This is a genomic window from Streptomyces turgidiscabies Car8 (genome assembly GCF_000331005.1).
In the GTDB taxonomy this organism is placed as follows: Bacteria; Actinomycetota; Actinomycetes; order Streptomycetales; family Streptomycetaceae; genus Streptomyces; species Streptomyces turgidiscabies.
The window spans coordinates 112643-154168 of sequence record NZ_AEJB01000514.1 but is presented as its reverse complement, the minus strand read 5'-3'; the positions used below and the strand labels follow the sequence as shown (position 1 = coordinate 154168).

The following is a 41526-nucleotide window of genomic DNA, read 5'->3' as shown; positions in this document are numbered from 1 at the left end:
CCACCGGTGGGGGGATGGATCAGCGGTACGTGATGTCGCTGGTCGCGTACTTGCAGTACGTGCCGTCGGGGTTGGAGCCGTTCGTGGTCGGCTCCTTGCCGGTGTTGTTGCCGATGTACTTCTGGCAGGGAACGATCTTCTTGCTGGAGTCCCCGACGATCGTGATGCCCCTCAGGGTGGCGCTGTCGCCGTAGTTGGTGTTGATGCCGGCGAGCTTGCCTCCCTTCCAGGTCGCCTCGATGTTGGTGAGGTTGATGGTCCGCTTGTACTGCGTGGAGCAGTTGCCGCAGGACCGCACGAAGGTGCCGAAGTTCTTCGCCGCGAAGTTGGAGATGTTGAGCGTCCCGGCGCCGTTGAACTGGAACACCTTGTCGCTGGCCTCCTTGGCGCCGCCGCCGGACACCGTGTAGACGTTCGACGAGGAGCTGCCCCGGAAGGTCGCGGCGTCCTCACCGACGTCCTCCCACCACACGTTCTGCAACGTGCAGCTGCCCTTGCAGTGGATGCCGTCGGACGCCGGGGCGCCGATGATGACGTTCTTGAGGACGGCGCCCGCGGCCAGCTCCAGGAGCGGTTTCTGGTTCTCGTCCTGGCCGCCGCTGCCGAGGTCCCCGGTGCCGTAGAGACGCTTCATCCCGTAGTCCTTGGTGCCGGAGACCGGGATGGTCGAGGAGACGCCCTGGCTGCCGTTGGCGGTCGGCCAGGTCGCGGCGCTCGCCGGGGAGAGCGCTCCGCTGGTCATGATCATGCCAAGCGAAAGGCTGAGCGTGGCCAGGGTGCCGGTCAGCGCGCGCCCGCGCGCGCGTGGACGTGTCGTAGAAGTCATGTCCCGTTGCCTTCTTCCGGTCGGTAGTGCTGTGTGGGGAGTCGTCAGAGCTTTCCGGCGCCCGCGCCGGACGTCACCGAGGCGACGACGGTCGAGGCCGGTTCTGCCGTGTAGCTGTACGGAGCGGTGGTGAACGTGCCGACCCGCGAGACCTCCGTGGCGGCTCCGCCGAGGTCGTTGCCGCGCAGGTTGGCGTATCCGTCGATGTCGCTGCTGCGGTTCGTGGTGACCGCGACGAGTGTCGAACGGAAGACGTTGTTCTCGACGAGCATCTGGGCGCCCATGCGCGAGTGCACGGCGGTCTCGGCGCCCTGGACGTAGTTGTCGTAGAAGTGGCCGGTGCCGAACCGCAGGCTGGGGATGCGGGAGTACACGTTGCTGAAGTGGTTGTGGTGGTACGTCACTTTCAGGTGGCCGGTGTCCTCGGACGCGTTGTTGTCGCTGTGGCCGACGAGTGAGCCCTTGAAGTGGTCCTTGAAGGTGTTCCAGGACACCGTCACGTTGTCGGAGCCGTGGTTGATGTCCAGCAGACCGTCGTAGTAGTCCTTGTCGTGAGCGCGGTCCGCGGAGAAGGAGTTGTGGTCGATCCACACCTTCTTGGACTCCTGGACGGTCACGCCGTCGGACGGTGCGAGCGGCTTGCTGATGTTGAGGTTGCGGACGACGACGTTCGTCTCCTCCTTGATCCTGAGGCCGCCCCCGGTGAAACCGGAGGACGAACCGACGCCCAGGACCGTGGTGTTGGAGCCGAGGTCGACCTGGCCGCTCAGCGTGATCAGACCGCTCACCCGGACGACCTTCGCCGCGTTGCCCGTGACGGCCGTCCGGAAAGCGGCGAGCGTCGTCACGGTGACCGGGGTGGCGTTGCCGCCGCCGGTCGTTCCCGCACCGAATCCGATGGGTGCGGTCTCGGCGGCACCGGCCGACTGGGGGACGGTCAGCACGGCGGCGGCCGCGAGAGCGGTGGCCACGGCCGTCGCCGCCACAGATCTTTGCGTTCGTGTACGTGGGGGGCGTGTACGCATGCGGGTGCGTCCCTTCGGGAGGGCCGGCTGACCGTGGGGGAGGTCAGCCATGTGAATGAAATTCACCATGTTGTTCGTCGAGTGGTGCGCTGCACGTGACTCGATGGAGCGGCGACGGAGGGCTCGAAGTGGCGGGATGTAGGCGCTTCAGGGAGTGCACGTCCCTGGGTGCGTACGTTTCGGGCCTTCTAGTCGAACGGGGATCGACATCGATGGGTCACATCGATGAACGGAAGGTAGGGGGTAAGCGCTTTCTGGTCAACGCTTTGCGCGCAATGCGTGTACCGCGGATCCGCAACCGCTGGTCAGCGAATGTTTTCGATGTGTGGGAGCGCTTCCATGGGGGCCATGCTCATGCCACGATGCGGGCGGGCAGCCCCGCGGAGCGGGACTTCGACTTCCGCCACGCGTTACCCCACGAGCCGTGATCAGGAAGGGACCAGGACGTGTCCACCACTGTCGGCACCACCGCGAAACGACCGCTGCGCTCGGCGCTCGTCGCGCTTCTCGCAGGCCTGCTGCCGTTACTCGCGGCGACATTTCTCACCGCGCCCGCGGCGGCGGCCCGTACGGAGCCGGCGGCGGCCCCCGCAGCGGCGGCGGCCGCGCTCACCGAGGTGACGAACTTCGGGGCCAACCCGAGCAACCTGCAGATGTACGTGTATGTGCCGGACAGCGTCACCACGCGCCCCGCGGTTCTGGTGGCCGTGCACTGGTGCACCGGCTCCGGCCCCGTCTTCTACTCCAACACCGAGTACGCCTCGCTGGCCGACCGCTACGGCTTCATCGTGATCTACCCGTCCGTCACGCGCAGCAGCAAGTGCTTCGACGTCTCCTCGCCGCAGGCGCTCACCCGGGGCGGCGGCAGCGACCCGGTCGGCATCAGGTCCATGGTCGACTGGGTCACCCGGACCTACAACGCCGACACCAGCAGGGTCTTCGCCACCGGGGTCTCCTCCGGCGCGATGATGACCAACGTCCTGCTCGGCGACTACCCGGACGTCTTCGCGGGCGGTTCGGCCTTCGCGGGCGTACCGTTCGGCTGCTTCGCCACCACCAACGGCTCGGAGTGGAACAGCGAGTGCGCCCAGGGAACGGTGACCCACACCCCGCAGGAGTGGGGCGACCTGGTGCGCAACGCCTACCCCGGATACACCGGCGCCCGGCCGCGCATGCAGCTCTGGCACGGCACCGAGGACGACACCCTGCGCTACCCCAACTTCGGGGAGGAGATCAAGCAGTGGACCAATGTGCAGGGGCTCACCCAGACGCCGTCCGCGACCGACTCGCCCCAGTCCGGCTGGACCCGCACCCGCTACGGCGCCACCGGTGACAAGGCCCCAGTCGAGGCCATCAGCCTCCAGGGTGTCGGCCACAACCTGATCACCACCGGCATGGCAGCCCGCGTGATCACCTTCTTCGGCCTGGACAGCGGCGGCACCGTGCCCCAGCCCCCGGCCGGCGCCTGCAAGGTGGCGGTCACGACCAACGCCTGGAACACCGGGCTGACCGCGTCCGTGACCATCACCAACAACACCACGACTGCCGTGAACGGCTGGAAACTGGGCTTTACCCTGCCCTCCGGCCAGAGCATCACCTCCGGCTGGAGCGCCACCTTCGCGCCCTCCTCCGGCGCGGTGACCGCCACCAACGTCACCTACAACGCGAGCATCGCGCCCGGCGCGAGTGTCGGTTTCGGCTACCAGGCGAACCACACGGGCAACAGTGCCGCACCGTCCGGATTCACGCTCAACGGAACGGCCTGCACGGCCGGTTGAGCCCCCCTGTGCCGGGTGCGTGCCACGAGCGCGCACCCGGTCACCTCCCGCTCCGCGTAATCGAAGAAGCCCGTCCGGACAGAGGAAGGCACCCGGCCCGTGAAGTCGCCCCGCCTCGCGCAGTCGCCCCGGCCCCAGCGGCCGTCCGCCAGAGCAGCGCTCGCCTACCTGGTCGCCACCTGCGTGTTCGTGCTGGCCGTCGCTGTGGCGTCGTCCGCCGTGGTGGCCCTGGTCAGAAGCCCGCAGCCGACGGTCGCCCACCCGGCCCGGTCCGCCCCGCACTGGGTCAACACCTGGACGTCGATGCCGCAGCTCACCGAGCCCGGCAACCTGCCCCCCGCGCCCTTCACCGGGGAGCGTGCCGTCCTCGTCGACACCACCCTGCGCCAGACGGTGCGTGTCTCCACCGGCGGCGAGCGCGTCCGGCTGCGCTTCTCCAACGCGTTCGGCACCACCCCGCTGCCCCTCACCGCCGTGACGGTCGCCCTCCCCGCCGAAGGCCGGGCCGGAGTCAGCGCCGTCGAACCCGGCACTCTGCGCGAGGTGACGTTCGCCGGGCGCCGGTCCACCACCGTCCCCGCCGGGGCGCAGGTCGTCTCCGATCCGCTGGACTTCGGGCTGCGCCCCGCGACCAACCTGACCGTGACGACGTACCTGGCGAACGGCCAGGCCTCACTCGCGCTCACCTCGCACCCGGGCTCGCGCACCACCTCGTACCTGCGCACCGGCGACGGCACCGGCGAACAGGATCTGCCCGGGGCCACCCCGGTCAACCACTGGTACCTGCTCAGCGATGTCGAGGTGCTCTCCAGGCCGGACACGCGTGCCGTCGCCGTGCTGGGCGACTCGCTGTCCGACGGCCGTGGCTCCACGACCAACGCCAACAACCGCTGGCCCGACCAGCTCCTGGACCGGCTCAGGGGCCTTCCGGGCGGCAACCGGATCGCCGTACTGAACCAGGCCGCGGGCGGCAACCGGGTTCTCAACGACGGACTCGGACCCAACGCCCTCGCCCGGCTCGACCGGGACGTCCTGGCGCACAGCGGGGTCTCCTGGCTGATCGTCTTCGAGGGCGTCAACGACATCGGAACCGCCGAGGCCACCCCGGCCGCCCAGCAGCGCGTCACCGACGACCTCGTCGCCGCCTACCGGCAGATCGTCGTCCGCGCGCACGCCCAGGGCATCCGCGTCTACGGCGCCACCCTCACACCCTTCCGCGGCAACACGCCGTACGACGACCCGGCGGGCCTGCGCGAGACGACCCGGCAGGCCGTGAACGCCTGGATCCGCACCGGGGGCGCCTTCGACGCCGTCGTCGACTTCGACCGGGCGGTCCGAGACCCGGCCGATCCGGGCCGGCTGCGCGCCGACCTGCACGACGGGGACTGGCTGCACCTCAATCCCGAGGGGTACCGCACGCTGGCCGCCGCCGTTCCCGCGTCCTGGTTCAGGAAGAGCTGACCCCGGGTTGATGACGGCCGCCAATGCCCTCATTCTTGGGCATATGGTGAATGGGCCGCGCGAGAAACAGCGGGTGGTCCCGGCCGGTGACGCGCTGGCGGTGATCGACGCGCGGGGCACTCTCACGGGCTGGAGCGAGGGTGCCCGCAGGCTCACCGGACACACCGCCGCCGAGATCACCGGCCGCCCGGCGGCGGACCTGGCGACCGGCGACCCGCGTGCGGCCTGGCGGGAACTGCGCACCTCCGGCGCCGCCGTCGTGGGCGTACGACACCGCGACGGGCGGAGTGTCGAGCTGGCGCTGCGACTGTGCCCCGTGCCGGGGGAGCGGCAGGCGTACGTCATCACGGCGGCGCCCGACGACGCCGGGCGGGCCCTGGCCGAGCTGGCGTTCCGGCAGGCCTCCATGTCGATGTCCGTCTTCGACGCCGGGCAGCGCTACCTGCGGATGAACGACGTGGCCTGCGCGGTCATGGGCCGGCCCGAGGCGGAGTTCCTGCACCGCTACTACCCCGACACCGTCGAGGACGCCGAGCACAGCCGGGGCTTCCGGCGCCATCTGGAGATCGTGGCGGAGACGGGCCGGCCGGTCCACTACGAGAGCTGGACGCGGTCGCCCTCGGGGCGGCGCATGCACGCCTGGAACATCGAGATGTGGCCGCTGCGCGACCCGGCCGACGAACTGCTCGGCGTCGCCCTCGCCGCTTTCGACAGCAGCGAGCAGCACTGGGCCAGGCAGCGGCTGGCCATGCTCGACGAGGCCGCCGCGGGCATCGGCACCCGGCTCGACGTCGTCCAGACCGCCCGGGAACTCGCGGAACTGGTGGTGCCCCGGCTCGCCGACTTCGCCAGCGTGGACCTGCTGGACTCGGTGCTGCAGGGCGACGAACCGACGGTCGGGCAGGTGGACGCGGGTGTGGAGCTGCGCAGGGTCGCCCACCATTCGCTCACGGCCGGGGTGCCGGAGGCGGCGATCGGGCTCGGTGTGGCGGACGTCTACCCGGCGTACTCGCCACCGGCCCGCGCGCTCGCCACCGGCCTGCCCGTCCTCGCCCGCACCGGCGACCCGGACCTCGACCGGTGGTTCGGCCGGCACACCGCCCGCTCCGCCAAACTGCGTACCGACGACGGCACGGACACCCACGAAATCGCGCTGATGGCCGTACCGCTGAAGGCACGCGGTACGACGCTGGGTGTCGCCGTGTTCGTGCGGCTGCTGACCCCTGAGAAACCCGACGAGTTCGACGACGACGACGAGTCGCTGGCCCGGGAACTGGTCAGCCGCGCGGCCGTGTGCGTGGACAACGCCCGCCGCTACACCCGCGAGCGCACCACCGCCCTGGCCCTCCAGCGCAGCCTGCTGCCCCAGACGGTGGCCGGACAGGCGGCCGTCGAGTCCGCCTCCCGCTATCTGCCCGCGCTGTCCCAGGCGGGCGTCGGCGGTGACTGGTTCGACGTGATCCCGCTGTCCGGGACCCGGGTGGCGCTGGTCGTCGGGGATGTCGTCGGCCACGGCCTGCACGCCTCGGTGACCATGGGCAGGCTCCGGACGGCGGTCTGGACACTGGCGGACGTCGATCTGCCGCCCGACGAGCTGCTCACCCACCTCGACGACCTGGTCGGTCATCTCGGGACGGACGAGAGCGGCGAGTCGGCCGAGATCGGCGCGACCTGTCTGTACGCGGTCTACGACCCGGTGTCCCGGCGCTGCACGCTCGCCGCCGCCGGGCATCCGCCGCCCGTCGTCCTGTATCCCGACGGCCGGGTCGAGGTGGTGCGGGTGAGCGCCGGTCCCATGCTCGGTGTCGGCGGGCTGCCGTTCGAGGCGACCGAGCTGGAGCTGCCCGAGGGCGCCGTGCTGGCCCTCTACACGGACGGTCTGGTCGAGGCCCGCGATCGTGACATCGACACCGGGACGGCCGCCCTGTGCACGGCACTCGCGGTACCGGCCGACAGCCTGGAGGAGGTCTGCGACACGGTGCTCGGTGCCCTGCTCCCGCAGACACCGGGCGACGACGTCGCCCTGCTGGTCGCCCGCACCCGCGCCCTGGACGCCGAACAGGTCGCGGTCTGGGACCTGCCCGCCGACCCGGCCGTGGTCGCCCTCGCCCGTAAGCACGTCACCGCCCAGCTGACCCGCTGGGGCATCGACGAGGCCGCCTTCGTCACGGAGCTGGTCGTCAGCGAGCTGGTCACCAACGCCATCCGCTACGGCGGAGACCCCATCCAGCTACGGCTGATCCGCGACCGCACCCTGATCTGCGAGGTCTCCGACGCCAGCAGCACCTCGCCGCATCTGCGCCGGGCGCGCACCTTCGACGAGGGCGGACGCGGCCTTCTCCTGGTCGCCCAGCTCACCGACCGCTGGGGCACCCGCCCCACCGGCACCGGCAAGACCATCTGGGCGGAACAGGCACTGCCGCCAACTCTCTGAGAAACCAGGAGAGTGCACGCGCTCTCCCGGCCTACCGGGGCACGGCCAGGATGAACGGCCGGCGCCGGGACGACCTAGACGACCTCTTCCCGGGGCTTCTCGACAGTGTGCGGGCCACCGCCGTCCGCCAGGCCGACCGCCTCGGTGCTGTCGCCGCCGACTGAACCGCCCTTCCCCGGAAGGTGGTTGAAGAGCAGGTTCAGCACGATCGCCGTCAGACAGCCCGCGCTGATCCCGCTGTTCATCACCGTCTGGAACCAGTCCGGGAACTTCGCGTACACCGTCGGCACACCGACGGGCAGCATGCCCACGGCCACCGAGACCGCCACGACCGTCAGATTGTGGTTGTCCTTGAACTCGACCGCGGCGAGCGTGCGCAGCCCGCTCGCGGCGACCGTCCCGAACATCACGAGACCCGCGCCACCCAGCACCGGTGCCGGTATGGCCGCGACCACCGCGCCGAGCTTGGGCAGCAGACCGAGCAGTACGAGAATGCCGCCGGCGGTCGCCACGACCCAGCGGCTGCGCACCCGGGTCATCCCGACGAGGCCCACGTTCTGCGCGTACGCCGTGTACGGGAAGGTGTTGAAGACGCCGCCCAGGACGGTGGAGAAGCCGTCCGCGCGCAGCCCGTCGGCGAGGGAGCGCGGCTCGACCTTCCGGCCGGTCATCTCGCCGACCGCGATCAGGTCACCGGTCGTCTCGGTCATCGTCACCAGCGCCACCACCAGCATCGAGATGATCGCCGACGCCTCGAAGGTGGGCGCTCCGAAGTGGAACGGCGTGCTGATGCCGACCCAGTCGGCGTCCCCGACCCCGTCGAAGTCCGTGAACCCGAAGGGCACGGCCACGGCCAGCCCCACCACGATGCCCGTCAGTACCGCGATCCGGCTCAGGAACGCGGGCGCGAACCGCTGCACACCGAGCACCACGGCCAGGACGAAGGCGGCCAGCGCCAGGTTCTTCGGTTCGCCGAACTCCGCCGAACCCACCCCGCCGGCCGCCCAGTTGCCCGCCACCGGCAGCAGTGACAGGCCGATGACCAGGATGACGGTGCCGGTGACCAGCGGCGGGAAGAAGCGCAGCAGCCGTCCGAAGACCGGCGCCAGCAGCATGATCGCGAGTCCGGCGACGATCACGGAGCCGTAGATGGCGGGGAGTCCGCCGCCCGTCGTACCGATGAGGACCATCGGTGACACGGCCGCGAAGGTGCATCCCTGCATGATCGGCAGCCGGACGCCGAAGCGCCAGAAACCCACGCACTGGATGAGCGTCGCGACCCCGCACACCAGCAGGTCCGCGGTGATCAGATACGCCAGGTCGGCGGGTGACAGCTTCATCGCGCCGCCGACGATCAGGGGTACGGCCACGGCCCCCGCGTACATCGCGAGCACGTGCTGCAGACCGAAGGCGGCGAGCTGCCGCACGGGCGGGACCTCGTCGACGGGATGCACGGGTGGGGGAGAGGTGGTGGCCATGGGCACTCCAGGGGCGGCGGGCGAACGGGCATCGGGCATCGGGCATCGGGACTCGACGAGACCGTAAGCGGCTTGAACAGTTTGTTGATTACTGGCCTGTTGCCGGAGTGTGTCGCGCTCCCGGTCGGCGTGTGACGTCCGGGGCGCCTTCCGCCCGCGCCGCCGCCATGAGCGACTCCCAGTCGGGGAGCTTCACGGTGCTTCGCCCCAGCGTGGCGCCCAGTTCCGCCTCGGCCCGCTCGATGGCCTGCCAGCCCGTCCACCCGACCGGCCGGAACCCCTCCGCGAGCAGTGCGGTCAGCGGGTCCCCGGGCCTCTCCTGCCGTACGAGCACGGCGGCGTCCGCCAGCAGGGAGGTCGCGGTCTCCTTGGCGCAGGGCCGGTTGGTGCCGATGACGCCGGTCGGGCCGCGCTTGATCCAGCCGGCCACGTACTCGCCCACCGCGGGGCTCCCGTCGCGCAGGACCCGGCCCGCGAGATGGGGCACGGTGCCGAGAGCCTCGTCGAACGGCAGCCCGTCGACCGGGACCCCGCGGTAGCCGACGGAGCGGAGCACGAGCTGTGCGTCGATGTCCTCGTACTGCCCGGTGCCCGTCACGCCGCCGTTCCCGTCCGGCGCCGTCCGCTCGAAACGCACCGCGCCGACCCGGCCTCCGACGGCGAGCAACTCGACCGGGCGACGGAAGAAACGCAGCCGGATGCGGCGGGCGGCGCCTGTGGCGGGCAGGGTGGCCCAGGCGCGAAGCGCCTCCACGTTCCGGCGCTGCACGGCGGGCAGGGCGGACGGGTCGGCGTATGCCGGATCGAGCATCAACTCGGCTTCGTCCACGGTGACTTGAGTGTCCGGCAGTGAGCCCAGCTCGCGCAGTTCCTTGGTGGTGAAGCGGGCCTGTGAGGGGCCGCGCCGACCCACCATGTGGATGTCGGTCACCCCGCTCGCGGACAGTGCGGTGAGCGCTGCCTGCGGCATGTCGGTGGGGCTCAGTTCGGCCGGGCCGCGCGCCAGCATCCGGGCCACGTCCACCGCCACGTTCCCGACACCGATGACCACTGCGGACCGCGCCCCCCGGACGAAGCCGTCGTCACCGGCGTCCGGATGGGCGCTGTACCAGGACACGAACTGGGTCGCCGACCAGCTGCCCGGCAGTTCCTCGCCGGGAATCCCCAGATGGCGGTCGGTGGCGGCGCCCACGCAGTACACCACCGCGTGGTACAGCTCCCGAAGCCGGGCGCCGGGCAGCTCCCCGGGCCCGCGGCCGATCCGGATCCCGCCCAGGAAACGCACCCGCTCGTGTTCCAGGACCGCGCGCAGGTTGTTCTGCAGCGACTTGATCTTCTCGTGGTCCGGCGCCACGCCGTACCGCACCAGCCCGTAGGGCGCCGGCAGCCGGTCGAGGACGTCGACCCGCACCTCCGGATCCTGCTGGACCAGGCTCTGCGCGGTGTAGACCCCGCTCGGACCCGAACCCACGACGGCGACACGCAACACGGCGGAACCCCTCACTGCGGGACGCTGCGGAACTCCCTGTTGCTGACATCTCCAGGATCGCACCCCCGGAGCTGCGCTGACAGAGTGCGGAGCGGGACGGGCGCGCGTGTCCGTTCGTATGGAATGTGATGATGCGGTTACGTTCCGTATGTGCTAGAAGCATCCTTTCTTAATCTTTCCGGTCGCTGCCCGACGGAGGGCGTGGTGTCGGTGCGGCCCGCCTGGGAAGTGCGGGAGCACGAGGGCTCGGCGGCGACGGCGTGGTTCGACGTCCGGCTCGCCTTCACCGACGGCGCCCAGGTCGACCTGCTCGCCGTGGTCCGTGAGGCGGGCGTCTCCGTCGAGGACGTGCGGGCGCAGCCGGCGCTGTCGCTGGACGATCTGGCGGGGCTCGCGGACTGGATCGAGGGGCCGCTCTTCGACGCGTGCGGAGACGGGCCGGGGGAGGTCACGCGGGCCGAGTTCTGCCCGCGGCCTCGTCGCGCCCGGCCGGCCTGGCCGCGTGGTGTCGAGGGGCGGTGGCTGATCGCGGAGGAGTACCGCGCCGCCCAGGAAGAGGGCGCCGACCCCGTTCTCGCCGTGATGTGCGCGACAGGGTACAGCCGTCGCCGATCCCTCAGGCTGATCTCACAGGCCCGCGACGCCGGGTTCCTCTCACCCCGTCATGCCCGGCGTTGAGCGAGGGTCCTGCGGCTACATTCCGCGCATCCTGTTGATCTCGGTCGTCTGCTGGGCGATCACGTCGTCGGCCATCTCCTCGACCCGCACGTTGTTGCCGTCTGCCTTCACCTCGGTGGCCATGGTGACGGCCCCTTCGTGGTGCGTGATCATCAACGTCAGGAACAGCTCGTCGAACGCCTTCCCCTTGGCCGCGCGCAACTTGGCGAGCTGTGCCTCGCTCGCCATGCCGGGCATCGCCACGTGGGCATGCTCGGTGGGCTTCTCGGTGCTGCCGTTGTCCTTCAACCAGCCCTGCATGGCGGCGATTTCGGGTCCCTGTGCGGCGGCGATGCGCTCGGCCAGCCGCTTCACCGGTGTCGACAGTGCGCGTTTCGGGGCGAGTTCGGTGATCTCGATCGCCTGCGCGTGGTGCTCGATCATCATGCGGGCGTACGAGATGTCCGCCGAGTTGGGCGAGTCGTCCGGCAGTTGGGCCTTGGCCTCCTCCGGGGAGAGCGTCTTGGCCGCCTCACCGGGCAGGCCGGGCGCGATCACCGAGGGCCCGGTCGCCTTCGCGGCCCTGGCGTTCGCTTCGGGCGACGGGGTCGAGTCGCAGGCCCCGAGTGCGAGCGTGAGCGCGAGCGCGGCCAGGGCCGGGCGAAGCATACGGGGCGCACGGCGGACGGGCACAACAGCCTCCTGGGTCGGGTGAGTTGAGGGACACCTCGTGAGTGCTGTGTCCGTCCTAGCACGCTTCCATTCGCCGGTGATCAGAAACTTTCATGACGAATGCGTTGCCTACTGTTGATCGGTGCATGATGAAGACGATACTTCGGAGCACCGTGCACCGTTCTGACCCGAACGGCTACCAGGGAGGACGCAGTGACCCTGTTGAACGATTCCCGAACGCGGCACAGACGTCTGGGAGTTGCCGCCGCCGCGGCCGGACTCCTGGCCGCGCTGCTGACCGCCGGCCCCGCTGCCGCGACCCCCGACCCGGGGGACGGCCCGACGGTGCCGGAGAAGATCTCCAAGAGGGTGCAGACCCAGGTCAGGGAAGCCCTGGCCGCGGGTGAGATACCCGGGGTGGACGAGATCGTCCACTCGGACAACATCACGCACCTCACGAACGTCCCCAAGGACGCGCTGCCCGGCACCAACACGGACCTCGCCTTCCAGGGGAAGTACGCCTTCTCCGGCAACTACGACGGTTTCCGTGTCTTCGACATCAGCAACCCGAAGGCCCCGAAGACCGTCTCGCAGGTACTGTGCCCCGGCGGCCAGAACGACATCTCCGTCTCCGGGAATTTGCTCTTCCTGTCCACCGACTCCTCGCGCAGCGACAGCAGTTGCAACAGCGTCTCGCAGCCCGCGACCGAGAAGTCGTCGTGGGAGGGCATGAAGATCTTCGACATCACGGACAAGGCGAACCCGAAATACGTCGCCGCCGTGGAGACCGCCTGCGGCTCGCACACCCACACGCTGGTGCCCGACGGCAAGAACGTCTACGTCTATGTCTCCTCGTACTCGCCGAGTGCCACCTTCCCCGACTGCCAGCCGCCGCACGACGGCATCTCGGTCATCAAGGTTCCGCGAAAGGCCCCCGAGAAGGCGGCAGTTGTCGGCTTCCCGGTGCTGTTCCCCGGTGAGGGCCCCGACGGCGGCGGCAACCCCGGCTCGCCCACCAACCCGGGCGTCTCCAAGACGACCGGCTGCCACGACATCACCGTGCTGCCCTCGAAGGACCTCGCGGCGGGCGCCTGCATGGGCGACGGAATCCTGTTCTCCATCAAGGACCCCGAGCGCCCGAAGGTCATCGACCGGGTCCAGGACAACGTCAACTTCGCGTTCTGGCACTCGGCGACCTTCAACCAGAAGGCCAACAAGGTCGTCTTCACCGACGAGTTGGGCGGCGGCGGTGCGGCCACCTGCAACGCGGAGGTCGGACCGAACCGTGGAGCGGACGGCATCTACGACATCGTTGGCAAGGGTGACAAGCGCAAGCTCGTCTTCAAGAGCTACTTCAAGATCCCCCGCTACCAGGCGGACACCGAGGTCTGCGTGGCGCACAACGGCTCGCTGATCCCGGTCAAGGGCAAGGACATCATGGTCCAGGCCTGGTACCAGGGCGGTGTCTCCGTCTGGGACTTCACCAACTCCGCGAAGCCCAAGGAGATCGCCTACTTCGAGCGCGGCCCGGTGACCACCGACCGCGTCACCACCGCCGGCCCGTGGTCGGCGTACTACTACAACGGCTACATCTACTCGAACGACATCGCCAAGGGCTTCGACGTCCTGAAGCTCGACGACCGGCGCACGGATCCGGCCAAGAAGGTCCGGGTGCGTGAGCTGAACGTCCAGACGCAACCGGACTACTTCGACTGACCGTCACGACGAACCCTTGACGCGCGTCCCGCTGGGCATCTCGGCGCCCGGCGGGACGCCCATGTCCGGGGAACGCCACCGTGATTCCTCATTGACCGAGAAGCCACGTGGGGACATGCTGTTACTTCCGCGTTGACATTTTGTCAGCCGACGATGCCGACGCGGCCGGAGCGACCCCTCGCGGGTGGTTCCGGGCGGCCGCCTGTCTGGGGTGACGCGGGGGATCACCTCAGACCGGCGTGCCTCACTCGGAGCGTGGTCTCAGCCGATCAGGTCCAGCACCGGTCGCAGCCCGTCCGGCCGCCGCGACACCGGCAGATGGTCCACGAAGTGCACCGCGCAGCCAAGGGCAGCCGCGCCCCCGTCCGCGTGCCGGTCGTCACCGACCATGAGCACGTCCCGCGGGACGACGGCGAGCGCGTCGCAGGCCACCTCGAACAGGCGCGGGTCCGGCTTCTGGATGCCGTGCTCGTACGACAGGACGTACGCGTCGACATACCGGTCCAGCCCGTGCGCCCGGAACACGGGCCGCAGATCCCAGCCGATGTTGCTCACCACCCCGACGGAGATCCCGCGTTCCCGCAGCGAGCCCAGCACCTCCACGGCGTCGGCGTACGGGGCCCACGCGGCCGGCGTCATGTGCCGCTCGTACAGCGCGTCGTACAACACCGCGTCGGGCAGCGGCACTTGCCGGGCGAGCCCCGTGTACGCGGCCCGGTGCAGCTCGGCGCTCCGGTCGCGGATCCCCCACACGGAGGCGAGTTCCGCCGGCAACCGTTCCGGGGAGGGCCCGCCCGGCAGCGCGCCCGCCGACTCCAGCGCCCGGGTCGCCCTGTCGAACTCGGGTTCCGGCAGGGCGAGTCCGTGGTCGGCGAGTACGGCGCGCAGCCAGGAGTCGGTGGACTCGATACGGAAGAGGGTCCCGGAGAAGTCGAACAGCACGGCAGCCATGCGCGGACCTTATCGGGCGAGCTGTTCGACCTGGTCGTGGAGACGGTCGACGTGCTGCTCGGACTCCGGCTTCATCAGCACGCTGCGGAGGATGCGCGCCCCGTCGGCGTCCGCGGTGACAGAGGGGTGGCGGACCGTGAAGGCCTCCCTGTCGGCCCTGAGGGTGCTCAGGAACACCGGATCGGGATGGGCCATGCCGCTGGTCAGGATGCGTGCCGACGCGGCGTCGACAGCGGTCAGCGTGCGGGGTTCGACCTGTGGGAAGTAGCCGACGATGTCCAACTCCGGCTGCTGGTACAGCTCCAGGACGTCGGACGCGCGGATCAGGTCGGCCCAGCGCAGCGCGGCGCGGCGTCCTGCTGCCAGGACGCGCCCCAGACCGTCGGGTGTGGGCGGGATGAGCTGGAAGGTGAGCCACAGAGCGGCGGCCGAGGCTCCCGCTCGCGAGCACTCCAGGCTGATCTCGCCGAGGTGAAGCTCGCTGGAGGTGAAGTAGGTGTAGGGCGAGTCGTGCAGGTAGAAGCGGCCCACCTCGGGGTCGCGGAAGATGACGGCTCCGCACCCGTACGGCTGCAGCCCGTGCTTGTGCGGGTCGATGACGACCGAGTCGCACCGGGATATCGCCCGCCAGGGCTCGGGCGGGAGTCCTTCGGGCTCGTCGGAGCCCGCGAGCAGGGTGAAGAAACCGCCGTAGGCGGCGTCGACGTGGAGTCGGACGCCGTAGCGCTCCCCGAGGGCGAGAATCCTGTGGACCGGATCGACTGCGCCGAGGCCGGTCGTCCCGGCGGTGACGACGACCGTGCCCACGTCACCGGTGCGAAGGACCTCCTCCAGCGCGTCCACGTCCATCCGGCCCTGTCCGTCGGTGGGAACCGGGTGTCCCTTCATGCCCAGGACATGGCACATGCGGCCGTGGGTGTAGTGCGCTTCGGCGCTGTAGGCGACGCCCCGCCCGGGGTGGATCTCCCGGGCGACGAACAGGGCTTCGAGGTTGGCGATGGTGCCGCTCGTGGTGAGGTGGCCGAGGTGGGAGTCGAAGCCGAACATCGCGGCGAGCTGCGCGACGGTCTCACGTTCCATCGCCGCGGTGGCGGGCCCGCCGTCGAGGGCGTGGTTGTTCGGGTTGATCAGCATGGCGGTGAGGTAGCCGACCACTGCTGCCGGGTGCGGAGGCTTGAGCATCTGGCCCGCGTAGCGCGGGTGGAAGAACGGATAGTTGTCCCGCAGCCTCCCGGTGAACTCCTCGAAGACGCCGGCGAAGGCGTCCTCGTCGACGTGCAGGGAGGGGTGGGGCTGATAGGGGCCGAAGGTGCCGGCCCACTTCTGAATCGCGTCGTCGGCCCGGCCGAGCCAGTGCTGCAGGTCCACGGATGTCCCCTTCCTCGGATTCCCCCGGTGCTGCGCCCACCATAGGATTTCATTGACTGATCAGCAATTGATTGCTCAGTAATTGAGACGTTGGTAGGTGATCGGGAAGTAAAGTCGCGGGAAGGGGCCCTGTGCAGGAGCCTTCCCGGCACGAGAGGAGCGCACAGGTGGACGCCGAGACCCAACGGGGTGCCGAGACCGTCCGGGCCGCCAACAGTCGGCTCGTCCAGGACTTCGGGCTGCTCATCAAGGCCGCGACCCGCCTGGAACAGCGGCTCGACAGCGTCCTGAGACGGGAGTGCGGCATCAGCCACACGATGTTCGAGGTCCTCATCAGGCTCTGCCGTCAGCCGGGTGAGGAAGTCGCGCAGCATGCGCTCGCCGACGACCTCACGCTCACGAGCAGCGGCGTCACCCGGCTGATCGACCGGATGGAAGAGGCCGCCCTGGTACGTCGCACGCCGTCACCGGAGGACCGCCGGAGCGTCCTGGTCGAGGTGACCGAGCACGGCGGGGCGGTGTTCCTGCGGGCCGCGGAGGTACACGGTCAGGTCGTCGAGAGGTACTTCGTCGCCCCCCTCACCCCGGCCGACTACGGAGGGCTGACCAGCTCCCTGGGGCAGATCAACAGGGCGTTGGGCGACGGCTGACAACCCGGACTCGGAGTGTGGGGCGCGGTCGGCCCGGCGTGGGCCCGTCTCAGAGCTGACGTTCTCCGGCGCGGACCAGGCCGGTCTCGTAGGCGATGACGACGAGTTGGGCGCGGTCGCGGGCGCCGAGTTTCGCCATGGCGCGGTTGACGTGCGTCTTGACGGTGACCTGGGTGACGAAGAGGAGTTCGGCGATGTCACCGTTGGACAGACCGGTGCCCACCAGGGTCAGTACCTCGCGTTCCCGGGGTGTCAGGTCGGCCAGCCTGCGGGGGTCGACGAGGTCGCCGGGGACGGGCTGGGCGAGGACGCGGGCGATGAGGCCCTTGGTGGCGGTGGGGGAGAGCAACGCCTCACCGGCCGCGACAAGACGCACGGTGTCGAGCAGTTGCGCGGGTTCGACTCCCTTGCCCAGGAAGCCGCTCGCACCCGCCCGAAGGGCCTCGACGACGAGTTCGTCCTCCTCGAACGTGGTCAGGACAAGGATCTTGACCCCCGCCAGCTCCTCGTCCTGACCGATCAGCCGGGTGGCCTCGATGCCGTCGACCTCCGGCATCCGGATGTCCATCACGACGACGTCGGGGCGTTCGGTACGGGCCAGTCGCGCCGCCTCCCGCCCGTTGGACGCCTCAGCGACGACCTCCATGTCCGGCTGTGCGTCGATGAGCAGCCGGAAGGTACCGCGGAGCAGGGCCTGGTCGTCGGCGAGCAGGACACGAATCATCATGGGTGCCTATTCCTCATGGGGGTGTCAGGCGGCTGTGGAAGCCAGGGTGAGCGGCAGTTCGGCGACGACCCGGAAGCCGCCCTCGGGCCGCGGGCCGGCGGTGACGGTGCCGCCGATGGCGGCGGCGCGCTCGTGCATGCCGATCAGGCCGTGGCCGGTGCCCGCGCCCTTCGGCGCGCCGGGGAGCCCGTTGTCCGTCACGGTGACGCGAAGTGAGTGCGGGCCGTGGTGCAGGACCACGGCGGCCCGGGTCGCCGACGCGTGCTTGTGGGTGTTGGTGAGGGCTTCCTGGATGATGCGGTAGGCGGTCAGCTCGGTGGCCGGTGCCAGCGGAGACCGGCTGCCGGTGTGGGCCACCTCGACGGACAGCCCGCTCGCGCGGAGCCCGGCGGTGAGGATGTCGAGGTCGGCGAGGCGGGGGATGGGGGCCCGGGAACCGGGCGCGTCGTCGGGCTGGCGCAACAGGCCGACGGTGGCGCGCAGTTCGTCGAGCGCCGCGCGGCTGTTGTCCTTGATGTGCGCCAGGGCCTCGTACGCCTGGTCGGGACTGGTGCGCATGAGATGGTGAGCGACCCCCGCCTGGGCGTTGACCAGGGTGATGTGGTGGGCGACGACGTCGTGCAGATCGCGCGCGATGCGCACGCGCTCGACCGTGACCCGGCGCCTGGCCTCCTCCTCCCGCGTGCTTTCGGCCTGGTCCGCGCGTGCCCTGGCCTTGGCGAGGCCGTCCCGGCGATTGCGGACGGCGCGGCCCAGCGCGGTCGCCGCGAGCGCGAAGTCGAGGTGCAGCAGGCTGACTCCAGCCACCAGGGACTCCTGGTGGCTGGCGGCGTACACGCCGGTGATCGCCACAGCGGCGGCGAGGCCGACGATCCACGCGGTGCGCCGGCTGCCGAGCACGGCCAGGGTGTACAGAGCGACGAGGCTGGCCGCCGGGGCCAGCGTGACGTCCGAGGCGAAAGCCATCAGCGTGAGGTCACCGGCCAGGGTGAGCAGAGCGACAGGCAGCGGCCAACGGCTTCGTACGACGAGGGGCAGACAGGACAGCGCGGTCCACACCGCGTCGTCCCAACGCGGTTCGTGCCAGCCGGAGTCGCCGGAGGCGGCGGTCGCCGCGGCGGAGATCACGATCACCGGTACCACCGGGAGCGCGTCCCTGATCCGGTCATGACGGGACAGCCACTGCTGCCACACCATCCTCACGTCCATTCCCTCACTGTAGCCAGCGCGGACCGGCCCGTCGGGCCCTGAGAATTCCGCCCGGCCGGCCCGCGCCCGGGGCTTCCCTACGTCGTACGACCGGCGTCAGTCGGGCAGGCCGACGGCCTGCGGCTCCCGCACCGGGTACGGCGACGGCGCCGGCTCGTCCGCGGGGCCCTCGACGGACACGTTGGGCAGTGCCTTGTCGAGCCGTCGGGGCAGCCACCAGTTCGCCGCTCCGCACAGGTGCATGAGCGCCGGGACGACGACCATGCGGATCAGCAAGGCGTCCACGGCGACGGCCAGGGCGAGGCTGACACCGAACTCGGCGATGACGCGCATGCCGCCGAAGACGAAGGAACCGAAGACGCAGACCATGATGGTGGCGGCGACCGCGATCACCTTGCCGGTCTCCGCCTGCCCGATCCTGACGGCCCTGCGGCTGTCTCCGGTGTGGGCCCACTCCTCGCGCATCCGGCTGACCAGGAAGACCTGGTAGTCCATGGAGAGGCCGAACATGATGCCGACGACCAGGATCGGCACGAACGACTCGATGGGTCCGGCGGCGCCGAGTCCGAGCAGGCCGGCGCCGAATCCGTACTGGAAGACGACGACGATCGCGCCGAAGGCCACCCCGATGCTGAGGATGTTGAGCACCGCGCCGACGGCCGGGATGAGCAGGCTGCGGAAGGCGATGGTCAGCAGCAGGAAGCCGAGGACGGCGATCACCAGCACGAACACCGGCAGTTTGGACATCAGGACGGACGCGAAGTCGTCGTTGCTCGCGGTGAGACCACCGACGTAGACCTTCATCGAGGTGCCCTGCTCGGCCGGCGGTATCACCTTGTCGCGCAGGTGGCTGATCAGGTCGGAGGTGGCCGCGGACTGGGGCGAGGTCGTCGGTACGACGGAGATGACACCGACCTTCTGCCCCTGCTCCATGGGTGTGCCGGAGGCACTGGCGACGCCGTCGACCCGCTGGAGGGCGGTGACGAGCTTGGCCTCGGCGGCCCTGTCGGCGGTGGTGGGTGCCTGGACGGCGAGGACGAGCGGTCCGTTGAAGCCGGGGCCGAACCCGTCCGCGATCATGTCGTAGGCCTGGCGGTTCGTGGAGGTCGTGGGCAGGTTGCCGTCGTCGGACGCGCCGAGGCGCAGCGACAGGGTGGGGAACGCGAGCGCCGCGAGCACGGCCAGGGCGACCAGACCGAGGGCCTTGGGGCGGGCCTGGACCTGCTCGGCCCACCGGGTCCACAGACCGGGCCGCCCGGAGGCGCGCCGCATGGTTCCATCGGCCGCCCCCCGGCGCTCCTTGCGGCTGAGGACCCGTCGGCCGATCATGCCGAGCAGGGCGGGCAGCAGGGTGACGGCGGCCAGGACGGTCAGGACCACGGTGAGGGCCGCGCCGATGGCCATGCCGTTGATGATGCCGACGTTCAGGGTGAGCATGCCGAGCAGCGCGACGACGACGGTCAGACCGGCGAAGAGCACCGCGCGGCCCGAGGTGTTGAGGGACTTGGCGATCGACTCGGGGACGGCCATGCCCGCCAGCAGGTTGGCGCGGTGCCGGTTGACGATGAACAGGGCGTAGTCGATGCCCACGCCGAGGCCGATCAGCGAGCCGAGGGTCAGCGTGGTGCTGGAGAGCGTGATCACGTGGCTGAGCAGGATCACGGCGACGGCGGAGGTTCCGACGCCGACGACGGCCGTGATGATGGGCAGCGCCGCCACCCACACCGCGCGGAAGACGAACAGGAGCACGAAGAAGGCGAGGATGATGCCCATGGCGTCGGCCACGGGGTTCGGCTCGGGGTTGACGGTGAACGCCTGCCCGTTGAGCGCGATGTGCAGGCTTCCCGACTCCGGGGCGGTCGCGAGCTCCTTGACATGGTCGATCTGGGCGTCTTCCACGTCCCGGCCGAAGGCGACCGTGGCGTACGCGGTCGCGCCGTCCGCGCTGACCTGCGCCTTGCCCTCAGTCGTGTAGGGACTGCTCACCGCGGCGACGCCCGGGGCGTCGGCGATGCGGTCCAGTGCCCCCGTCATCGCCTTCTCGGCCGCGGGGTCGGTGACCTTGGCACCGTCGAGCTGCCAGACGACCCGGCCGCTCTTGCCCGCCGCGCTGTTCGAGGCCTGCTGCAGCAGGGCCGTCGCCCTGGCCGAGTCGGTGTCCTGCGAGGTCGGGCTGTTGCCGAAGGCGTTGCCGGCCGCGCCGACCCCGGCTCCCAGGGCGAGCAGCAGGCCCACCCAGACCAGGACGACGGCGAGCCGGTGCCGGTGGCACCAGCGGGCGAGAGAGGACATCGACGAGCCTTTCCAGGGAACTGCCGTGAAGGCGGGCCGACGATCACGGCCCACCCTCACGCTCGCAGTTCAACGGCCTCCCGTCGTTGGCCCTACGCAGACACCTGCCTCTACTGCGATCGCAGTAGAGGGGCCCCTGACATGGCCTCCGTCAGTTCAGCGGGGCCGGCACCGGGGTGCCGTAGAACGTCATGGGCGGCCAGCCACGGGACTCCAGATAGGCGTTGAGCGCGTTGGCGATGTCGATGGGGTCGATCTGGTTCGGGCGGGCGGGGCCGGTCGTACTGCAGTTCACCCTGAACGAGATGCCCACGTGCCCGTCGGGCTCGCCGAACTCGGCGTTGCGGATGTTGGAGTCGCCGCTGAACTCGGTGTTGTACGGGAACTCGGGCAGGGCGGTGGGGTCGTCCTCCGCCGCCTCCGCCTGGGTCGCCGTTCCCAGGGCGGCGCCCGCCGCGGCCGTCCCCGAGTAACCCAGCAGCGAACGTCTCGAAATACTGGACAAGTTGATCCCCGTTTCGACTTCTCTCGATGGCTCGGACGGGTGTCTCCCGCAGCCTTCGTCGATCGTATGTACGGTTCTGGGGTGGTCGGGGCTGAACGGGACCGTCCGCAAGTGGAGGCGTGAACCGGTGGGGTCAGGGCCGCTCGGGGGCCCGCTCGAACCGCTCGTACGACAGCACGGCCAGCGCGACCACGAGCGCCCCGAGGAGCCATCCGCCGAGCACGTCGGAGGGCCAGTGGACGCCGAGCCAGATCCGGGTCAGGCCGACACCCAGGACCGAGATCACCGACCCGGCGACCGCCGTACGCCACACGACTCGGCCGGCGCCGTAGCGGCGCAGCAGGAACAGCAGGAGGCCGCACACCACCGTGGCGGTCATGGCGTGCCCGGAAGGGAAGGCCGCGTAGTGCGCGGAGTCGACGGGGTCCGGCCACACGGGACGGGCGCGGCCGACCGCCGCCTTCAGCGCCTGCTGGAGCACCGTGCCCAGCGCGCAGGCGATCGCCAGCCACAGCGCGAGCCCCCACGCCGAATGCCGCCACACCAGCCACACCGCGACGGCCGCACACAGCAGACGCATCGTCAGCGGGTCCCACACCCAGTCCGTCAGGATCCGGAACGCGTGCGTGAGCCCCGGTTCGTCGACCGCCCAGCGATGGGTGGCCCGCGCGATGTCTCCGTCGAGGGTGATCAGCGGGTGCCAGTCCACCGCGACCAGTGTCAGCAGCAGTACGGAGGCGAGGGCCAGGGCGACGGAGGCGCGGACGGCCCGCCGATATATCGGGAGCTGGAGCCGGGGGGTGAGGTGGGGGGTGCTCATGAGGCGATCCTCGCCGACGCGCCGGTCGGGAGGCCAGCCGAGGTGTACGTCGGCGCGCTAACCGAGTGCTCGCAACCCCGGTGCGAACGCCACCAGGACCGGGATCACCGGCACGAGGGCCGCGGCCGCCGTCAGCCGGAGCCGGCGGCCCGCTGTCAACCGGTCCGGTGCGGTCAGCAACCGGTGGACGCGCAGCGGGACATGGGCCTGCGGCGTCGGGGACGGGCCGAACACGCCCCGGTCCTCGTTGAGTTCGACCAGGGCGAGGGCGGTCGTCAGACGGCCGAAGCGCCGGGAGGCCATGTCGTCGGCGGCGAGTTCCACCAGCCGGTGCATCTCGTCCCGGAAAGAGGCGAAGACCGGCACCTGCGGAAACCCGGCGGCCAGCGCGCCCGAGCAGTGCAGCAGCCAGTCGTGGCGGGCCCGCGCGTGCCCCTGCTCGTGGGCGAGCATCGCGTCCAGCTGACGTCCTTTCAGGCGGCGCAGCGCGGCCGTGGTGACGACGAGCCCGGGTGCGGTGCCGGTCAGCCACCAGGCGTCGGCACGCTCGCCCTCCAGAACCACCAGCCGGTCGGGGGCGGGCTCCTCACCGGGCAACAGCGGTGCGCGGACGAGGAGTTCGGTGCGTCGCAGCCTGCGCCGGCTGCGCGCCCGTACGACCTCACGGACGAGCATCGCCGCGGTCCACAGTCCGCCGCAGGCGAGCGCGACGGCCGTCGTCGCGGCCCAGGGGCGGGAGGCGCCCAGGACGTAGGCCTCCACGACCTCGTGCGGTGCCGGGGCGAACACATGGCCGCGCACCGCCTGCCAGGCCGCCGCCGCGCTGAGCGTCATCGACAGCGCGCAGCACATCAGTACGGCCGCCACCACGCACTGCCACACCCACAGGGCGACCACCGGTTCGCGGTCCGGCCAGTCGGCACGGGCGAGCAGCCGCGGGGCGACGACGGCGGTCAGCGCGCCGAGCAGCAGCAGTGCCGCGGGGACCATCATGGACGCAGCCTATGAGCGGGGTGGCGCTCAGACCTACGGTCCATGGCGGCAAAGTGACGCAGACCACGGTTTCGTACAGTCAGAGCGTGATCAGCATGGCGACCGTCGCGATGCCCATGGAGAGCCTGCAGGCGCGCGCCAGTTCGGGCCGGTCGCCCCAGCCGGGCGAGCCCGTCGAGACCCCGCCGCCGACGGCCGGGACCGGCACGGACACCAGCCGGACACCGGACAGCAGCACGTAGCCGGCGAAGTAGACGAGCAGCGACGCCGTCAGCAGGGGGACTCCGGAGCCACCGGAACCGTGGTGGTGGCCCGGGGCCGCGGCCATCACGGCCGCCATGTACGCCATGGCGAACGCCCCTATCAGATGGTGCAGATGGTGCCGCCCGGCGCGGGCCGCCCACAGGGCGCGCAGCGCCGCCGTACCGAACACGGCCGTGTACACCAGCCAGGCCCAGCGCGGTGGCGCGAGTACGGCGGCGGGCACGGCCATCGCGGCCATGCCGAAGCCCATCAGCGCCTCGCCGCCCGCGGCCCGGCGCTGCTCCTCGACCCTGCTGCGCATCCGCAGCAGGCAGTACGCGCCGGTCGCCGCGCACAGCGCGACCAGCAGCCACCCGGGCGAAGCCGGACCGTGCACACGCACCCTCCCCCTGGAGCCCCGAGACCCTCACCGAAGGGATGCCCGCTCCAGGCGGTGCGCAGACGAGCGCAAGGGTGTACGCGGGGGAGCGCGGACCGGAACACCCCAGGTCCGCGGCGACCGCGCCCCACCGGTCGAACTCATGGACGACGGGGGCCTGTCGAAGGCCTCAGATGCCGGGCCGGTACCGCAGTGGATGGTCCGCCGGCACCTCCACCAGCACGATCCGTGTGCCGTCCGGGTCCGCGATCCACATCTCGACCAGCCCCCACGGCTCCTTCACCGGCGGCCTGAGGATCTCGACTCCCCGGGACACCAGCTCGTCGTGCGCGGCCGACACGTCCGGCACCTGCAGCCACAGCCGCACGGACGGCGACGGCGGCTCGTCGGCCCGCCCCGAAAGCTCCAGGAACCCTCCGCCGAGAAAGTAGACGGTGCCCCGATCCGGTCCGGTCCCGAACTCACGGTGGACGGCGAGCCCCAGCCGCTCGCCGTAGAAAACCCGGGACCGCTCCGGGTCGAGGGGACGCAGAAGGACCCGGCCGCTCAGTACATGCACCATGCAACCGGAGCCTAGCGGGGGTGCCGTCGATCGGCGTTAGGCTCAACCGTGCCCGCGCCGTGCGGGAACGACCCGAGCCGAACCGAGAACCCGGAGTAACACCGCCATGGACACCGCCGCCACCGGACCCACTTTCCGTGACGCCACCGAGTCCGACGTCGACGCTCTGGTCGAGCTGATCGAGTCTGCGTACCGGGGGGACGCCAGCCGGGCGGGCTGGACCACCGAGGCGGACATCCTGGAAGGGCAGCGGACCGATCCGGAGGGCGTGCGGGGCGTCATCAAGTCGGCCGACAGCCGGCTGCTGACCGTCGAACAGGACGGCCGGGTGGTCGCCTGCTGCCAGCTCGAACACCGCGGGGACCACGCCTACTTCGGCATGTTCGCGGTCAGCCCGGCCCTCCAGGGCGCGGGCCTCGGCAAGGTGATCATCGCCGAGGCGGAGCGCACGGCACGCGAGACGTGGGGCGCGCGGGCGATGCACATGACCGTGCTCTCCGTACGGAACGACCTGATCGCCTTCTACGAGCGGCGCGGCTACCGCCGTACGGGAGAGATGAGCCCCTTCCCGTACGGCGACGAGCGCTTCGGCATTCCCCAGCGCGCCGATCTGCAGTTCGAGTTGCTGGTCAAGGAACTGGGGTGACCTCTGCGAGGCCCGCTATGCGGTGAAGCGGCCCGTGCGTTTGATCTGCGGGTAGTCGGTGGTCGCGCCGTCCAGCTGCAGGGCCCGTACGAGGCGCAGTTCGTCCTGGGTGTTCACCACCCAGCCGATGATCCGCAGGTCCGCCTTCCTCGCCCGCTCGACGATCTCCAGGGTGAGGCGGCGGATGTCGAGGCACACCGTCGAGGCGCCGGAGCGGGTGGCGCGGTCCACGACGTCGGTGCCGTAGCGGCCGGCGATGAGCGCAGTGCGCACCCCGGGCACCAGCCGGGCGATCTCGGCGATCGCGTCCTCGTGGAACGAGGACACCTCGACCCGGGCGGTCAGGTCCCGGCGCTCCATCACCTCGGCCAGGGCCCGCGCCGCCGCCGTGTCCTTGATCTCGGCCTGGAGCGGTGCGACGACGGCGTCGAGCACCTCCTCGAAGACCGGGACGCGCTCGTCGCGGCCCGCGTCCAGGGCGCGCAGTTCGGCGAGGGTCATCTCGGCGACGGGTCCCGTGCCGTCCGTCGTACGGTCGACGTCGGCGTCGTGCATGACGACGAGGGCGCCGTCCTTACTGAGACGCAGATCGAGTTCGATCGTGTCGAGGCCGGCCTGCTCGGCGGCGACGAACGATCGAAGGGTGTTCTCGGGCTCGACGCCCATGATTCCGCGGTGCCCGATGGTCAGGAAGTTCAAGGTCAGCTCGCTTCCGTCGACGGCGGCTCGGCTGCCGCAGCCTAACCGCCCGGCCCGGCATTGAACCCCTACGGACGCGCCGGAACCGCTGGCCGGAAGTGACTGATCCGCAGGGGGTGTGAACCGGCGGTTGCCGGGTAGGGAAGTCATCGTTGTCCTGGTTACAGGCAGGAAAAAATGCGGTGACCATGGGGGTCCGCAGGACAATCTCTTCCGTCTCGCCTTGTGGTCGGGAACCTCGAACGCATACGGTGTGCTGACGGAAGGTTCTCCCGTGGAGGATGGGACATGACGGAAATTCTTGTGCAGGCAGTTTCGGACCAGCGGGTTTCTCCGCTCGGCAGGGTGGTGGAGCACCCGGCCTGGCCCGTGCTCAAGGATGCCGTCGAGCAGATCCGGCCATGGCAGGCCAAGGACGGGTCGATCGACTTCGACCGGGAGGACGCCCCGGACCCCGCGGACGCCGATCTCGCCGTACGCCGGATCGTGGACGCCGTCGCGGAACTCTCCCCGCTGCTCCCGCACGACGCCGCGTACCACCAGGCCCTCGCCAAGGACCTGCGTCGCTGGTCCGACAGCGGATTCCGGGTCCCGGACTTCCTCGACTCACTGCTGGCCTTCCAGCCCGCCGCGAGCCGCGCGGACGGCCTCCAGCACCTGGTCGTCTTCCCGATGTACACGCAGAACGGCAACCCCGACCGCAACCTCGAAGCGGTCGTCCTGCGCATGGTCTGGCCCGACTGGCTGGCCGAGCTGGAGCGCACCCGCTACGACAATCCGCTGTTCTGCGGCATCACCTTCGAGGACTTCACGGCCGGGTACGACACCAACTCCGCCGTCCTCTTCCCGGAGACCATCGCCGTGCGCGAGGCGCCGGAACGATTCAGCTGGGGCGGTATCTTCTGCGACCGCGAGGCCGCCCGCTTCCGCCGGGTCACCGACGCCGCCGTCGACATCCTCGGCCTGGAGCTGCCCGAGGACGTCGCAGCGATGGTCCACGACCAGAAGCGCTGCGAGGAGGCGTTCGTCCTGTGGGACATGGTCCACGACCGCACCCACAGCCACGGCGACCTGCCCTTCGACCCCTTCATGATCAAGCAGCGCCAGCCGTTCTGGATGTACGGCCTGGAGGAGCTGCGCTGCGACCTCACCGCCTTCAAAGAGGCCGTGAAGCTGGAGGCGGAAGGTGTACCGCAGGCCCGTGACGTGCAGTTCGCGGTGCTCTTCGACCGGATGTTCCGCTTCCCGGTCACCGGCGAGCGCGTCCGCAACTACGACGGCCTCGGCGGCCAGCTCCTCTTCGCCTACCTGCACCGCCACGACGTGATCCGCTGGACCGACAACAAACTCCACATCGACTGGCAGCGCGCCCCACAGGTCACCAACCAGCTCTGCGCCGAGATCGAGACCCTGTACCGCGACGGCATCGACCGGCCCAAACTCGTCCACTGGTTCAAGGCGTACGAGCTGGTCTCCACCCATCTCGCCCCGCACCCGGGCTCCCGCTGGGCCAAGGGCCCCGACGCCCTCGACCTGAGCCAGCCGCCGCGCAAGCTCGTGGACGACGTGCTTCCGGACGAGTTTCCGCTGAGCATGTTCTATGAGGCTCTCTCCAAGAAGCTGAAGAACGTGATCGCCTCCACCAAGGGGATCACCGCGGAGAGCGCCGAGCGGATCGCCGCGTGAGCGACCGTGCCACCGAAAACACTGCTCAGGAGGCGATGAGGATGGGGAACGGGGCTCTCAGCGGTGCGGTGATCGCGGTCGCCGGCGCCGGCGGTCCGGCAGGCCGGGCGACACTGCTCAGGCTCGCCGAGGCGGGCGCGACGGTCGTCGGTTCCGACAACGACCCGGAGCGGCTCGCGGAGGCCGTGGACGCGGCGAGCTACGCCCACGGCGGCGCCACCGTCGTCGGCGACACCGTCGACCTGCTCGACCTGCAGTCGACCCGGGACTGGGCCACACGTATCGAGAAGGACTTCGGGCGCGTCGACGGCCTGGTCCACCTCGTCGGCGGCTGGCGCGGCAGCGAGACCTTCACCAAGACGGTCCTCGACGACTGGGACCTGCTGGAACTGCTGCTCATCCGCACCGTCCAGCACACCTCCCTCGCCTTCCACGAGGCCCTCCAGCGCAGCGACCGCGGCCGGTACGTCCTGACCAGCGCCGCGGGGGCGAGCAACCCCACCGCGGGCAACGCCGCGTACGCCGCCGCCAAGGCCGCCGCCGAGGCGTGGACGCTGGCCATGGCCGACTTCTTCCGCAAGGCCGGGGTGTCGGAGGGCGACGACGGTCCGACGTCGGCGGCTGCGATCCTGGTCGTGAAGGCGTTGGTGCACGACGCGATGCGCGCCGAGCGCCCCAACGCGAAGTTCGCGGGCTTCACTGACGTCAAGGAGCTGGCCGAGGCCGTCGTCGGCGTCTGGGAGCGGCCCGCCGCCGAAGTGAACGGGAAACGTCTGTGGCTGACCGAGAAGCCGTGAACCCTCCGAAGACCGACGCACGCCGTCATCACGACCCGGAGACCCGAGGCTTCGCCAGCGACAACTACGCGGGGGCCCACCCCGAGGTGCTCGCCGCCCTGGCCCTGGCCAACGGCGGGCACCAGGTCGCGTACGGCGAGGACGACTACACGGAGAACCTCCAGCGGATCATCCGCAGCCACTTCGGGGCCACGGCGGAGGCGTTCCCCGTCTTCAACGGCACCGGAGCCAACGTCGTCGCACTCCAGGCGGTCACCGACCGCTGGGGAGCGGTGGTCTGCGCCGAGAGCGCGCACATCAACGTCGACGAGGGTGGTGCCCCCGAACGCATGGGCGGCCTCAAGCTGCTCACGGTGCCCACCCCCGACGGCAAGCTGACGCCCGACCTGATCGACCGGCAGGCGTACGGCTGGGACGACGAACACCGTGCGATGCCGCAGGTCGTCTCGATCACCCAGAGCACCGAACTGGGCACCCTCTACACCCCGGACGAGATCCGCGCGATCTGCGACCACGCCCACGCGCACGGCATGAAGGTCCACCTGGACGGCTCCCGCATAGCCAACGCGGCGGCCTCGCTCGACGTCCCGATGCGGACCTTCACGAACGCGGCCGGCGTCGACATCCTCTCCCTCGGCGGGACGAAGAACGGCGCGCTGTTCGGTGAGGCGGTCGTCGTCATCAACCAGGACGCCGTCAGCCACATGAAGCACCTGCGCAAGCTGTCCATGCAGCTCGCCTCCAAGATGCGCTTCGTGTCGGTGCAGTTGGAGGCGCTGCTCGCCAAGGACCTGTGGCTGCGCAACGCCCGCCATTCCAACGCGATGGCGCAGCGGCTGGCGGAGGGCGTGCGGGCCGTGCACGGCGTGGAGATCCTCTACCCGGTGCAGGCGAACGCGGTCTTCGCCCGACTTCCGCACGACGTGAGTGAACGCCTGCAGAAGCGCTTCCGCTTCTACTTCTGGGACGAGCCCGCGGGCGACGTCCGCTGGATGTGCGCCTTCGACACGACCGAGGACGACGTGGACGCGTTCGTGGCGGCGCTGAAGGAGGAGATGGCGCGTTGACGCGCCCCCACTAGCTGCATAGGTATGCGTTCACCTGAAAAGTCATTGACTGTTCGGTGATCGCTTTCCTATGCTCTGGGGCCATGGAGCTGATCCAGAACACCTCTGACCTGTCCGCTTATCTCGCCGCTGACGAGGTCATCGACCACCATCACCCGCTGGTGCGCGAGACTGCGGCGCAGCTCGCCAAGGATGCGGTGGACTCGTATGCCTATGCGCGAGCTGCCTTCGAATTCGTGCGCGACACCATCCCGCACTCCGCCGACAGCGGCGACCTGCGGGTCACCTGGCGCGCCTCCACCGTCCTGGAACAGCGCACCGGCATCTGCTACGCCAAGGCCCACGCGCTGGCCGCGCTGCTGCGCGCCGAGGACATTCCCACGGCGCTGTGCTACCAGCGGCTCGCGCACGACGACGGGGACGGTCACGCCGTGCACGGGCTGGTCGCGGTGCGGTTCAACGGCGCCTGGCACCGCCAGGACCCGCGCGGCAACAAGGCGGGCGTGGACGCGCGGTTCTCCCTCGGAGGTGAGTGGCTGGCCTGGATCCCCGATCCGAAGTCCAATGAGGTGGACTATCCAGTACTGTACGCTGAACCTCATCCGGCTGTGCTGGGCGCGTTGAAGGCCGCACCCGACAGGCCGTATCTCTGGAAGACGCTCCCCACCGCACTCTGAGGCAGGCGATGACACTCACCCTGACCGTGTCCGACGAGGTGCGCACGCTCGCGCCCGGCTTCACCCACGTCGCGATCGAGGCCCACGGACTCGTCAACGGCCCCAGCACCGACGCCAGTTCGGCGCTCCTCGACGACGCGGCCCGCCGACTCGCCGTACGCCTGGACGGCCGGGCCCCGCACGAGGACCCGCACATGGTCGCCTGGCGTGACACGTACACGGCGTTCGGCTCGAAGCCCTCGCGCACCCGTAACTCGGCCGAGGCGCTTGCCAAGAGGGCTCTGACGGATGCCGGCCTGCCCCGGATCAACGTCCTGGTCGACCTCTACAACGCCATCAGCGTGGCGCACCTGGTGCCGGTCGGCGGCGAGGACCTCGACCACATCCGGGGCGGGATGCGGCTCGTACGAGCCACCGGCGCCGAGGACTTCGTGACCGTGGCGGGCGGCGAGGAGACCGTCGAGCACCCTGACGCGGGTGAGGTCGTGTGGTGCGACGAGGCGGGCGTGACGTGCCGACGCTGGAACTGGCGCCAGGGCCCCCGCACCCGGCTCACCGAGCGCACCACCTCCGCGATCTTCCTCCTGGAGTGCCTCCCCCCGATGACGACCCAGGAGTCGGAGGCCGCCGGCACCGAACTCGCCGAACTACTGGAGAAGTTCAGCCCCGGAGCGAAGATCACGGCAAGGGGCGCCCTGTAGGGGCGCGAGGCTGTATCCGATTTGCGGCTCCGCCGCGTGGGCGCGACAAGCCCCCACGGGCCCGCAGCCGACGAACAACCCAACCGCACAACCCCCGGAGGGCTCAGCGTGCCTCGGCCTCGCGGACCTGCTCCGGGGTCGGGGCCGTGCCGCCGAGGTGGGCCGGCATCCACCACGTGTCGTCCGGACCCTTGGGGTGGACCGGATAGGCGCGCTGGGCGGCTTCCAGGAGCTCGTTGACGCGCTCGCGCAACTGGCGGGTGATCGCGCCCGCGTACTTGTCGCGGGAGGCCTCTATGGCTTCGCCGACCCGGATCGTGATCGGGATGTGGCTGCGCTTGAAGTTGCGCGGGTGGCCCTTGGTCCACAGGCGCTGTGTGCCCCACACGGCCATCGGGATCAGCGGGACGCCCGCCTCCTGGGCCATCCGCGCTGCGCCGGACTTGAAGCTCTTCAGCGTGAACGACTGCGAGATCGTGGCCTCGGGGAAGACGCCGACGATCTCGCCGGAGCGCAGCGAGTCCAGTGCGTGCGCGTACGCCGTCTCGCCGTTCTTACGGTCCACCGGGATGTGCTTCATGTTCCGCATCAGCGGGCCGGACACCTTGTGCCGGAACACCGACTCCTTCGCCATGAAGCGCACCAGACGCTTCTGCGGCAGGGCGGCGAGACCGTCGAAGATGAAATCCAGGTAGCCGATGTGGTTGCTCACCAGCACCGCCCCACCCGAGCGCGGGATGTTCTCCGACCCCTTGAGGTCGATCTTCAGGTCCCAGGTCTTGAACAGCGTCCGGGCGAGACCGATGGCGGGACGGTAGACAAGCTCAGCCATGGACGGGGATGACCCTTCTCTCTGCTCTGCCTGGGAAGGGGTCCCCGGGCGGGAAGTTACGCAGCCGTAGGTTCTACAGCGTTGCGCAGATCGTGCCCCAAGAACGGACGGGTGGCCAGTCCTCGTGCCCGTGATCAGCGAGATTCTCGTCACGTCGTCCCTTGATCCACCTCGTGCTTTTACACCGCCTTTACTACGTGCGTAGCCGCACCCGTCGTACGACCAGGTACATCTCGCATCCCAGGCAGTACCCGAACGCGGCGTTCAAAAACGCGGCCGCCAGCGCGGCCCCCGTCGCGGCGATCCCGAGCCACTCCACACCGAGCGCGAACCCGGCGAGTCCCACGCCCGCGAAGACGAGCCCGACGGTCTGCGCGAACCGCGGCGGTTCGGGAGCCTCGAACTCCGTCGGCGGGCCGATCCTCGGACGGACCACCCGGCGGAACAGCAGACCGTACGGGGAGCGTCCCACCCCGCCGACCGCGCCCAGCGCGAACGCCAGCGTCTGCCAGGCCAGCAGCCACGCGCTCCCGGTGACCAGCACGACCGCCAGTACGGTGGCCGTCACGGCCGCTCCGAACCGCGGCCCTCTCACATCGATGTCCATGGAACACAGCATTCCGCAGCAGAAACGATTCGAGCAGCCGGGAATCTTTGCAGTCTGATGAACGCTGCAGCCGGGGATGACCGGAATCGTGATCTGTGTGGCGGTGCTCGCGGCGTCGAGCGTGTTCGGAGTGCTGCATCGACGGCGGAGCGGGAGAGTACGCGTGCGTGTGCGAGACGACGGAAAGCGGCTCGGCGCCGCCGAGTTGGGCGAGAGCCTCGGCGAGCGGGCGACGCTCGTCCAGTTCTCCAGCGCGTTCTGCGCCCCCTGCCGGGCCACCCGCCGTGTCCTCGGTGAGGTGGCCGGCCTCGTCCCCGGCGTCACCCACGTCGAGATCGACGCCGAGGGGCACCTGGACCTCGTACGGCGGCTGGACATTCTGAAGACGCCCACGGTGCTCGTGCTCGACGCGGACGGTCGGATCGTGCGCCGGGCGACCGGGCAGCCGCGCAAGGAAGAGGTCATCGCCGCGCTGGGGGAGGCCGTTTGAGGTGCTCCGGCCATCCGTTACCGCCGCTGATGGTGTGTTCGGTGACGCATCTCCCAGATGCCGGAAGCCACTTGACTGCGCCCGCCATCTATCGTCAGCCTGACCCTATGCCTCCGGAACTCCTTCTCCATGCGCGGGTCCACGTGGACCTCGTGCGCACCGCGAGCGCGCGCTGTCCGGGCCGTTGAGCAACCACCGCCCAGCTCGCCGCCTCCCGCAGAAGGACAGCTCCATGACGGCCACGCCCGCCCTCGGTACCGCTCAGTCCGTCGTACCCGCCTCTCCCGATCTCCTGCGCTCCGTCTTCCGGCAGCACGCGGCGGGTGTCGCCGTGATCACCGCACGCGGGAGCGCCGGTCCGGTCGGTTTCACCGCCACGTCCCTCGCCTCAGTCTCCGCGGAGCCCCCGCTCGTCTCGTTCGGCATCAGCACCGGCGCCTCCAGCTGGCCCGTGATATCCCGGGCGGACCATGTGGGCGTGCACATACTCGGCGAGCACCAGCACGAGCTGGCCGCGACCTTCGCCCGCAGCGGCGCCGACCGGTTCGGCGCGCCCACCGCCTGGCGCGAGGGTCCCGAGGGGGTGCCCGTCCTCGACGGTGTCCTGGCCTGGCTGGTGTGCCGCCCGGTCGCGCGGGTGCCTGCCGGGGACCACCGGATCGTGCTGGCCGAGGTCGTGCTGGGCGACCCCGCCGGTCCTGGACGGCCGCTGCTGTACCACCAGGGCCGTTTCAACGGGCTCCGCGACTGACCGACGGTGACCGACCGATCGGTACAATGTGATGTTGCCGACTCTGCGACCCGGCCGGGTTCCGGTTACGCTGCGTTGCGAAGGTCACACGTCAAAGCGCTTGCTCAGTGGGCGCCGAGTGGGTGTACTGGCGAGTAATATTTCGTTCGGAGCGCGGGTCGCCCCCATCGGGATCTGCCGCTTTGAGGCGCCTATGCTGCCTGCAGGAAGGCAGCCCGGAACAGACGATGCAGTAGGAGAGCCGGCGTGAGCTTGAGGATCGTTGTCACTGTGAAGTACGTGCCCGACGCCACTGGCGACCGGCACTTCGCCGATGACCTGACCGTCGACCGTGACGACGTGGACGGTCTGCTCTCGGAGCTCGACGAGTACGCGGTCGAGCAGGCGCTGCAGATCGCCGACGAGGCCGACGACGCGGAGATCACGGTCCTGACCGTCGGACCCGAGGACGCCAAGGACGCGCTCCGCAAGGCCCTGTCGATGGGCGCCGACAAGGCGATCCACGTCGAGGACGACGACCTGCACGGCACCGACGCCATCGGCACCTCCCTCGTGCTGGCCAAGGCGATCGAGAAGGCCGGCTACGACCTGGTCATCTCCGGCATGGCCTCCACCGACGGCACCATGGGTGTCGTACCGGCGCTGCTCGCCGAGCGGCTGGGCGTCCCGCAGGTCACGCTGCTCTCCGAGGTCTCCGTCGAGGACGGCGTCGTCAAGGGCCGCCGCGACGGCGACTCCGCCTCCGAGCAGCTGGAGGCCTCCCTCCCGGCCGTCGTGTCGGTCACCGACCAGTCCGGTGAGGCGCGTTACCCGTCCTTCAAGGGCATCATGGCCGCCAAGAAGAAGCCGGTGGAGTCCTGGGACCTGTCCGACCTCGACCTGGAGGCCGGGGAGGTCGGTCTGGAGGGCGCGTACTCCGTGGTCGACTCCGCGACCCAGCGCCCGGCGCGCACGGCCGGCACGATCGTCAAGGACGAGGGCGAGGGCGGCAAGCAGCTCGCCGAGTTCCTCGCGGGCCAGAAGTTCATCTAGGCCCCGTTCGAGGCTCACTGCTCCGACTTCCGAGTCCGTTGAGCCCCGACTCGCCGACCGCCCCTCATCTTCCGCAAGCAGGAGAGTAGAAGTCCCATGGCTGAAGTTCTCGTCTACGTCGATCACGTGGACGGTGCCGTCCGCAAGCCCACCCTGGAGCTGCTGACGCTCGCCCGCCGCATCGGTACGCCGGTCGCCGTGGCGCTGGGCGCCGGCGCTGCCGCCACCGCCGGAGCGCTCGCCGAGCACGGCGCCGTCAAGGTCCTCACCCACGAGGCCGCCGAGTACGCCGACTACCTGGTCGTCCCGAAGGTCGACGCCCTCCAGGCCGCCTACGACGCCGTGTCCCCGGCCGCCGTGCTCGTGCCGTCCTCCGCCGAGGGCAAGGAGATCGCCGCCCGGCTGGCGCTGCGCATCGGCTCCGGCATCATCACCGACGCCGTCGACCTGGAGGCCGGTGACGAGGGGCCGGTGGCCACGCAGTCCGCGTTCGCCGCGTCCTTCACCACCAAGACCCGGGTCGCCAAGGGCACCCCGGTCATCACGGTCAAGCCGAACTCGGCCGCCGTGGAGGCCGCCCCGGCCGCCGGTGCCGTCGAGGCCCTCGACGTCACCTTCTCCGCCCAGGCCACGGGCACCAAGGTAACCGCGCGCACCCCGCGCGAGTCGACCGGCCGCCCGGAGCTCACCGAGGCCGCGATCGTCGTCTCCGGCGGCCGTGGCGTCAACGGCTCGGAGAACTTCGCCATCATCGAGTCCCTCGCCGACTCCCTCGGCGCGGCGGTCGGCGCCTCGCGTGCCGCGGTGGACGCCGGCTGGTACCCGCACACCAACCAGGTCGGCCAGACCGGCAAGTCCGTCTCGCCGCAGCTCTACATCGCCAACGGCATCTCCGGCGCCATCCAGCACCGCGCCGGTATGCAGACCTCGAAGACGATCGTGGCCGTCAACAAGGACGCCGAAGCCCCGATCTTCGACCTCGTCGACTACGGCGTCGTCGGCGACCTCTTCGACGTCGTCCCCCAGCTCACCGAGGAGATCAACACCCGCAAGGGCTGAGCTTCCTGAGCCCTCCCCAGGCCCCCGCGACCGTACGACCGGTCGCGGGGGCTCGGCTCATCCCAGGGTCAGTGAGGCCTGCACCGGCAGATGGTCGCTCGCGTACATCCCGTCCACGGAGAAGGTGTTGATCGCCGCCCGGTGGGTCGTCACCCCGGGCGAGGTCAGGATCCAGTCGATGCGCCGGCCTCCGGGCTTGGGTGCCCGGTAGGCGTTGAACGTCCCGTACTCCGGGCTGCGGGAGGCCGCCGCGTCCCAGGTGTCCACGAGCCCGTTCGCGAGCATCAGGTCGTACACCCGGTTCTCGTGGGCGGGCGAGTTGAAGTCGCCGGTGACGATCACCGGCATCGACGGGTCCCACTTGGCGATCGTCTCGCCGATGAGCCCCGCTGAGCGCTCCCGGGCGTACTGGCTGACGTTGTCCAGATGGGTGTTGAGGACGTAGAACTCCCGTCCCCCGTCGGCGAGATCGGCGAATTTCACCCAGGTCACCATGCGCAGCCAGTCCGCGTTCCAGGTGTTGGAAGCGATGGTGTACGGGGTGTCGGACAGCCAGAAGTGGTCGAACTCCAGCGGTTCGAGCCTTCGGGTGTCGTAGAAAACCGCCATGAACTCGTCCTTGCTGCCACCGCCCCGGCCGGTACCGATCCAGTCGTAGTGCCCGCCGAGATCCTTCTCGATCATGCGCACCTGCTGGTAGAGCCCCTCCTGGGTGCCGATGACGTGCGGGCGCTCGCGACGCAACAGCTCCCGCATCACCGGACGGCGCACGGACCAGCGCGGTGTCTTGTCGACCACGGTCGCGAAGCGCACGTTGAACGTCATGACGTTCAGGGCGCCCGCGTGCTCGCCGGCGACCGCAGGTATCGATGAGCCCGCCGTGGTCAGCAGCGGCATGGCGATGGCGGCGGCCGCCACGGACTTGAGTCCATGGCGACGCGTCACTCCGACCTCTCTCGGCACGCGATCCCCTCCCCTTCGGAGTCAGAATGAACCTTGCCCTCTGAATACGGAAGAAGGCGCCGGATCAGCAGTGACCAGGGGGAAAGGATCGGTAATACCGCTTCGAGACGGTGTTGACCTGGATGAAGATCGACGGCTAGCTTCGTCATGCGGATTGTAGATTCCGTATTGCGGAAGACGGAGGGTTCGGAATGGTGCAGGGCCAGCAGGAAAACGTGACGACGAGCCTCGCGGGTGCCGTCAGCGCGAGGATCAGCGCCTCCCTCGCCCCGGTCGACGCGGAGCTGGAGCGCCGCTACCCGGGAGACCCCGGCACCCGCCAGCCCGTCCACACCGTGTACGTCCCCGGAGACGTATTCGCCGCCGACACCATCCGTTCCTGGGGTGACCAGGCCCTGGCCGCCCTCGACGAACACGCCCCGGACGCCGCCTCCTTCGCCGCCGTCCTCGGTCTGTCCGACGACCTCGCCGAATCCGTCCACGACCGTGTCCGCGCCAAACTGGAGCGCGAGCCGATCGAAGACCTGCGCGTCGACTTCGAGGATGGCTACGGCCCCCGCCCGGACGCCGAGGAGGACGAGACGGCGGCCCGTGCGGCCCGGCTGATCGCCGAGGCGTACGCGAAGGGCACGGCCGCCCCGTACATGGGCATCCGGATGAAGTGCATGGAGGCGCCGGTGCGCGACCGGGGCATCCGCACCCTCGACATCTTCCTGACGGGCCTGATGGAGGCCGGCGGACTGCCCGAGGGCCTGGTCCTCACCCTGCCCAAGGTGACGTACGCCGAGCAGGTCACCGCCATGGTCGGGCTCCTGGAGGAGTTCGAGAAGGCGCGCGGCCTCACGCCCGGCCGGATCGGCTTCGAGATCCAGATCGAGACCAGCCAGTCCATCCTCGCCACCGACGGTACGGCCACGGTCGCCCGGATGATCCAGGCCGCCGAGGGCCGCGCCACCGGCCTGCACTACGGCACCTTCGACTACAGCGCCTGCCTCGGAGTCTCCGCCGCCCACCAGGCCAGCGACCATCCGGCCGCCGACCACGCCAAGGCGATCATGCAGGTCGCGGCGGCCGGCACCGGCGTACGTGTCTCGGACGGTTCCACCAACGTCCTGCCGGTCGGCCCGACCGAGCAGGTCCACGCGGCCTGGCGCCTGCACTACGGCCTCACCCGCCGTGCCCTGTCCCGCGCCTACTACCAGGGCTGGGACATGCACCCCCGGCACATCCCGACGCGCTACGCGGCTGTCTTCGCCTTCTATCGCGACGGCTACGAACAGGCCGCCGCCCGACTCTCCCGCTACGCCAACCGGGCCGGGGGCGACGTCATGGACGAGCCCGCCACCGCCAAGGCCCTCAGCGGCTATCTGCTGCGCGGCCTGGACTGCGGCGCCCTAGACGGCGCGGAGGTGACCCGGGCGACGGACGGCCTGACCCGGGCCGACCTGGACGGCTTCGCGCGTCCCAGACGAGCCGACCTCACCGCGTCGCCCAGGTAGCACCCCTGTCACAACCATGGGCACGCGGTTCCGCTGTCACACCGGCCCCGTAGTCTGTACGCCACGTACGGGTGGGTCACAGGAACGGGGCAGCGGTGTCTTCGGGGGAGCGCGAACAGACGGGCGGACAGCCGGAACAGCGGCCGGTGGATCCGGCGGCAGGCACCGGTCGACTGCTGGCCGGCCGCTACCGGGTCGTGTCCCAGCTCGGGCGCGGCGGTATGGGCGTCGTCTGGCGTGCGGTCGACGAGGTGCTCGGCCGTGAGGTCGCGGTCAAGGAGCTGCGCGCGTTCACGGACGCAGGCGCGCCCGAACTGGCCGCCCTGCGACTGCGGATGCAGCGCGAGGCCCGCGCGGCGGCCCGAATACGCCATTCCGGAGTCGTCGCCGTGCACGATGTCGCGGAGGTCGACGGCCGCCCTCTGATCGTCATGGAACTGGTGGACGGCCGCTCCCTGGACGACGTCCTGAGCGAGCGCGGCACCCTGGACCCGCGCGAGGCCGCCGGGATCGGCGCCCAGGTGATGGACGCGCTGTCCGCCGCCCACCGCGTCGGCGTCCTGCACCGTGACGTGAAGCCCGGCAATATCCTGCTGGAGACCTCGGGCCGGGTCGTCCTGACGGACTTCGGCATCGCCACGATGGAGGACCCGGGCGACGGCTCGGCCACGAACCTCACCCGCAGCGGCGAACTCGTCGGCTCCCTGGACTACTTGGCCCCCGAACGGGCCCAGGGCGGCGACCCCGGCCCCGCCTCCGACATCTGGGCCCTGGGCGCCACGCTGTACGCGGCTGTCGAGGGAGCTTCGCCCTTCCGCCGTACGTCGACCTGGTCCACGCTCACCGCGATCGTGGCCGAACCGCTCCCGGAACCCCGCCAGGCCGGCGCCCTGGGCCCCGTCCTGCGGCAACTGATGGCCAAGCGGCCGGAGGAACGCCCGGACGCGGAGACCGCGCGGGGCCTGCTGGAGGCGGTGGCGTCGGCCACGAGCGGTGCGACGGACACGCCCACGACGAGTGCGCCGGCCGAGGTTGGCGCGACGGACATGCCGACGACGAGCCTGCGACCGCCGGAAGCGGCTGCGGCCGAACCGCCCGCGGCGTCCGGCGCCGGTAGGGACGAAGAGGCGCGGGAGGCAGGGAACGCGGCGCAGGCGGCGGAGACCGGAGCGCCGCCGGTACCGCTGGGGTTCGGTCCCGCCGGGCAGGCATCCCCCGCGGCCCCGGCCGTACAGCAGGCGTCCCCCGGGTTCGGGCCGCCGGAGCCGATGACGTCCTCCGTGCCCGGTTTCAGCCCCGCCGGGCCCCCGCACACCGGCGGCGTACCGGATGCCGGCCACCTCGCCGCGCCGACCGCCTTCTCCACGCCGGTGCCCGCCGCCGCCCAACCCCGCCGCAGGGGACGCGCGTTGCTCGCCGCCGCGGCCGTCACCGTGGTCCTCGCCGCCGCCGGAGTCACCGCGGCGGTGCTCAACGGCGGGGACGACACCGAGGCGAGCACCTCGCCCGCCGCTTCCGGGGACAGCCTGGGACCGGCGCCCTCCACCGGCAGCGGCCGGGCCGACCTGGACCTCTCCGATCCCACACCCACCGGAAAGGGCACCGAGAAGTCCTCCTCCCCGGCGACGCCGACCAGGACGAAGGGCGCCGAGGCCCGTGACGACGCGACCCCCGACGCGTCGAAGACCTCGGGAAGCGGCACGACCGGCGGCGGCGCCTCGGGCGGCACCACCGGCGACGCCGGAACGGGGACGACCGGAGGCTCGGGCACGACCGGCGGGACCGGAACGACCGGGGGCACCGGCGCCACCGGCGGGAGCGGTACGAGCGGTGGCGCGACCGCCACGCCCGACCCCGGGTGCGAGCCGACCGGCGACGGCAAGTACAACTGCTCGGTCTGGCGCACCGCCAAGTCGTACACGGCGTCCGGCACCGAGGTCGGCGTCCTCAACTCGGGTACCAACTACTTCTACTGTCAGCAGAATCTGGGCCGGCGCGAGACCTACGGCGAGTGGACGAACGTCTGGTGGGCGAAGACCGACGACGACAGCGGCAACGCCGGTGTCTACGTCAGCGTCGTCTACCTCAAGGGCGGAGACAACGACGCCCCGGTGCCCGGACTCCCGGTCTGCTGAGTCCCTGAGCCCCCGGGTCCCTCAAGGCCGAGTGCGCTAGGCCCGGCTCAGTCCGCCGGCGGCAGTTCCCCCGATCCCCGGGTGATCAGGCGGGTCGGGAGTTCGATGCGCTCCGGGGAGAGCAGCGTGCCGTCCAGCTGGCGGAAGAGACGCTCGGCGGCCGTACGGCCCAGCTGAGCCGCGTCCTGGGCGACCACGGTCACGCCCGGCTGGAGCAGGTCGGCGAGTTCGAAGTCGTCGAAGCCCACGAGAGCGACGGGTCGGCGCTGCTCGGTGAGGACCCGGACGACGGTGACCGTCACCCGGTTGTTGCCCGCGAAGACCGCCGTCACCGGGGACGGCGCCGAGAGCATCTCCTCGGTCGCGCGGCGCACCCGCTCCGGGTCTGTGACGCCGAGCGACATCCACGCGTCCTCGACCGGTATCCCCGCGTCCTCCATCGCGGCCCGGTAGCCGCGAAGCCGCTCGGCGGAGGTGTGGATACGGGGCATGTCGCCGATGAAGCCGATCCTGCGGTGACCGTGCGCGATCAGGTGGGCCACGCCGTCGCGGGCGCCGCCGAAACTGTCCGACAGGACGACGTCGGCGTCGATCTTCCCGGCCGGCCGGTCCACGAACACCGTGGCGACGCCCGCCTTCAGCTCCGGCTCCAGATAACGGTGGTCGTCACCGGCCGGAATGATCACCAGCCCGTCCACGCGCCGCGCGCACAGCGCCAGCACCAGCTCCTGCTCCCGGTCCGGGTCCTCGGCGCTCGACCCGTTGATCAGCAGGGCGCCGTGCGCCCGGGCGAGCTCCTCGACGGCCCGGCTCAGGGGGCCGTAGAAGGGGTCGGCGAGATCCTCCAGGACGAGGCCGATGCTCGCCGTACTGCCCTTGCGGAGCACTCGTGCGCTGTCGTTGCGGCGGAACCCCAGGGCGTCGATGGCCTCCTGCACGCGGCGCTCGGTCTCCGGGGTGACCCCCGGTTCCGCGTTGACGACACGCGAGACCGTCTTCAGCCCGACCCCGGCACGGGCGGCCACGTCCTTCATGGTCGGACGGTTGCCGTAGCGGTTCTCCGGGCGGCGGGCGGTGTCGGCCACGATGCGCTGTCCTGTCCTGTCGGCCACGGGATGTCGGCGGTCCCCGCTGATCCATCGCGGTACTCCGGACCATGTTGCGTGCGGGGGATGCGTCGTCCCAGGTTGTGTATGAGGATGTGGCGTCGAGCATAGGGCCTGGACAACGTTGTCAGGTGCAGGGGACACTGTCCACGCCAACTCCGGCCTGCGCCCCCACCATCAGACCGGCCTGCCCCTTTGCCATGGTTGACAGGGAGATCTGACACTGATGCACACCGACCTCGTGGCCGCGCTCGACATCGGCGGCACCAAGATCGCCGGAGCGCTGGTGGACGGCCACGGCCGGATCCTGCTGCGCGCTCAGCGCCCGACGCCCGCCCGGGAGGACGGGGAGACGGTCATGCGGGCCGTCGAGGAGGTGCTCGCCGAGCTGACCGGCTCGCCGTCGTGGGTGGGTGTGACCGCCGTCGGTATCGGCAGCGCGGGGCCGGTGGACGCCTCGGCGGGCACGGTGAGTCCGGTGAACGTGCCCGGCTGGCGCGGCTACCCGCTGGTCGCACGCGTC

General features: G+C 70.5%; 39 protein-coding genes (1 of these 39 running past the window's edge). 19 read left to right on the top strand and 20 right to left on the bottom strand.

The window, feature by feature from the left end; all coding sequences use genetic code 11:
- Positions 1–19: 19 nt before the first annotated feature.
- Complete coding sequence (locus STRTUCAR8_RS37640; RefSeq protein ID WP_006381536.1) at positions 20–826, bottom strand: pectate lyase; 807 nt, start codon at positions 824–826, stop codon at positions 20–22.
- Positions 827–870: 44 nt separating this feature from the next.
- On the bottom strand, positions 871–1851 hold the full coding sequence (locus STRTUCAR8_RS37635) for a pectate lyase family protein (RefSeq protein ID WP_044473561.1): 981 nt from the start codon (positions 1849–1851) through the stop codon (positions 871–873).
- A gap of 446 nt (positions 1852–2297) precedes the next feature.
- Here STRTUCAR8_RS37635 and STRTUCAR8_RS37630 point away from each other — a divergent pair, with 446 nt between their 5' ends.
- The 3 genes from STRTUCAR8_RS37630 to STRTUCAR8_RS37620 all read left to right on the top strand — a co-directional run bounded on the left by STRTUCAR8_RS37630 (position 2298) and on the right by STRTUCAR8_RS37620 (position 7524).
- Positions 2298–3629 carry an extracellular catalytic domain type 1 short-chain-length polyhydroxyalkanoate depolymerase gene (locus tag STRTUCAR8_RS37630; protein ID WP_006381528.1) on the top strand — a complete coding sequence of 444 codons (1332 nt, stop codon included), beginning with the start codon at positions 2298–2300 and terminating at the stop codon, positions 3627–3629.
- 168 nt (positions 3630–3797) lie between these two features.
- A complete protein-coding gene (locus STRTUCAR8_RS37625; RefSeq protein WP_044473560.1) occupies positions 3798–5090 on the top strand; it encodes an SGNH/GDSL hydrolase family protein in 1293 nt (430 codons plus the stop codon).
- Between the two features lie 43 nt (positions 5091–5133).
- Positions 5134–7524 carry an ATP-binding SpoIIE family protein phosphatase gene (locus STRTUCAR8_RS37620; RefSeq protein WP_044473546.1) on the top strand — a complete coding sequence of 797 codons (2391 nt, stop codon included), beginning with the start codon at positions 5134–5136 and terminating at the stop codon, positions 7522–7524.
- A 74-nt stretch (positions 7525–7598) separates the two neighbouring features.
- Here the strand turns inward: STRTUCAR8_RS37620 and STRTUCAR8_RS37615 are convergent, their stop codons facing one another.
- Positions 7599–9002, bottom strand: coding sequence for a nucleobase:cation symporter-2 family protein (locus STRTUCAR8_RS37615; RefSeq protein WP_006381429.1), 1404 nt, complete (start codon positions 9000–9002; stop codon positions 7599–7601).
- A gap of 88 nt (positions 9003–9090) precedes the next feature.
- Entirely contained in the window at positions 9091–10491 is a 1401-nt protein-coding gene (locus tag STRTUCAR8_RS37610; RefSeq protein WP_006381458.1) for an FAD-dependent oxidoreductase, read from the bottom strand.
- A 204-nt stretch (positions 10492–10695) separates the two neighbouring features.
- Between STRTUCAR8_RS37610 and STRTUCAR8_RS37605 the strand changes: the two genes are divergently transcribed.
- Positions 10696–11169 carry a DUF6214 family protein gene (locus tag STRTUCAR8_RS37605; protein WP_006381447.1) on the top strand — a complete coding sequence of 158 codons (474 nt, stop codon included), beginning with the start codon at positions 10696–10698 and terminating at the stop codon, positions 11167–11169.
- A gap of 15 nt (positions 11170–11184) precedes the next feature.
- Here the strand turns inward: STRTUCAR8_RS37605 and STRTUCAR8_RS37600 are convergent, their stop codons facing one another.
- Positions 11185–11817, bottom strand: coding sequence for a DUF305 domain-containing protein (locus STRTUCAR8_RS37600; RefSeq protein ID WP_044473545.1), 633 nt, complete (start codon positions 11815–11817; stop codon positions 11185–11187).
- Between the two features lie 216 nt (positions 11818–12033).
- Between STRTUCAR8_RS37600 and STRTUCAR8_RS37595 the strand changes: the two genes are divergently transcribed.
- The gene (locus STRTUCAR8_RS37595) at positions 12034–13536 is read left to right on the top strand and encodes an LVIVD repeat-containing protein (RefSeq protein ID WP_006381414.1); all 1503 of its coding nucleotides are present in this window, start codon (positions 12034–12036) and stop codon (positions 13534–13536) included.
- 261 nt (positions 13537–13797) lie between these two features.
- Here the strand turns inward: STRTUCAR8_RS37595 and STRTUCAR8_RS37590 are convergent, their stop codons facing one another.
- Positions 13798–14487: an HAD family hydrolase gene (locus tag STRTUCAR8_RS37590; RefSeq protein WP_006381526.1), complete on the bottom strand. Its 690-nt coding sequence runs from the start codon at positions 14485–14487 to the stop codon at positions 13798–13800.
- Positions 14488–14496: 9 nt separating this feature from the next.
- Complete coding sequence (locus STRTUCAR8_RS37585; RefSeq protein WP_006381498.1) at positions 14497–15855, bottom strand: pyridoxal phosphate-dependent decarboxylase family protein; 1359 nt, start codon at positions 15853–15855, stop codon at positions 14497–14499.
- A 167-nt stretch (positions 15856–16022) separates the two neighbouring features.
- Here STRTUCAR8_RS37585 and STRTUCAR8_RS37580 point away from each other — a divergent pair, with 167 nt between their 5' ends.
- On the top strand, positions 16023–16505 hold the full coding sequence (locus STRTUCAR8_RS37580; RefSeq protein WP_006381408.1) for a MarR family winged helix-turn-helix transcriptional regulator: 483 nt from the start codon (positions 16023–16025) through the stop codon (positions 16503–16505).
- A gap of 49 nt (positions 16506–16554) precedes the next feature.
- Here STRTUCAR8_RS37580 and STRTUCAR8_RS37575 read toward each other — a convergent pair whose 3' ends face one another.
- The 8 genes from STRTUCAR8_RS37575 to STRTUCAR8_RS37540 all read right to left on the bottom strand — a co-directional run bounded on the left by STRTUCAR8_RS37575 (position 16555) and on the right by STRTUCAR8_RS37540 (position 24256).
- The gene (locus STRTUCAR8_RS37575; RefSeq protein ID WP_006381497.1) at positions 16555–17232 is read right to left on the bottom strand and encodes a response regulator; all 678 of its coding nucleotides are present in this window, start codon (positions 17230–17232) and stop codon (positions 16555–16557) included.
- A 24-nt stretch (positions 17233–17256) separates the two neighbouring features.
- A complete protein-coding gene (locus STRTUCAR8_RS37570; RefSeq protein ID WP_006381415.1) occupies positions 17257–18441 on the bottom strand; it encodes a sensor histidine kinase in 1185 nt (394 codons plus the stop codon).
- Between the two features lie 96 nt (positions 18442–18537).
- Positions 18538–20733: an MMPL family transporter gene (locus tag STRTUCAR8_RS37565; protein ID WP_006381529.1), complete on the bottom strand. Its 2196-nt coding sequence runs from the start codon at positions 20731–20733 to the stop codon at positions 18538–18540.
- A 151-nt stretch (positions 20734–20884) separates the two neighbouring features.
- Positions 20885–21238: a twin-arginine translocation signal domain-containing protein gene (locus STRTUCAR8_RS37560; RefSeq protein ID WP_006381445.1), complete on the bottom strand. Its 354-nt coding sequence runs from the start codon at positions 21236–21238 to the stop codon at positions 20885–20887.
- Between the two features lie 133 nt (positions 21239–21371).
- Positions 21372–22058 (bottom strand): phosphatase PAP2 family protein, encoded by a 687-nt coding sequence (locus tag STRTUCAR8_RS37555; RefSeq protein ID WP_006381456.1) that lies wholly within the window; start codon positions 22056–22058, stop codon positions 21372–21374.
- Positions 22059–22115: 57 nt separating this feature from the next.
- Positions 22116–23051, bottom strand: a complete 936-nt coding sequence (locus STRTUCAR8_RS37550) for a M56 family metallopeptidase (RefSeq protein WP_006381547.1) — start codon at positions 23049–23051, stop codon at positions 22116–22118.
- A 79-nt stretch (positions 23052–23130) separates the two neighbouring features.
- Entirely contained in the window at positions 23131–23691 is a 561-nt protein-coding gene (locus tag STRTUCAR8_RS37545) for a DUF5134 domain-containing protein (RefSeq protein WP_006381511.1), read from the bottom strand.
- Between the two features lie 172 nt (positions 23692–23863).
- Positions 23864–24256, bottom strand: coding sequence for a VOC family protein (locus STRTUCAR8_RS37540; protein ID WP_006381428.1), 393 nt, complete (start codon positions 24254–24256; stop codon positions 23864–23866).
- A gap of 106 nt (positions 24257–24362) precedes the next feature.
- On the opposite strand from STRTUCAR8_RS37540, the gene STRTUCAR8_RS37535 reads away from it, so the two are divergent.
- Complete coding sequence (locus tag STRTUCAR8_RS37535; protein WP_006381466.1) at positions 24363–24902, top strand: GNAT family N-acetyltransferase; 540 nt, start codon at positions 24363–24365, stop codon at positions 24900–24902.
- Between the two features lie 15 nt (positions 24903–24917).
- On the opposite strand, the gene STRTUCAR8_RS37530 is transcribed toward STRTUCAR8_RS37535, so the two are convergent.
- The gene (locus STRTUCAR8_RS37530; protein WP_006381485.1) at positions 24918–25601 is read right to left on the bottom strand and encodes a glycerophosphodiester phosphodiesterase; all 684 of its coding nucleotides are present in this window, start codon (positions 25599–25601) and stop codon (positions 24918–24920) included.
- Positions 25602–25889: 288 nt separating this feature from the next.
- On the opposite strand from STRTUCAR8_RS37530, the gene STRTUCAR8_RS37525 reads away from it, so the two are divergent.
- The 5 genes from STRTUCAR8_RS37525 (at position 25890) to STRTUCAR8_RS37505 (ending at position 30529) form a co-directional block, all read left to right on the top strand.
- Positions 25890–27287: a DUF6421 family protein gene (locus STRTUCAR8_RS37525; RefSeq protein ID WP_044473544.1), complete on the top strand. Its 1398-nt coding sequence runs from the start codon at positions 25890–25892 to the stop codon at positions 27285–27287.
- A gap of 41 nt (positions 27288–27328) precedes the next feature.
- A complete protein-coding gene (locus tag STRTUCAR8_RS37520) occupies positions 27329–28084 on the top strand; it encodes an SDR family NAD(P)-dependent oxidoreductase (protein WP_006381552.1) in 756 nt (251 codons plus the stop codon).
- A complete protein-coding gene (locus tag STRTUCAR8_RS37515) occupies positions 28081–29151 on the top strand; it encodes a threonine aldolase family protein (protein WP_006381479.1) in 1071 nt (356 codons plus the stop codon). Before STRTUCAR8_RS37520 ends, STRTUCAR8_RS37515 begins: the two co-directional genes overlap by 4 nt.
- An 83-nt stretch (positions 29152–29234) precedes the next feature.
- Complete coding sequence (locus tag STRTUCAR8_RS37510; protein ID WP_006381551.1) at positions 29235–29828, top strand: transglutaminase domain-containing protein; 594 nt, start codon at positions 29235–29237, stop codon at positions 29826–29828.
- 8 nt (positions 29829–29836) lie between these two features.
- Positions 29837–30529: a B3/B4 domain-containing protein gene (locus tag STRTUCAR8_RS37505; RefSeq protein ID WP_006381527.1), complete on the top strand. Its 693-nt coding sequence runs from the start codon at positions 29837–29839 to the stop codon at positions 30527–30529.
- Between the two features lie 103 nt (positions 30530–30632).
- Here the strand turns inward: STRTUCAR8_RS37505 and STRTUCAR8_RS37500 are convergent, their stop codons facing one another.
- Positions 30633–31361, bottom strand: coding sequence for a lysophospholipid acyltransferase family protein (locus tag STRTUCAR8_RS37500; protein ID WP_006381481.1), 729 nt, complete (start codon positions 31359–31361; stop codon positions 30633–30635).
- A gap of 193 nt (positions 31362–31554) precedes the next feature.
- Positions 31555–31968, bottom strand: a complete 414-nt coding sequence (locus tag STRTUCAR8_RS37495) for a DUF4395 domain-containing protein (protein WP_006381537.1) — start codon at positions 31966–31968, stop codon at positions 31555–31557.
- Between the two features lie 76 nt (positions 31969–32044).
- Here STRTUCAR8_RS37495 and STRTUCAR8_RS37490 point away from each other — a divergent pair, with 76 nt between their 5' ends.
- From STRTUCAR8_RS37490 to STRTUCAR8_RS37475, 4 genes are all read left to right on the top strand, one after another.
- Entirely contained in the window at positions 32045–32458 is a 414-nt protein-coding gene (locus STRTUCAR8_RS37490; RefSeq protein ID WP_006381540.1) for a TlpA family protein disulfide reductase, read from the top strand.
- A 232-nt stretch (positions 32459–32690) separates the two neighbouring features.
- Positions 32691–33209, top strand: coding sequence for a flavin reductase family protein (locus STRTUCAR8_RS37485; RefSeq protein WP_006381539.1), 519 nt, complete (start codon positions 32691–32693; stop codon positions 33207–33209).
- Positions 33210–33455: 246 nt separating this feature from the next.
- A complete protein-coding gene (locus tag STRTUCAR8_RS37480; protein ID WP_006381494.1) occupies positions 33456–34241 on the top strand; it encodes an electron transfer flavoprotein subunit beta/FixA family protein in 786 nt (261 codons plus the stop codon).
- A 96-nt stretch (positions 34242–34337) separates the two neighbouring features.
- On the top strand, positions 34338–35300 hold the full coding sequence (locus STRTUCAR8_RS37475; protein ID WP_006381482.1) for an electron transfer flavoprotein subunit alpha/FixB family protein: 963 nt from the start codon (positions 34338–34340) through the stop codon (positions 35298–35300).
- A gap of 57 nt (positions 35301–35357) precedes the next feature.
- On the opposite strand, the gene STRTUCAR8_RS37470 is transcribed toward STRTUCAR8_RS37475, so the two are convergent.
- Positions 35358–36263: an endonuclease/exonuclease/phosphatase family protein gene (locus tag STRTUCAR8_RS37470; protein ID WP_006381487.1), complete on the bottom strand. Its 906-nt coding sequence runs from the start codon at positions 36261–36263 to the stop codon at positions 35358–35360.
- Positions 36264–36454: 191 nt separating this feature from the next.
- Here STRTUCAR8_RS37470 and STRTUCAR8_RS37465 point away from each other — a divergent pair, with 191 nt between their 5' ends.
- Positions 36455–37762, top strand: a complete 1308-nt coding sequence (locus STRTUCAR8_RS37465; protein WP_006381553.1) for a DUF6986 family protein — start codon at positions 36455–36457, stop codon at positions 37760–37762.
- A gap of 95 nt (positions 37763–37857) precedes the next feature.
- Positions 37858–39897, top strand: a complete 2040-nt coding sequence (locus STRTUCAR8_RS37460) for a serine/threonine-protein kinase (protein ID WP_006381450.1) — start codon at positions 37858–37860, stop codon at positions 39895–39897.
- A gap of 47 nt (positions 39898–39944) precedes the next feature.
- Here the strand turns inward: STRTUCAR8_RS37460 and STRTUCAR8_RS37455 are convergent, their stop codons facing one another.
- Positions 39945–40982, bottom strand: coding sequence for a LacI family DNA-binding transcriptional regulator (locus tag STRTUCAR8_RS37455; RefSeq protein ID WP_006381452.1), 1038 nt, complete (start codon positions 40980–40982; stop codon positions 39945–39947).
- A 247-nt stretch (positions 40983–41229) separates the two neighbouring features.
- On the opposite strand from STRTUCAR8_RS37455, the gene STRTUCAR8_RS37450 reads away from it, so the two are divergent.
- Positions 41230–41526: the 5' end (the start) of an ROK family protein gene (locus STRTUCAR8_RS37450; RefSeq protein WP_006381524.1), read on the top strand. The gene runs 660 nt beyond the window's last position; only the first 297 of its 957 coding nucleotides appear in the window; its start codon is at positions 41230–41232; its stop codon lies beyond the right edge, outside the window.

Excerpts from the sequence above, each read along its gene's own strand:
- STRTUCAR8_RS37640 (WP_006381536.1), bottom strand. The coding sequence starts at position 826 with ATGACTTCTACGACACGTCCACGCGCGCGCGGGCGCGCGCTGACCGGC.
- STRTUCAR8_RS37475 (WP_006381482.1), top strand. The coding sequence starts at position 34,338 with ATGGCTGAAGTTCTCGTCTACGTCGATCACGTGGACGGTGCCGTCCGC.
- STRTUCAR8_RS37510 (WP_006381551.1), top strand. The coding sequence starts at position 29,235 with ATGGAGCTGATCCAGAACACCTCTGACCTGTCCGCTTATCTCGCCGCT.
- STRTUCAR8_RS37565 (WP_006381529.1), bottom strand. The coding sequence starts at position 20,733 with ATGTCCTCTCTCGCCCGCTGGTGCCACCGGCACCGGCTCGCCGTCGTC.
- STRTUCAR8_RS37505 (WP_006381527.1), top strand. The coding sequence starts at position 29,837 with ATGACACTCACCCTGACCGTGTCCGACGAGGTGCGCACGCTCGCGCCC.
- STRTUCAR8_RS37465 (WP_006381553.1), top strand. The coding sequence starts at position 36,455 with ATGGTGCAGGGCCAGCAGGAAAACGTGACGACGAGCCTCGCGGGTGCC.
- STRTUCAR8_RS37590 (WP_006381526.1), bottom strand. The coding sequence starts at position 14,487 with ATGGCTGCCGTGCTGTTCGACTTCTCCGGGACCCTCTTCCGTATCGAG.
- STRTUCAR8_RS37575 (WP_006381497.1), bottom strand. The coding sequence starts at position 17,232 with ATGATGATTCGTGTCCTGCTCGCCGACGACCAGGCCCTGCTCCGCGGT.
- STRTUCAR8_RS37570 (WP_006381415.1), bottom strand. The coding sequence starts at position 18,441 with ATGGACGTGAGGATGGTGTGGCAGCAGTGGCTGTCCCGTCATGACCGG.
- STRTUCAR8_RS37535 (WP_006381466.1), top strand. The coding sequence starts at position 24,363 with ATGGACACCGCCGCCACCGGACCCACTTTCCGTGACGCCACCGAGTCC.
- STRTUCAR8_RS37615 (WP_006381429.1), bottom strand. The coding sequence starts at position 9,002 with ATGGCCACCACCTCTCCCCCACCCGTGCATCCCGTCGACGAGGTCCCG.
- STRTUCAR8_RS37485 (WP_006381539.1), top strand. The coding sequence starts at position 32,691 with ATGACGGCCACGCCCGCCCTCGGTACCGCTCAGTCCGTCGTACCCGCC.
- STRTUCAR8_RS37635 (WP_044473561.1), bottom strand. The coding sequence starts at position 1,851 with ATGCGTACACGCCCCCCACGTACACGAACGCAAAGATCTGTGGCGGCG.
- STRTUCAR8_RS37550 (WP_006381547.1), bottom strand. The coding sequence starts at position 23,051 with ATGATGGTCCCCGCGGCACTGCTGCTGCTCGGCGCGCTGACCGCCGTC.
- STRTUCAR8_RS37525 (WP_044473544.1), top strand. The coding sequence starts at position 25,890 with ATGACGGAAATTCTTGTGCAGGCAGTTTCGGACCAGCGGGTTTCTCCG.
- STRTUCAR8_RS37500 (WP_006381481.1), bottom strand. The coding sequence starts at position 31,361 with ATGGCTGAGCTTGTCTACCGTCCCGCCATCGGTCTCGCCCGGACGCTG.
- STRTUCAR8_RS37495 (WP_006381537.1), bottom strand. The coding sequence starts at position 31,968 with ATGGACATCGATGTGAGAGGGCCGCGGTTCGGAGCGGCCGTGACGGCC.
- STRTUCAR8_RS37540 (WP_006381428.1), bottom strand. The coding sequence starts at position 24,256 with ATGGTGCATGTACTGAGCGGCCGGGTCCTTCTGCGTCCCCTCGACCCG.
- STRTUCAR8_RS37520 (WP_006381552.1), top strand. The coding sequence starts at position 27,329 with ATGGGGAACGGGGCTCTCAGCGGTGCGGTGATCGCGGTCGCCGGCGCC.
- STRTUCAR8_RS37555 (WP_006381456.1), bottom strand. The coding sequence starts at position 22,058 with ATGAGCACCCCCCACCTCACCCCCCGGCTCCAGCTCCCGATATATCGG.
- STRTUCAR8_RS37600 (WP_044473545.1), bottom strand. The coding sequence starts at position 11,817 with ATGCTTCGCCCGGCCCTGGCCGCGCTCGCGCTCACGCTCGCACTCGGG.
- STRTUCAR8_RS37620 (WP_044473546.1), top strand. The coding sequence starts at position 5,134 with ATGGTGAATGGGCCGCGCGAGAAACAGCGGGTGGTCCCGGCCGGTGAC.
- STRTUCAR8_RS37490 (WP_006381540.1), top strand. The coding sequence starts at position 32,045 with ATGACCGGAATCGTGATCTGTGTGGCGGTGCTCGCGGCGTCGAGCGTG.